Raw genomic sequence first — 56,285 nt, forward strand, 5'->3', positions numbered from 1 at the left:
CACGTGCGCGCCCAGGTCAACCTGCACGCGGTACTCGGCGCGCTGCCACGGCTCGCCGAACTCGCTCCCGATGCCCAGGCGCTCCTCGCCGAACTGAAACGCCCGGTGGCGGTGAGCTTCCGCGGACCGGCCGGACTCAGCCTCGACCTCAGCTTCGCGAAGGACGGGATCACGCCGGGACGCACACCGGGCGCCGCCCGCGCCCTGCTGGTCTTCCGATCGGCCGCGCACCTCAACGCCGTCGTCGACGGAACGGCCGGCCCGATTCCCGCCGCCGGACCGGCCGGACTGCGCTTCCTGCTCACCGTGTTCACGCCGCTCAGCAACCTCCTCGGCTCCTACCTGCAGCCGACCCCCGACCGCCTCGCCGACGCGGGCTTCACCGAGATCACCGCCCTGCTCACCCTGCACGTCGCCGCGACGGCGATCACGATCATCGGCAACGAAGACCGCAGCGGACAGTTCAGCGTCGCGCAGATGCCCGACGGTGACGTGGACATCGAAGTCGGGGAGGGACTCCGCTACCGGCTGGCAGTCCGTGGCGGCAGCATCCGCCTCGATGCCGACCCCACCGGCTCTCCCCGTGCGGCGCTCACCTTCGCGGACCTCGATGTCGCCGGCGGGGTGCTCAGCGGGCGATACAGCGCCCTCGCCTGCATCTGCGACGGTCGGATGGCGATGCGCGGGATGATCCCGCTCGTCGACAACACCAGCAGGATCCTCGACCGCGTCAGCTCCTACCTCGGAAAGTAGCCCGCCATGACCGACACCCTCTCCCCCGTCACGCCCATGAATCCCATCAAGCCGTTCGAATACCCGCTCAGCCGTGCCGCCTTCGCGCGGGCCACGAAGGTGATCCCGTCGGGGATCTACGGCCACCAGGGCCCCTCGGAGGGCTGCTACATCCCACAGGCCTCCTTCCCGCTCTTCTCCTCCCGCGCGGAGGGAAGCCGGTTCTGGGACGTCGACGGCAACGAATACATCGACTACATGTGCGGCTACGGCCCCAACGTGCTCGGGTACGGCGACGCCGAGGTCCACGCGGCCGCCCGCAGGCAGGCCGAACTCGAGGACGTCGTCTCGATCCCGTCGACGATCATGGTCGACCTCGCCGAACTCCTCGTCGAGACGGTCGCGAGCGCAGACTGGGCCTTCTTCGCCAAGAACGGCGGCGACGCAACGACCCTCGCGATCATGACGGCACGCGCAGCGACCCTCCGCAAGAAGATCATCTTCGTGAAGGGCTACTACCACGGGGTGGCACCCTGGTCGCAGAAGCTCGACTACCCCGGGGTCCTCGAAGAGGATGTCGCCAACAACCTGACCATTCCGTTCAACGATATCGAGGCCTTGCGCCAGACTCTCGAACAGCATGCCGGCCAGATCGCCGGGCTGATCGCCCAGCCGTACATGCACGGGAACTTCGTGGACAACGCGCTCCCGGCCGAGGGGTACTGGCAGGCCGTTCGCCGGCTCTGCGACGAGCATGGCGTCGTCCTCATCGTCGACGACGTCCGGGCCGGCTTCCGGCTCGACCTGGCCGGTTCCGACCATTACTACGGCTTCAGTGCCGACCTGATCTGCTTCTGCAAGGCCCTCGCCAACGGTTACAACGTGTCCGCGCTCTGCGGCCGCGACTTCCTTAAGGACGCCGTCAGCAGCATCACATACACGGGCAGCTATTGGATGAGCGCCGTGCCGTTCGCCGCCGCGATCGCCACGATCACCAAGCTGCACCGCATCGACGCGCCCACCCAGTTCGCCCGGCTCGGCACCCGGTTGACCACGGGTCTCGTCGCGGCGGCACACGGCGAGGACTTCACCCTTGTATCCTCGGGGGAACCAGCCCTGTTCTACCTGCGTCTCGCCGACGACGACTCACTCATGCTTCACCAGGAATGGGTCGCCGAATGCGTGCAGCGCGGGGTATTCATCACCTCGCACCACAACCACTTCATCAACGCCGCCCTCACCGAAACGGACGTGGACATGACGATCGATATAGCCAGGCAGGCCTTCTCCATCGTCCGGAAGCGGCATCCGCTGTGGAGCTGAGCCCGCACCTCCCCGTCCCACGGGCGGAGCTGGTCTCGGTCGGGTCGACCTATGCCGTGCAGGGACTCGGGTACGCAGTGATCGCGACCTCCCTGCCCACCATCCAGGCACGCCAGTCCCTCGACGCGACCATGGTGGCCCTCCTTCTCCTCGGGGTCTCGCTCGCCGCGGCGGGCGGATCGGTCCTCGCCGACGCGATCGCCATCCGCCGCAACAGCAAGGCCGCGCTGCTCAGCGGGCTCGCCGCCCAGGCCGTCGGGTTCTTCATGATGGCGACCGCACAGCCGGCCCCGATCTACATCGGTGCCGTACTGCTCTACGGCGTCGGGCTGGGCGCGGTGGATGCTTCGAGCGCGATGCAGGGCGTCCTCGTGCAGAGGGGCAGGCCCCGCCCCCTCCTGGGGCGGTTCTTCGCCGCCTACACGCTCGCCGCGATCGTGGGGGCATTCCTGATGGTCGCGCTCGTGGAGACCCCGGCCGGCGCCGGGGCGGTCCTCGCGATCGTCGGAGTGGTCGACGTGCTCGTCATCGTCGCCGGCTGGCGGCTCCTCGACACGGGTCATGCGGCCCGCAAGCCCGGGCACGCCCGCGACGCCACCCGCATTCCGCGCTGGCCCGTCTTCGTGATCGGGGCGCTCATCCTCGCCGCGTTCGTCGCCGATTCCGCCGTGAGCACCTGGAGCAGCATCTACCTCAGCGGCACGCTCCATACGGCGGCCTGGGCTGCGCCGCTCGGTTACGCCGCATACCAGATCGTCGTGCTCATCTCACGGCTCGGCGTGGACTACCTCGTCCGCCGTACCGCCCGCACGGTGATCGCAACGTCGGCCATCGTCTTCGGCGGCATCGGATTCGTGGTGATCGCCCTGGTTCCGACCGAAGCAGGCGCGATCATCGGCTTCGCCCTCACCGGCGTGATCGCGGGGGCGCTCGTCCCGCTGTCCTTCGGGGCCGCCGGCGACGTCCTCCCGTCCCGCAGCGACGAGATCATCGCGAGGGTGAACCTCTTCAATTACGCCGGCGCCATCCTCGGCACCGTCATCGTCGGGGTGGTCGCCGACCAGACCGGTTTCGGCATCGCCTTCCTGATCCCCCTCGTGATCCTGGTCCTGGTCCTGCCCGCAACCCGGGCCCTGCGCAAGCCGAAAGCCATCCCCCTCGAGGCACCCCAGCCCGGCTGAGCACGGCAACAGTTGCCCGTGCGGAACTGCCGGGCCTTGTCCGGAGCGTAAAAAAATGAAATCATGTTGTCACTAGATGGAAATTCTCCGGTCGCAGTTGATCGGATTCTCTCGAAAGGCGGCGGCATGAGCCTGGACGCTCCGGAATCCACGGGCACCCGGACCGTTGAACGCGCACTCGGCCTCCTCGCCTACGTGTGCGAACACGGCGCCGTGTCCCTGACCGAAGCCGCGCGCGGCAGCGACCTGTCGATCTCGACCGCCCTCCGGCTCCTGCGGACCCTCGAAACCACGGGGTTCGTCTCGCGGGACGACAGCGGCGACTACCGGCCGGGGAGCATCACCATCCGGCTCGGCGCCCAGGCGCTCTCCCGGGAGACCATCGTCTCCGTCGCGGAGCCGAAGCTGCACGAGATCGTCGAGCTCACGAGCGAAAACGCCTACCTCGGACTGCCGTCGACGTCGGACACCATGCTGTACGCGGCCGGCGTGCACGGGACACATCCGGTCCAGCTCGCCAACTGGGTCGGCCGGGTCATTCCCCGCTCGACGACGGCTGCCGGACGGGCATTCGCCGGCGCTGTCGGTCCCCGGGGTTTCACCGTCGTCCGAAGCGGAGCAGACCATGACTCGACTGCGATCGCCGTGCCCGTTCACTCGGTCGGCAAGATCGTCGCAACCGTGTCGGTCGTCATCCCGAACTACCGCGTCACCGATCCCGGACTGGATCGCATCGGCGCCCTTCTCATCCGGGTCGCCGGCGAGATCTCCGAACGGCTGGGTTCCGACCCGCTGCCGCAGAATCAGACAAAACCAACCGACTAACCAACCGGCGCCGGCCGGCATCAACCAGAAGGAAGAAAATCGTGGCCCAGAAGCATCTCCCCCGTCCGGTTCGCGCTGCCAGGGGCACCACCCTGACCGCGAAGAGCTGGCAGACCGAGGCGCCGTTGCGCATGCTGATGAACAACCTCGACCCCGAAGTCGCCGAGCGTCCCGACGATCTCGTCGTCTACGGCGGCACCGGGAAGGCCGTCCGCAGCTGGGAGGCGTTCGACGCGATCGTGCGCACCCTCCGTGAGCTCGAGGACGACGAGACCCTGCTCGTGCAGTCCGGCAAGCCGGTCGGGGTCTTCCGCACCCACACCTGGGCGCCACGGGTGCTGATCGCCAATTCCAACCTCGTCGGGGACTGGGCGACGTGGCCCGAGTTCCGCAAGCTCGAGCAGGCCGGGCTGACCATGTACGGCCAGATGACCGCCGGTTCGTGGATCTACATCGGCACCCAGGGCATCCTGCAGGGCACATTCGAGACTTTTGCCGCGATCGCGGACAAACGATTCGGCGGCACTCTCGCCGGAACGCTCACCCTCACCGGCGGGGCAGGTGGCATGGGCGGGGCCCAGCCCCTCGCCGTGACGATGAACGGCGGCGCGGTGCTGATCGTGGACGTCGACCCCGCCAGACTGCAGCGCCGCGTCGACCACGGCTACCTCGACGAGATGACGGACGACCTCGATGACGCCGTCACCCGGGTCCTCGCCGCGAAGGCGGAGCGCCGGGCGCTCTCCGTCGGACTCGTCGGCAACGCGGCATCCGTCTTCACCGAACTGCTCGAACGCGGAGTCGCGATCGACATCGTCACCGACCAGACCAGTGCGCACGACCCGCTCAGTTACCTGCCGGAGGGCATCAGCGTCGCCGACTGGCACACCCGCGCCGCCGCGGACCCCGAGGACTTCACGATCCGGGCGCGGGCATCGATGGCCAGGCACGTCACCGCGATGGTCGGGTTTCGCGACGCCGGGGCCGAGGTGTTCGACTATGGCAACTCGATCCGTGCCGAGGCGGTCCTGGGCGGATGCGAGCGCGCATTCGAGATTCCGGGTTTTGTTCCCGCCTACATCCGGCCGCTGTTCGCCGAGGGCAAGGGACCGTTCCGCTGGGCCGCCCTCTCCGGGGACCCGGCCGACATCGCCGCGACCGACCGGGCGATCCTCGAACTGTTCCCGAACGATGCGAAACTCGCGCGCTGGATCCACGGCGCCCAGGAGAAGGTGCAGTTCGAAGGCCTCCCCGCCAGGATCTGCTGGCTCGGCTACAAGGAACGGCACCTCGCCGGGCTGCGGTTCAACGAGATGGTCGCCTCCGGCGAGATCAGTGCCCCGATCGTGATCGGACGCGACCACCTCGACGCCGGCTCCGTCGCTTCTCCGTACCGCGAGACCGAGGCGATGAAGGACGGCTCGGACGCGATCGCCGACTGGCCGCTGCTCAATGCCCTGCTCAATACGGCGTCCGGCGCGACCTGGGTGTCGATCCACCAGGGCGGCGGTGTCGGCATGGGCCGGTCGATCCACGCCGGCCAGGTCACCGTCGCCGACGGAACGGATCTCGCCGCCCAGAAGATTGAACGGGTACTGATCAACGACCCCGGCACCGGCGTGATGCGTCACGTCGACGCCGGTTACGAGCGGGCGGCCGCCGTTGCCCGTGAGCGCGGGCTGCGTGTGCCGATGTGGGAGGCCGAATGACGGCGCCGGCAACGGCGCACGGCCTGCTCTCCGGCCTCGACGAGATCGCGGACATCGGCAGGGATGCCCGGCGCGGCGGTTACTCCAGGCACCTGTGGCAGCCGGCCGACCTGGAACTGCGCGACTGGTTCACCGGACGCGCCGTCCGGCTCGGGCTCGACGTGGAGATCGACCGGAACGGAAACACCTGGGCGTGGTGGGGGCCGCGCGGCGACGACGCGATCGTCGTGGGCAGCCACCTCGACTCCGTTCCCGGCGGCGGTGCGTACGACGGCCCCCTCGGCGTGGTCAGTGCCCTCGAGGCGATATACCGACTGCAGGCGAGCGGGTTCCGGCCCGCACGCCCCTGCGCCGTTCTGGTCTTCGCCGAGGAGGAGGGCTCCCGGTTCGGTATCGCCTGCCTCGGCTCCCGGCTGATGACCGGCGCACTCGATGCCGGTCGGGCCCGCGCTCTCGTCGACGCGGACGGAATCTCGCTCGAAGCAGCGGCATCCGCTGCCGGCATCGACCCGGCCGGCCTCGGCGAGGACCGGGCCGCCCTCGCACGCATCGGCTTGTTCCTCGAACTGCACGTGGAGCAGGGCCGCGGGTTGATCGATCTGGACAGCCCGGTCGCGGTCGCCTCCTCGATCCTCGCCCACGGGCGCTGGCGCATCACCTTCACCGGAGAGGGCAACCACGCCGGTGCCACGCGCATGACCGACCGTCGGGACCCGATGCTCGCAGCCGCCCGCTCGATGCTCGCGGTTCGGGATGCCGCCGTCGCGAGCACCGGCTCCCGGGCCACGATCGGCCGGATCGAGGCCGTGCCCGGTGGCACCAACGTGATCTCCTCGCAGGTCACTGTCTGGCTCGACGCCCGTGCCGCCGAGGATGCCGCAGCACAGGGCCTCGTCACGGAGATCACCGCGCGGGTCTACGAAGCCGCCGCGGCAGAGGGATGCACCGCGTTCGTTGCCGAGGAATCCTGGAGCGGCGCCGTCGCTTTCGATGAGGCGCTGCGCGACCGGCTCGTTCACTCCCTGCACGGCGTCCCCACTCTCCCGACGGGCGCCGGCCACGATGCCGGAGTGCTGTCGAGTCGCCTGCCCACGGCGATGATCTTCGTGCGAAACCCGACCGGCATCTCCCATTCGCCAGAGGAGTTCGCTACGCTCGACGACTGCCTCGCCGGCGTCGCGGCGCTCGAGCAGGTTCTCCGGGAGCTGCTGTGAAACCGGGAATCACCGTGACGTTCTGGTGCGCACGCGCCCTGATCGACGGCGCGCCCGTTGACGCGGTCCGGGTGCACGCGGCCCCGGACGGGACGATCGCCCGGCTGGAGCGGGGCGTTCCGGCGCGCGCCGGCGACACGGTCCTCGGTACCGTGGTCCCCGGGATGGGCGACGCGCATTCGCACGCCTTCCACCGCGCCCTGCGCGGACGCACGCAGGCCGACGGCGGCGATTTCTGGCGCTGGCGGGAGAGAATGTACGCCGCGGCATCCGCTCTGGACCCCGACCTGTACTACGAACTCGCCTCGGCGGTGTTCGCCGAGATGCTCGTCAGCGGCTGGACGGCCGTCGGCGAATTCCACTATATGCACCACCGGCAGGACGGGCGGCCGTACCCGGATGCCCACGCCATGGAGCTCGCGGTCGCGGCCGCCGCACGAGACACCGGGATCCGCCTGACCCTGCTCGACACCTGCTACCTGCGCGGGGGCGCGGATCGTCCGCTCGCCGACCTGCAGCGGCGGTTCGGCGACGGCTCGGCGGAGGCCTGGCTGCAACGCTGGTCGAGCCTGCGGGACACCCTCGATACCAGCGCTCGCACTCTGGCTGGTCCAGGCCCTGCCGTCACGCTCGGTGCCGCCGTGCACTCGGTGCGGGCTGTGCCCCGGTCGGCGATGGCGACGATCCTCGCCGGGTTGCCGGCAACGGTTCCACTACACATCCACCTCTCCGAACAGCCCCAGGAGAACGCGGAGTGCCTCGCCGAATACGGCCTCACCCCGACGAGCCTGCTGCACGAACTCGGCGCTCTGACTCCCCGGCTGAGCGTCGTCCACGCGACCCACCTGACCGACGACGACGTCGAACTCCTCGGCGCCGCCGGCGTGACGGCCGTGTTCTGCCCGACCACAGAGGCCGACCTGGGCGACGGGATCGGGCCCGCTCGACGCCTGGCGGATGCCGGCGCCCGGCTTGCCCTCGGATCCGACCAGAACGCGGTTGTCGACCCCTTTCTCGAGGCCCGCGGCCTCGAGGCCGGCGAACGTCTCGCCTCCGGTCGGCGCGGCCGATTCTCACCACCGGAACTGACCGAGACACTCACCCGCGGCGGCTACGCGTCGCTCGGGCTCGGAACCGGCGGGCTGCAGGTCGGTGCGTGGCTGGACCTCGTCGAACTCGACACCGCCTCGGTCCGCACCGTCGGCGCGGGTCCCGACCAGCTCCCGCTTGTCGCTACCGCGAGCGATGTGCGCCGCGTCATCGTCGGCGGACGTATCATCGCGAGCGACGGGCTTCTCGTGTCGCCCGCTGCCGACCCCGCAGTCCTGCTCGGTGCCGCCCTGCACCGGCTCGACGACACCATCGACCGCATGAACCCGGTCCGCCTGATCCCGAAGGAACGCGCATGACCTCCGAACTGATCACCGATATCGGCGAGCTGAGCACGTTCGCCGGCCACGAGGACCGTCGCGCGAACGCCGCGCTCGTCATCGACAACGGCAGGATCGCCTGGATCGGCGACGCCGAGCATCCGCCCGTCGCCGACGTGCGCACGAGTGTCGGCGGGCGGGCCGTGCTGCCGGGGTGGGTCGACTCACATTCCCACCTCGTCTTCGCCGGCGACCGCTCCGCTGAATTCGAGGCGCGCATGGCCGGGACGAAATATGCCGCCGGCGGCATCAGCACCACCGTGAACGCGACCAGGGCCGCAACGGATGCCCAACTCGAGTCCAATCTCCGAGCCTTGCGCGACGAGGCGCGGGCTCAGGGCACCACCTTCCTCGAGACCAAGACCGGCTACGGCCTCGACGTCGAAACGGAGCGCCGGTCCGCGGAGATCGCCTCTCGCGGGGCGGACGTGGTGACCTTCCTGGGCGCGCATCTGGTTCCGGAGGGCATCAGCGCCCGCGACTACCTCGACCTCGTGACCGGCCCGATGCTGGCCGCCGTCAGGCCGTGGGTCAGTTTCATGGACGTGTTCTGCGAGCGCGGGGCCTTCGACGTCGAACAATCCCGGGAGGTCCTGCTCGCCGGCCGGGCGGCGGGGCTCGGCCTGCGTGTGCACGGCAACCAGCTCGGGCACGGCGGGGGTGTCGCCCTGGCCGTCGAGCTCGGGGCGGCGAGCGTCGACCACTGCAACTACCTGACTCCCGCCGACTTCGATGCCCTCGCCGCGTCGGACACGGTGGCGACCGTACTGCCGGCCTGCGACCTGTCCACCCGGGAACCACTCGCGCCGGCCCGCGCGCTCCTCGACGCGGGCATCACCGTGGCGATCGCGACCAACTGCAATCCCGGCACCTCATACACGACCTCGATGCAGTTCTGCATCGCAACGGCCGTGCTGCAGATGCACCTGACCGTTGAGGAAGCCGTGCGCGCGGCCACTCGAGGCGGTGCCCGCGCCCTCGGGCGTGACTCGGGGGTGGATGCCGTCGGCTCGCTCCGGGTCGGCGGTCGCGCCGATCTGCAGGTACTTGACGCGCCCTCCATCTCGCACATCGCCTATCGGCCGGGGGTGCCGCTGACCGCCGCCACCTGGCTGCTCGGACAGCGCGTGCCCACGGTGGTGACCCATGCCGCCCGAGCAGCGTTCTGACGCCGTCTCCCGCGCGAGCGCCCGGGTGCCGGTCGCCTGGCGTAATGGCGGAGGCTGGACGAGCACTGTGGCCGTAGCGCCCCCTGCGGCGACAATGGACGATTTCGACTGGAGGGTCAGCATCGCGACGATCGCCGGCGACTCGGCATTCTCCGAGTTCGCCGGCATCGACCGATACCTCGTCCCGCTGTCCGCGGCCGGGCTCGACCTGACCATCGACGGCACCTTGCAACACATCAGCCAGTACGAGGTCTGCGCTTTTCCCGGGGAGAGCCTCGTCTCATCGACAGGTTCGGCGGAGAGCTCCGACGACCTGAACCTGATGCTGCGCCGCACCGCCGCGACGGGTTCCCTCCGGGTCGAGCGTCTCACCGACCCGTTATCGGTGATGCCGGGACCCGACGAGAGCGTCCTGGTCGTCGTCCTCGAGGGCGAGGTCGAGATCGACGGCGCGCCAGGCACGGACTCCCTTGCCCTGGGCCTCCGCGACGCCATGCTGGTCGCGCCGGGACAGTCCCAGACGCTCCGCGGCGAAGCTATCGTGGCTTTCGGGTCCACGGCGGTCAGGAACATCCCGTCGGTGCCGGACATCACTGTCACCTGATTCAGCCGGGCCGGTCAGTCGCGGTTGGGTGGTCCGGTGAGGATCTGGTGGGCGCGGTGTCGGTTCGGTGGCCGCCAGAGTCGTTGCGGGTCGATGAGTCCGGGGGCCCGGACTTGTGGTGAGCCTTTCACCATCCGGATTTCCCACCCGGAGGTGTCGATGGTGTGGTGGTGGAACCAGCACAGTAGTACCCCGTTGTCGACGTTGGTCGGTCCGTCCTGCGCCCAGGGCTTCACGTGGTGTACTTCGGCCCAGTGCGCCGGGGCTTTGCAGCCGGGGATTATGCAGCCGCCGTCCCGGGCGGTAATCGCCCGGCGCTGCGCCCGGTTGAAATAGCGCCGCTCCGGACCCAGCTTGATGACTTCGTTGTTCGCCCCGAACAGGACCCCTTGGAAGCCGCCGTCACAGATGCGCTGGTGCACTGTCTTGAGCGATACCGGGGCCTCGACCCCGTCGATCCACCCCACCCCGACCCCGGAGGCGAGGTCTGCGGCGTTCACGTGCACCATCACGGTCGGGGCGGATCCGCCCATGCTGGGCGTGTCCTCGTCGCGGGCGGCGTGTTCGAACAACGCCCGGAGGATGTCGGCGCGTTTCTCCCCACTCGTGCGGGTGTCCGCGCGCCGCTCCCGGAGCTCTGCTTCGATCACGTCCAGCTCCGGGCCTGTGTCGGCGTCGGTACCCGCGGTCTCGGCGCCGGGGATCATCTGCCCGGAGTCCATCAGGGCCTGTTCCTCGGCGGTGGGGAACGCGGGCCGGGAATGGAAGCTCAGGAAGGCGTCGAACATCGTGTTCATGATCCCGAACAGTTCCGGCGTCACCCCACCCTTCACCGGATACAAGCCGTTCTTCAACTGGCCGAAGCCGATGTTGGATTTCGCCTCGAAAAGGTCCTCCTGGGGCAGTATCCCGTCGGGGTCCAGGGCCGCCTGCCACTGCGCGACCATGCCCCGGATCAAGTCCGTCGTCACCGGCACACCGGCCCCGGCCAAATCCTCGGTCTCCGGGGTGATCAGCCCCGCCGCCGTGGCGACCAGGGCCCGCTCCGCCGTGAGCAGGTCATCCGGCGCCACCCGGTGACTGATCACCTGCAACCCCGCCACGATCAACTCCGCCGTCTCCACCCCGATCTCCCCCGCCGCCAGGGCGGCCCCAACGGTCGGGAACAAGGGCGGCAACCAGCTGCTCCCGCCGCACGGCCGCGGCAACACCGCGTCGCCGAGCTTGACGCGCCGCTTCACCTCCCGGGCCGACACCCGCGTCACCCGGGTGAGGACATCCCACGGGCCCGTGCAGCCCATCCGCCAGGCCAGGCCCTCGCGGCCGAGGACCCGGGCCCTCCGGTCCACATCCGTCGCCGTGCTCACCCGGGCCGCATCCACCGTCCGACCGATCGCCTCCACGGTACTCAGCGCCGTGACAGCTTCTGTGTCGCTGAGCAGCCCGACCGGGATCGCCGCCAGGGCATCGGCGAGAACCGCCTGCGCCTCGGCGAGCCTTGCGACAGCATCCGCATGCACCGACGGCACCGAGCCGGCCAGACCCTCCGAGCCCTCGAAACCCTCGGCAACCGCGACCGAATAGGCCGACTCGACGACTGCGGTGGGCTGATCACCCGCGGCCACTGAATCGTGGGCCTGCGGGGTGTGTGACTGGGGATCGGAAGCTCCTGCCATGCCCCGATTCTACCCCGAATCGAATACGAATACGAGACTTACTCAGTTAATTAAATGGCTTACTTATTCAGAAATCAAATTTGATCACGACCACATCGCCGCGCGCGCAACGTCCTCCCGCCTGCGTGTCGGCCGCGGCCTCTGTGTCACGGCGAACATTCTGAGGACTATGCCGTGCCCTACCGACGCACAGCGCTGAGGTCGACGATGTGTACGGTTACCCCGGCGTCTGCGATCAACTGAAGCGCGGCGGGGTCCGCGTCGGAATCTGTGACGAAATCGTCGATCTCGCTCAGGTCGGCCATCTTCGCGAGGGTGACCTGTCCGACTTTCGAACCGTCGGCAACGACGATCACACGCTGGGCGTTGGCAACCATGGCGTGATTGGTGCGCGCTTCGGTTTCATCGTGGGTCGTCACACCCCCTGACACGCTGATGCCGTCGGTGCCCAGAATGGCAGTGCCCACGTTGATCGCTTTGAACGTGTTCTCGGACAGCGAGCCGACCGCCTCGAAGGAGCTCTGCCGAACGACGCCTCCCGTCATGATCACCTTGAGCTTCGGGCGTGCCGCGCACTCCAGCGCAATAGTGAGCGAATTCGTCACAATGGTCAGTCCTGACCGATTACTGAGCGCCCGGGCGACCTCGGCCGTCGTGGTCCCCCCACTCAGGGCTATCGCATACGGTCCAGCGGGGATCATTTCCACCGCACGACGCGCGATCAACTGCTTGGCCTCACGGAACTGGGTATTCCGGAGCCGAACGGGAATTTCGCTGCGGGCATCCAGGGCGCGGGCCCCGCCATGCGTCCGCACGAGCAGCCCCTGTTCGTCCAGGTCCGCCAGATCGCGCCGCAGGGTCGCCGCCGAAATACCGAGCGCCTCCGCGAGCGCGGACTGCGACATGCTCGTCTGTTCGTGAAGGAGCGACAGCACCAAGCGCATCCGCTCTGAGCGCTTGCCGGAGACCGCACGAGGGGTGGATGGATACGAGCCGTTCTGGATCATGAGACGCCTTACCGAAATTGAAACGCGCAGTATTTCTGTCCACTTTAGCAGCAAAATTGCGCGCTCCGCGCACTCTGGCGCAGTATCAAGCCATGGCCATCGTGATGGTGCAGTGCACGGATGGTGTCGAGCCGACATCGCCCGAATCGCACTCCATCACTGCCGGGAGGAGCTCGTCATCTTGCTCGCCACAACTCGCGATCTCATCGACCACTTCGGCGCAGGCAACCGTGCCGTTCTCGCCTTCAACGTGATCACCCTCGAGCACGCCGAAGCCATCGCGATCGGAGTGGAGCGCGCCAATACCGGCGCGATTCTCCAGGTGAGCGAGAACGCGATCCGGTTCCACAACGGCAGGATCTCGCCGATCATCGCGGCCTGCGCGAAGATCGCCGCCGAGTCCTCCGCGCCCATCTCCATTCATCTCGACCATTTCCAGGACCTTGCGCTCACCGAACACGCCATCGATCTGGCGAACGATCTCGGCGTGAGCTCGATCATGGTCGATGCCGCTCATCTCCCCCACGACCAGAACGTTCGCCAGACCCGCGAACTGGCTCGGCGCGCCCACGCCCGCGGCCTCTGGGTCGAGGCTGAGCTGGGCGAAATCGGCGGCAAAGACGGCGCACACTCTCCGCTCGCACGCACCCAGCCCGATGAGGCGCGTGACTTCGTCGCGCAGACCACCGTCGACGGGCTCGCCGTTGCGGTCGGCAGTTCACACGCGATGACGTCACAGGTTGCCGAGCTCGACCTCGCGCTCATCGCCCAACTCGCCGGAATCGTGCCCGTCCCCCTCGTCCTCCACGGATCCTCCGGCGTCAGCGACACGACGCTCGTCGCGGCCATCGCCGCCGGAATGCGCAAGATCAACGTCGGAACGGCACTGAACATCGCATTCACGGGCGGCGTCCGGCGGTTCCTGGCCACCAACCCGGATGTCACCGATCCGCGCACATACATTCGCGACGGCTGCGAGTCCATCTCCCGCACCGTCACGCACCTGTGCACCGTGCTCGACACGGCAGCGGCGCACAACCCCACCACCTCGGATTCAGCCCTCCTCACCGGGCTGGGTACCCGCTGACCCATCCACCCCCGAGACCCATCGATCGAACCACCCCGCCCCGAACAACGGGACGCCCGTGGGACTGCAAAGGAGCACAATGGTTAATCAACTCTGGAACACGGTACGTCGGCATAAGGCGGGTGAAACCGTCGGAATCTATTCAGTATGCTCGGCGCACCCGACCGTGCTCGAGGCTGCCATCCGCCAGGCGGATGCCGACGGAACCTACGTTCTCATCGAGGCCACATCCAACCAGGTCGACCAGTTCGGCGGGTACACCGGCATGCGTCCGGCCGACTTCCGCGATCTGGTCTACTCGATCGCCGACAGGGTCGGCTTCGCCAGGGACCGGCTTGTCCTCGGTGGCGACCACCTCGGTCCCAACCGATGGCAGAACCTCAGCGCTGACGAGGCCATGGCGAATGCCGACGCCCTCGTCACGGCATACGTCGAAGCCGGCTATACCAAGATCCACCTGGACTGCAGCATGTCCTGCGCCGGGGATCCCGTGCCGGCCGGCGACGACCTCGCGGCCGATCGCTCAGCACGGCTGTTGCGGGTTGCCGAGGATACAGCCACGCGCGCCGGCCTCCCGAGCGACATCCTGTACGTGATCGGCACAGAGGTCCCGGTACCGGGAGGCGCGCACGAGACCCTCGGCACCCTGACTGCGACATCCGCCGTGGCGGCCCGAGCGACCCTCGACCGACACCGCGCCGCGTTCGAGAAGGTCGGCCTCACCGACATCTGGCCACGCATCATCGCGCTCGTCGTGCAGCCCGCCGTGGAATTCGACCACCTGCAGGTCATCGACTACCACCGCGAAGGGACCGTGCAGCTGCGGACCGTCCTGAACGACGAGCCGGGGCTGGTGTTCGAGGCCCACTCCACCGACTACCAGGAGACGGGCCGGCTCGCCGAACTCGTCGAAGACCACTGGGCGATCCTCAAGGTCGGACCCGGACTGACGTTCGCGATGCGGGAAGCCCTCTTCGCCCTCGCGAAGATCGAAGACGAGCTCGTGCCGGTCGCGGATCGCTCCGCACTCGTCGAGGTCATCGAACGGCGGATGCTCGCCCGTCCGGACTATTGGGCGGGGTACTACGAGGGCACGGCCCAGCAGCAGCGCCTTGCCCGCCGGTTCAGCTACAGCGACCGGCTGCGTTACTACTGGCCGGACCCGGAGATCGAAGCCGCCGAGAACCGCCTCTACGACAACCTCTCCGCCCTGCAGATTCCGCTTCCCCTCATCAGCCAGTTCCTTCCCGAGCAATACGCCAGGGTACGGGCCGGGAGCCTTGCTCCCGAACCGCGCGCGCTCGTCGTGGACAAGATCCGCGACGCCCTGCGCCCATACGCCTTCGCCTGTTTCCCGACGGTCCGCGACCGTTCCACAACAACCACCACCATCCAGGGAGCACTCCTTGTCTAACCCCACCGCCACATCCACCCCGGCCGCATCGGCGACCATCGGCCACGCCGCAGGCCCCGGGTCTGAAGCCACCGTCCGCGAGATCGCCCAGCAACCGGATGTCTGGCGCGAGGCCTCGGCGAACATCGCCGCCCAGCGCACCGACATCGATGCCTTCCTCGCACCCCTCCTCTCCCAATCCGACTTGCGCATCGTTCTCACGGGAGCAGGGACATCCGCCTTCGTCGGCGACATCGCGGCACCGGCACTGTCGCGACTCCTCGGCCGCCGCGTTGACGCCGTGGCCACGACGGACATCGTCTCGAATCCCCGGGAGAGCTTCGCCGAAGACGTTCCCACCCTGCTCGTCTCCTTCGCCCGCTCGGGCAACAGCCCGGAGAGCAGCGCCGCAACGGTCCTCGCCGACCAGGTGCTCACCGACGTCAGCCACCTGATTCTGACCTGCAACGAAGACGGGAACCTCTTCACGGACCATCAGGGACGCGCACACTCGAAGGTCGTGCTGATGCCGCGTCGCTCCAACGACGAAGGCTTCGCAATGACGTCGAGCTTCACGTCGATGCTCCTGTCAAGTCTCCTGATCCTCGGCGGCGCGAACGACGACGCCGTTGCCGCCCTTTCCACGGCCGCAACGCAGATCATCGACTGCCGCCAGCCCGAGATCCGCGCACTGGCAGAGGCCGGCTACGAACGCATCGTCTACATCGGCAGCGGGCCACTGACCGGCCTCGCCCGCGAATCAGCCCTCAAGGTCCTCGAACTGACGGCCGGTGCGATTGTCACCTACTACGACTCGTCCCTCGGCTTCCGCCACGGCCCCAAGGCCGTCCTCGATGAGACCACGCTCGCCCTGGTCTACGTGTCTTCCGACCCCTATACCCGCGAGTATGACCTCGACATCATCGCCGAACTGCGCACAGCGCTCAGCCCCGAACGCGTCGTCGCGATCTCCTCCCTGCCACTGCCGGCAGCCGACGGCCATTCGTGGATCCTCTCGGACCTCGCGGGCCTGGATGACGCGTTCCTGGCCGTCGGCTACATCGTCATCGCGCAGCTTCTGGGGCTCTCGTTCTCCCTCACGCTCGGCGCCACCCCCGACAACCCGTTCCCGGGCGGAACCGTCAACCGCGTCGTCAAGGGCGTGCACATCCACCCGCTGTCCGCGTCCGCGGGCACCCTCACGAACGCGAGCTGAGAGCCATGTCATTCTTCCTCGGGGTTGACGGCGGCGGCTCAAAAACCGCCTTCGTCCTCCTCAACGACTCCGGACACATCGTCGCGGAAACACAGACACCGAGTTGCTATTACTTCAGCGAGGGCATCGAGCTCGTCGGCCGAATCCTCACCCAGGGCATCGACACGATCACCGCCCAGGCCGGAATCGAGACGAAGGACATCGACCAGGCCTTCTTCGGGCTCCCGGGATACGGCGAGGTCAGCTCTGATATCGAACGACTGAACGCCGTGCCCCGCGCGGTGCTCGGGCACGACCGCTACACGTGCGACAACGACATGGTGTGCGGCTGGGCCGGATCCCTCGGTGCCGTCGACGGGATCAACGTGATCAGCGGAACCGGCTCGATGACCTACGGAGAACGTGCAGGCCATGGCCACCGGGTCGGCGGCTGGAGCGAGCTCTTCGGCGACGAAGGCTCCGCATACTGGATCGCGATCCGCGGTCTCAACGCCTTCACCCGGATGAGCGACGGCCGACTCCCCCGCGGCCCCCTCTACGACGTCGTCAAGGCCCGTGCCGACGTGAACAGCGATCTCGACCTGATCGACGTCGTCGTGAATCAGTGGAAGGGACAGCGAGGGGCGATCGCCGACCTCTCCAAGACCGTCGTCGAAGCCGCCGCCCAGGGCGACCTCATCGCCGCGCAGATCCTCACGGATGCCTGCGCCGAGCTGGCCAGGATCGTCGACACGACGCGCACGGAGCTCGGTTTCGGCGACGACGACACGGTCCCCGTGTCCTATTCGGGAGGCATGTTCACGGCCGCCGCCGTCCGCAGCGGATTCGAAGAGGCGCTTTCGGCACTGCCGCCGAAATACGAGTTACGCACTCCGCTGTTCGGCCCCGCCGTCGGCGCAGCGCTCTACGCCGCGAAGAAGGCGGGCACCCCGCTGTCCGAAGCCGCGCTGGCGCAACTCCGGTCCCACTGACCTCACCCGCACCACGCACTACGCACTACGCACTACGCACTACGCACTACGCACTACGCACTACGCACTACGCACTACGCACTACGCACCACGCACCACGCACCACGCACCACCAAGCACGTCCCCCTGAGTAAGTCCAAGCAAGTAACAGATGTCAACGAGGAGATCATTGTGAAGAAAACGCAGAGTTGGATATTTTACGCAGCACTATTGGTGCTGTTCTGGGGAGTCTGGGGCGCATTCTCGTCCCTCCCCATCACCCTCTACGGGTACCCGGATGAAATGGTCTACGTGATCTGGGCCGTCGTGATGATCATCCCGGCAGTCTTCGCGCTGCGCGGCCAGAAGTTCGACCGCCGCCCGAAGGCCGCCATGTACGGTCTCCTCATCGGCCTGACCGGGGCCGGCGGCCAGCTGCTCCTGTTCAACGCCCTGTCGTCCGGTCCCGCATACCTGATCTTCCCGATCATCTCCATTTCGCCGGCCATCACCGTTCTCATGGCCGTGGCGTTCCTCCGGGAGCGCCTGCCCAAGGTCGCCGTCATCGGCTTGGTCGCGGCACTGGCCGCCATCGTTCTCTTCAGCGTCGCCGGAGGCTCAGGGGACGCCACATCCGGTCCTTGGCTGGTTATCGCCATCTTCGTCTGCATTGCGTGGGGCGTGCAGGCCTTCTTCATGCGGAAGGCGGCGACCATCGGAGTGAACGACGCGACGACCTTCGCCTGGATGGCCATCAGCGGCCTGATCCTCACTCCCTTTGCGATCATGGCGATGGGCGGCCTCCCGCTCAACGTCCCCTGGCAGGCGCCCGCATTGACCGCCGCCACCCAGCTCCTCAATGCGGTCGGCGCGTTGTTCCTCGTCATGGCCCTGAGCCGAGGCAAGGCATCCATCGTTGCGCCCACGACGAACGCCCTCGCCCCCGTTCTCACTATCGTGGTGTCGCTCGTCGTCTACCAGACGCTGCCGACCATTTTCGGAACGATCGCGATTGTCCTGGCGCTCGTCGGCTCGACCCTCATGGTCTACAGCGACGAACGACGTGGGGAGGCGCTGCCGCCCGCCCTGCTCGAGAACGAGGACAGCGCGCCGAAGAAAACCCACGAGCCCGCTGACACCGTGGGTTAACAGGCACAGTGGGTTAGCCGGCACAGTCGCTGCCAGCTCCGCACCGGCCCGCCCGCACGCGTCTCGAACATCGAGAAACGTGCGGGCGGGCCTTCGTCGTCCTAGTGGTCGAAGGCGTTCACGAACGTGACGCTCGCCGCCGAGATTTCGGCGCGCGCGGCATCCTGGGAGATGGAGGGCTCTCCGTCCCCGGACTGCGGCCCGTAGTCGCCGAAGAACGCGTGCACGCCGCCCTCGATCACGAGGTATCGCGCATCCGCAGGCAGCGACGCTTTCGACGCGCTGATCTTGTCCGGAGTTGCCAGACCGTCGTTCGTACCGGAGATCGACAGCACGCCGGCGCCCAGCCCGCTCAGGTCGTTCGCGGGATATGAGGCGAAGAACAACAACCCGACAACCGGGTCTGTCGGCGCACCGGCGAAAGACTGGGCATCCATCGCCGCGACCGTCCCGCCGAGAGAGTGGCCGCCGACCACCCAACGTTCGACCGGCGGATGCGCGGCGCGCGCCGACCCGAATGCTCCCGTCGAGAGGAACGCGATCCCGAACGGCTGCTTGGGGATGACGACCACGTGCCCGGCCGCGGCGAGCGGGCGCAGCACGGCCGCGTATGCGCGAGCGTCGACCCGCGCGCCGGGCTGGAAGAACACCCCGACCTCGCTCACGGCCCCCGTGGGCTGCAGCACGATCTGGTCGGCCGTCTCGGTCACGGTCACGCTCGTGTCGGAGTCCATGGCGGACAGGGCCGGCTCAACGGCCGATGACGGCACGAGCCACCAGGCCAGCGCGATCACTCCGAGCGACAGCGCAACGAGGACACCCCGGACACCCGTGCGCCCGCGATGCCGGACCGTACGCGTGAGCCAGGAGCGCAGCGCAACCGTCAGGCTGACGGCAACGGTGAGGACGAGGAGGACCAGGTAGGCCGGATGTCCGTGCACAAGCATCGACCCGGTCGACAGTGCCGCCCAGGCGGTGACGATCACGCCGAGCGTCGCCACGACGCGGCCGGCCCAGAAGAGGGCCATGTCGGCTCGACCGGCTGTCGCCCCGCCCGTCGACCGGATTCTGCGCGTGTCGCTCATGGGGAAATTATCCCAGCGGCGCTCATCGCGAATCTACCTAAATGCATTAGGCAAAACTGATGTAGCATTAGCAAAATGGAAAGCTTCTCATGGCACGCGCAGGACTGACCGCGGAACGCCTGACCCAGGCGGGCGCTGAACTCGCCGACGAGGTCGGATTCGACCAGGTCACGCTCTCGGCACTGGCCAGGCATTTCGACGTCAAGGTCGCGAGCCTGTACTCCCACGTCACCAACTCGCACGATCTCAAAACCAGGATCGCCCTGCTCGCGCTGCAGGAACTCGCTGACCGGGCAGCGGATGCCGTGGCCGGCCGGGCAGGCAAGGATGCCCTGGTCGCGCTCGGCAACGTCTACCGCGACTACGCCCGCGAACATCCCGGTCGTTACGCCGCCATGCACTTCCGGCTCGACCGGGAGACCGCGATCGCCAGCGCCGGCGTCCGCCACTCCGCGATGACCCGCGCAATCCTGCGCGGATACGACCTGACGGAACCGGACCAGACGCATGCCGTCCGACTGCTCGGCAGCGTCTTCCATGGCTTTGCGACCCTCGAGCTGGAGGGCGGTTTCAGCAACAGTTCCCCCGACTCCCAGGAGTCCTGGACTCGCACCCTGGACGCCCTCGACGCCCTGTTACGCGCCTGGCCGGCGCCCGAATAACGCCAGAACGCCACGCGTCCGGCACCCGCACCCGCACCTCGGAAATCCCCGATCAGAAAGTTCACAGATGTCCTCCCAGCACGACTGGATCACCACGCCCATCACCCCCGGCCTCCTCCGCGGCGCGCTCGATCTGGAACAGACCGTCCACGGCGTGCTCCCGCACCGCCTGCCCGCGTGGGCTCGCGCATACGCCGACCCGCAGCTGGCCGCCATGGAAGCCCAGCCCTCCGGGGTCCGGCTGGCCTTCAGTACCCGAGCAACCGACCTCGAACTCGACGTACTGCCCACCAAGCTGGTCTACCTCGGCGCCCCGCCGCGCCCGATCGGCGTGTACGAACTCCTCGTGGACGGGAAGCTCGCCGGTCAGGCCATCGCGACGACCGGCATCACCGTCACCGTGGACATGGCCACCGGCGCCACCACGAACCACCTCGGCCCCGTCAGCACCCTCCGCTTCACCGGCCTGCCGGATCACCTGAAGAACATCGAGATCTGGCTCCCACACAACGAACGAACCGAGCTCGTCGCCCTCCGCTCCAACCGGCCCATCGAACCCGCGCCTGCGACAGGCAACCGGGTCTGGCTGCACCACGGCAGCTCGATCAGCCACGGCTCCAACGCCGCCCATCCCACCGAGACCTGGCCGGCGCTTGCAGCTTCGAGTGGCCATGTCGATCTGGTGAACCTCGGCTTCGGCGGCAGCGCGCTGCTCGACCCCTTCATCGCCCGCACCATGCGCGACACCCCCGCCGACCTGATCAGCGTCAAGATCGGCATCAATCTGGTCAATCTCGACCTGATGCGCCTGCGCGCCTTCGCCCCAGCCGTGAACGGCTTCCTCGACACCATCCGCGACGGTCACCCCACAACACCGCTGCTGCTGGTCTCGCCCCTCCTCTGCCCCATCCACGAGGACACACCCGGGCCCGGCGCCTTCGACCTCGCCGCCCTGGCCTCCGGTCGCCTGCAGTTCGTGGCCACCGGGGACCCGGCCGAAGCGTCCGCCGGAAAGCTGACGCTCACGGCGATCCGGGCGGAGCTCGCGCGTATCGCGCAGCAGCGGGCGGCCACAGATCCGAACCTGCACTACCTCGACGGCCTCGACCTCTACGGCGCCGCGGACTTCGCCGAGCATCCGTTGCCCGACCACCTCCACCCGGATGCCGCGACGCACCACCGCATCGGCGAGCGCTTCGCCGGGCTCGCCTTCGGACCCGGAGGCCCCTTCGCCGCCTGACGACTCCGAATGGATACCGGTCAATACAGTCGCACAGGTCTGGCGACCCCGGCCGGCGTCTTCCTCATCAGACCTGGTCGTGAATGGTGACGACGTAGCCATCCGGGTCACTGAATGAGAAGGTGAGACCGAACGGGCCGGGGGCAGGGGCGCTGACGATCCGGACTCCCGCTTCGACCAGGACGTCGTGCACAGCCTGGGAGTCATGGGCGTGCAACCAGAGCGCAACTCCCGCACCGGCCCACGGGCGCACGGCATCGAGGTCGAACCCCGGCATCGGTTCCCGCACAGCGAAGGCGATCGGCTCGGTGGCGAAGACAACAGCGTGGGGCGGGCTCACGGGCGCGCGCCGCAGCCCGAGCAGCGTCTCGTAGAAGTTCGCCGACCGCTCGAGGTCGCTCACCTGCAGGGCGAGAAAATCGGGTCCAGTGACAGTCATGGTTTCTTCTCCTCGTCGAATCCCGCATGTCAGGATCCTTACATGACTATTGTGTGTCAGGATGCTGACATGAGTCAAGAGGAGAAGGTCGGCGATCTGGCCGAGTCGGTGGGTTATCTGCTCAAGCAGGCAGCGACGGCCCTGCACGCCTCGATGGACGCGGTTCTGCGCCCGCAGGGCCTGACTGTGTCGCAGTATTCGGTGCTTGAGCTACTCGGCCACGAGCCGGAGCAATCGAACGCCGATCTGGCCCGCGGGGCGTTCGTCACGCGCCAATCGATGAACGAGGTACTGCGCGGTCTTCAGGAGCGCGGTCTGGTCGCGCGCGCCGATGTCGCCGAACACGGCCGGGCGCGGCCGACGCGCCTCACCCCGGCCGGCCACGCGGTGCTGGGGGGCGCGAGTGCGGCGGTCGCCCGTGTCGAGAAACGGATGCTGTCCCCCCTGTCCCCTGCGGAGCATGCTGGACTTCTCGCTCAGCTCGTCGCCTGCCGGGATGCCCTCACCGGCGAAGACGCTCCCACCGGTGAAGACGCCGCGCGGTAGCGTTGAAGCATGGCTGAACTGTCCGAGACACGTGTCGCCGTCTACATCGATTTCGACAACATCATCATTTCCCAATACGACAATGTGCATGGTCGTGGAGCCTTCATCAAAGAGAAGGCCCGCACCGCCACCGGCAAGACCGCGGATCGGCTCCAGGAAGCCACGGTCAACATCGGCGCAGTACTCGACTTCGCTTCATCGTTCGGAGCCGTCGCAATCAGCCGCGCCTATGCGGACTGGGCCGCACCCGCGAACACCCGGTACCAGAAGCAGCTCGTCGACCGCGCGGTCGACCTCGTGCAGCTTTTCAACACCTCGGGAACCAAGAACGGCGCGGACATCCGCCTCGCGATCGATGTTGTTGAAGACCTCTTCCGGCTGCAGGACATCTCGCACGTTGTGATCGTCGCCGGTGACTCCGACTACATCCCGCTCGCCCAGAGCGCACGGCGCCTGGGCCGCACGGTCATCGGGATCGGTGTGCAGGGTTCGACCAGTGCGGCGTTCAAGAACGCCTGCGACGAGTTCTCGTATTACCACGACCTCGTTGAAGACCTCGGGGAGGACCTCGGGGAGGACCTCGTCGAGGACATTCCGCACTCCACTCCGACAGTGGCCGTCGAGCCGCCGGCGCCGGACCTCGCGAAGGAGGCCCGCAAACTCCTCATGCGCGCCCTGCGCGGGCGGGCGAATGACGACGTCGACGGCTGGATGGCAGCATCCGCTCTCAAGCAGCAGATGAAGCGCCTCGACCCCGGGTTCGATGAGAAGAAGATCGGCTTCAAGTCGTTCACGGACTTCCTGAAGGCCCAGCGTTCCATTGCGGAGTTGCAGGAGGACGGTCAGGCCCGCCGCGCGCGGTTGCGCAACCGGGCCTGACGTTCGCTGCGGCTGCGACCGTGGCTGTGGCCGTGGCTGTGACGCCTACGCGAACGTGGCGTCGAGAGCCGCGCGCAGGTCGGCGATCAGGTCGAGAGGATCCTCGAGCCCGACCGAGAATCGAAGATGCCCGAACTCGCGGAACGGCGCCGGGTACGCAGCGACCCGCGGTCCGCTCGTGCCGACATGAACGATCAGCGACTCGTCATGACCGAGCGAGACGGCCGAGGTGATCACCCGGAGCTGGGAGACGAAGCGGTTCTGGGTTTCCGGATCGCCCGCGACGGCGAACGCGAGCATCGCGCCATAGCCCCGACCGGCGAACTGTCGCGCGGCGAGCTCATGCTGCGGGTGGCTCGCGAGCCCGGGGAAAGCGACGAACGCGATCCGCGGGTCGGAGTCGAGGAACTCGGCGACCAACTGGGCCGACTCGAAATGCTGCCGGAGACGAAGCGGCAGCGTCACCGACCCGCGAGTGATCAACCACGCGTTGAACGGCGAGATCACTCCGCCCACGTCGACCATCGCATCCGCTTTGATGCGCTGGATCAGCTCGCGGGAGCCGATCACCGCGCCGCCCATCGCGTCGCCGTGCCCATTGATGTACTTCGTCAGGGAATGGACGACCAGGTCGGCGCCGTCCGCGAGAGGTCGATAGAACGGAGGCGGAGTGAAGGTGGAGTCCACAACGAGCAGCGCGCCCGCCCGATGGGCGATCGCCGCCAGGGCCTCGATGTCGGCAACCCGGGTCGTCGGATTGGCGATCGCCTCCGTGTGCACGAGTCGCGTATTCGGTCGAATCGCCGCAGCGACCGCGGCCAGATCGCTGATATCGACGAACGTGGCCTCGATTCCGTACTTGTCGGGAAGCAGCTCCGTGAACAACCGCCACGTCGCCTCGTAGCTGACATCGGCGACCACGACGTGATCCCCGGAGCGCAGATACGTGAAGAACACCGCGTGAAGCGCCGCAACACCCGACGCCAGCACGACGGCGTCCTCGCCACCGTCCAGGGCAGCGAGCTTGGCCTGCAGTCCCAGTTGGTTGACTCCCGAGTTCCGGGTGTAGAGCGGCACGTCCGTGCCCGACCAGCTCACCGACGACGGGTCCTCCGGCAATGCATAGGAGTTCGCCATCACGATCGGGGTGCGGATCGCACCCGACCCCGCATCGACCGTATTGCCCGCATGCACGGCCAGTGTCGAGTCTTTCAAGGACAGTGGATCATGCTTGTCGGGACGCGTGTTCACCATGGCCCCACGCTACGGGAACAACGCGGACTCCTGTGTTTCATGTCGTTGGAATCCGCTGAGCTCGCCACAGACCAGGCCGACCCGTAGCGGCGGATTGTGGTGCCCCCTCCTCAACAAAGTGCTTCTGACCGGGTTATCCACAGGTGATTTGTGGGCGTGCGGATGCCGGTGGAATGTCGGTGGTCCTCCGTAGAGTGACCGGTATGACAGCTGAAGAATCCTCAACAGTTCTCTTGGACAGCACGGCGGAACCCCCGCCCGGGACCCCTCCCGACCCGTACCTGAACCCCCGGCATCTGAGCCTTGTGGAGCCGCCCCTCGCCGATTTCTATGACGCGATCCGGGACGCGGACCGGGAAATCAATCAGGCCACCGCTCGCCGGGCCGCCGCGATCTACACCGCCCAACGGGTGCTCGCCGACGTCGGGCGGGCCCGTGCGGAGGCCGCAGAACGCGCCGGTGGGCCGCGCCCGCCGTGGTCTCCGGAAGAAGCCACGAAAGAGGAGTTCACGTGCGAGGTCGGCGCTCTGCTGCGGCTCCCGCGCCGGACGGCGGAGACCCTGATTGAAGCCAGCCGCACCCTCGCGGAGGACCTCCCCGTGACCCGGGAGGCCCTGGCCTCCGGGGTGATCAGTTACCGGCACGCGCAGGTGATCATGGAGCAGGCCTGGGGCATCCGGGTCGATGACCCGGAAGCGGCCGCCCGGGCGCGTGCGGTGTTCGAGGAGGTCCTTGTCCCGGATGCGGAAGTGCTGACCGTGGCGAAGCTCGCCGACCGGGCCCGAAGGGTGCGGGAACGCACCCACCCGGAGACCATCACCGCGAGGCACCAGAAAAGCGTCGAGGACCGGCACGTGGTGTTCCAGGCCCTCAACGACGGCATGGCGTCGCTGTATCTGACCGGGGATGCGGAGAAGGTGCAGGCTGCCTACCACCGCACCCTCGACGTCGCGCTGACCCTGCAGGGCCCGGAGGAGTCACGCACCCTGACGCAGATCGCGGCGGATGTGCTCACCGATGTCCTGATCGGTGGGGTCACCCCGGACGGACTCGGTGCCGGGGTGGCCGCGCAAGTCAACGTGACCGTTCCCGTGCTGACCCTGCTGGGGAAGAGCGAGGAACCCGGGTACCTCGCCGGGTACGGACCGATCGACCCCGACACCGCCCGGCGTCTCGCGGCGGGTGCGCCGAGCTTCACCCGGCTGCTCACCCACCCCGAAACCGGCGTCGTGCTCTCCATGGGCAGGGACACCTACAAGCCACCGGCCGATTTGAAAAAGTGGCTCGAGGTACGGGATGAAACCTGCACCTTCCCCGGGTGCCGGCGCTCCGCGAAACGGTCGGATCTGGACCACAGTGTGGAGTGGCAGCACGGCGGGGAGACCGACGCGATGAACCTCGCCCACCTCTGCCCGTATCACCACGCGGTGAAGAGCTACACCCGGTGGTCGCCGAAACACCTCGGCGACGGTCGCATCGAATGGACCTCCCCCGCCGGGTACAGCTACATCGTCGAACCCTCCGCCGATATGAGACCACCACGGAAACCGAAACCCGAACCGAAACCACCGGTCCCGTTCGTGGATGTCTGGAACCTGGATCCCACACCCGAAGACCCCGACGACTCCACCCCGTTCTAAAGAGCTAGGCGTCTAGTCTCACAGGGCGTCATACTTCGTGCTTAGCCCCCGCGACTTGTCCACCGGATACTTCTCCCGCGTCAGTGCGAGCTTGTCGAGAATGATCTGGTTCGGATCAGCGCCGATCCGCTCGGCAAGAAGGAGGCAATAGGTCAGCACATCGGCCAATTCCTCCCGTACGCGCTCGGGGCTCGCCTCGGCATCCCACTGAAAGCACTCCAGCAACTCGGCCGCCTCGATGGAGATGCTCTTCGCGAGGTTCTCCGGCGTATGGAACTGCGCCCAGTCGCGCTCGGCAACGAATGCCGCGATCTCGTCGCCGACGGAAAATTCGTTCATGTCGTCAACGTATCAGCCCCCCGCGAACCGATTTCGTTCTCGCTCGCGACGGCACTGGCCCGTCGTTCCGGCTAAATGACAACGACGAGCTTGCACCGCGGACACCGATGGCACGACTCGAGACCCTCAGCCGTGTCCACGCCGTCGGCGAGCATCTCGATGCCACACACGGGACACAGTGGGCCGTCCCCGTCGAGCTCCCACTCAGTCATGCGCGGCGGCCGGTCTGACCACGCACCACTCGTTGCCCTCGGGGTCCTGCAGCACCTGGAACGATCCGGCGATATCGTGATGCTCCTCACCGATCCGGCGCGCTCCGAGCTGTTCGGCCTGGTCCGTCGCCGCCGCAATATCGTCGACACGCACGTCCAGATGCAGCCGGTTCTTCACGGTCTTGGCCTCGGGTACTTTCTGGAACGACAGTTGCGTCCAGCCAGGAGGCAGGATGTACCACCAGGCTGCGTCCCGCCCGCGTGGTTCGCCGCCGAGCACGCTCGCCCAGAACGTCGCGAGCGCCTTGGGGTCCCTGCAGTCGATGACGACCTCATCAATGTGTCCGATCACCCCTCGATCCTATTCAGCGAGATCCGGGTGATCTCTACGATGGGAGCCATGGCGGAAAACTCGGGCAAGCCCATCCTGTTGTTCGCCACCGTGCGGGACTGGGAAGCCTGGCTCGAGGAGAACGTCGACCACGACGGCATCCGCTTGCAGCTCGTGAAGAAGAACTCCTCCAAACCGGGCATCGGCTACGACGACGCACTCACTGTGGCGCTGTGCTTCGGCTGGATCGATGGACAGGCCGGCACCCACGACGATGACTATTTTCTTCGCGCCTTCACCCCGCGCAGACCCCGGAGCATGTGGTCCCAGCGCAACCGGGACCTCGTCGCACAACTGATCGAAGCCGGGCGAATGCGACCGGCCGGGTTCGCGGAAATCGAGCGCGCCCAGGCCGACGGACGATGGGAAGCCGCCTACCGCCAGAAGGACAGTCCGGTCCCCGATGACCTCAAGTCCGCCCTCGACGCCAGCCCATTGGCCGCGGACCTGTTCTCGAGGCTCTCATCGCAGAACCGCTTTGCCATTCTCTTCCGCATCAGTGGTGTGAAGCGACCCGCGACCCGCGCTGCAAACATCGCCAAGTTCGTCGCCATGCTCGAACGCGGGGAGACGATCTACCCGCAGAAGCTCTGATTCAGCTGCAGCCTGCTGCGGCTAGAGAGCTGGCGCCACCGCGGACCGGACGAACACCAGGGTTCGCTCAGTGACCACGGGCAGCGAGGCGCCCGATTCGATCGCGGCCATGGCCGCCTGGAGCACGCCCCCGAGCAGACGGGCCGTGATGTTGAGCTCAGGCACCTCGAGCTCGCGCAGTGCCTCGATGAAGGGTGCCGCCTGTTCGCGGTGCAACGCCGATAGGCGCGCCAGGCATTCTGCAGGCAGCTGGGCTGCGGCGAGCGCCGCCACCGGCCGATGCACGCCCTCCGCCGCCAACCGCAACGTCACCCGGACGTAGACGTCGAGCCGTTCCGACGCAGACGTGACCGAGTCCAAAGCCGATTGGAGTTCCGCATTGGCCCGCGGGAAGGCATCCTCGATCACGGCGACCAGGACGTCCGCACCGGAGGAGAAGTACTCGTAGACGCTGGGACGAGACAATCCGGCCGCGGCACCAACGGCTGCAGGAGTGACGGCACTGACTCCTCCGTTGATCAGGAGTTCCCTCGCTGCGTGGAGGAGAGCAGCACGCTGCCGAACGCGGTGCTCGGCAACGGTCGGAGCAGTGATCCTGGGCATACCCGTCCTCTCGCTCGGCACCTTGTCACTGTCCAGACTACGAGGTCTGCCCCGGGGCTAAGGATGCTGCGCGCCCGCAGGTCAGTGATCGTCCGGCGCCGGAATCGGCACCGTACGGTCCGCCTGCGCCTGCACCTCGACGTAGGTGTCGTGCGCGGTGCCGTGGAACGCCTCATCGTAGGCGGCCATCGCTCCCGCAACACCCGCACCCGTAGCACCGCGTCGCCGCGCACGGGCGGCGAGCGCGATCAGACTCGCGAGTACGGCAGCGATCCCGCCGATCACTGCGACGGCCGAGAGTAGTTCAGGCATGCCTCCAGCGTAGAACCGACACGTGCCGGCGCAGTGGGCAGTCTCCGCCGCGTGCGACACCCTGCGAGACTCCTGTGACTTTTTGCGTTGCACGCAATAATGCAACCGCGCAGTGTTGCGCATCGTGCAATAATGCATTCATGAACAATTCTTCCGGCCTCGGGCTCCGCGAGCGCAAGCGTGCGCGGACTTCCGAGGTCATCCACATCGCGGCGGCAGAGCTCGCGCTCGAACGCGGGCTCGACGCCGCGACCATCGAAATGATCAGCGACCGGGCCGGCGTGTCCACCCGCACGTTCTTCAACTACTTCCCGACCAAGGAAGATGCCGTCCTGGGCATTGACGAGGTCGCCGTGTCGGCCGAGCTCGACAGAGTGCGCGGATGCGACGAGGATGTCTTCCTCGCCCTGTTCGATCTGATCACCGCGCTGTTCGAAGCCACAGGCGGCGGAATCAAGTCCGACCTCAAGCGCGACGTCATCCGCAAATACCCGCAGCTGATGACCCGCCAGATGGTGCGCGTCGCCGAGCTCGAAGACCGCCTCAGCGCGATCATCGCCGGTTGGCTGGCGAAGGACGCACGCTTCGCAGAACAGAGCGAGGCCGAGCACCTCGAAGCGGCGCGCATCATCCTCGGCGTCTCCCTCGCCACCGTGCGAATCACCATGAAGAAATGGGCGAGCGATCCGGATCCGACCACCGGGCCACCGGCATCCGCTGCCCCCCGAGAAACCTACGAGCGCGCCATCGCGACGCTCAGAACTGTACTGGAGAAACTCACATGACGACCGTCCTCACCCGACCCAAGCAAGCAGAAGAGGCAGGTGTTCCGTCGACCCGCAGCGTGCTGCTCGTCTTCGCCGGCCTGATGGTGGCGATGCTCCTGTCGTCGCTCGACCAGACCATTTTCAGCACCGCGCTGCCGACCATCGTCGGCGAGCTCAACGGCGTCGAACACATGCTCTGGGTCACCACCGCATACATCCTCGCCTCGACCATCGTGATGCCCGTCTACGGCAAGCTCGGTGACCTCGTCGGCCGCAAGTGGCTGTTCGTCGGGGCGATCTCGATCTTCCTGGTGGGCAGCGTCATGGGCGGACTCGCCGACTCCATGGGCACCCTCATCGCCGGCCGCGCCGTTCAGGGCCTCGGTGGCGGCGGGCTGATGATCCTCGCGCTCGCCATCATCGCCGACGTCGTTCCCGCCCGCCAGCGTGGCAAGTACTCCGGCATCATGGGCGCCGTCTTCGCCGTCTCAAGCGTCGCGGGCCCGTTGCTCGGCGGCTACTTCACCGACGGTCCCGGCTGGCGCTGGGCGTTCTGGATGAACCTCCCCCTCGGACTCATCGCGATTGCCTCCGCCGTCTTCTTCCTGAAGCTGCCCCAGCGCGAGTACAGCAAGCCCCGCATCGACTACGCGGGCATGATCGTCCTCGCCCTCGCCGCGACCAGCCTGGTGCTCTTCACGACCTGGGGCGGCAATACCTATGACTGGGATTCGCCCGTCATCATCGGCCTGATCGTGGCGACGGTTGTGCTCGCCGGTCTCTTCGTGTTCATCCAGAACCGGGCAGCAGAACCCGTCATCCCGCTGAAGCTGTTCAAGAACCGCAACTTCAACCTCACCACCTCGGCCGGCCTCATCACCGGTGTCGCCATGTTCGGGGCGCTGGCCTACATGCCGACCTACCTGCAGATGGTCACCGGCGTCGGTGCCACGGATGCCGGCCTGCTCATGATCCCGATGATGGGTGCCCTGCTCATCTCGTCGATCGGTTCCGGCCAGATCGTGTCCCGTACCGGCAAGTACAAGGTCATCCCGATCATCGGCATGTTCGTCACCGCCCTCGGCCTGTTCCTGCTCTCCACCCTCACAGCGACCACCTATATCTGGATCATGTGCGCCTTCCTCGCCGTGATGGGCTTCGGACTCGGCCTCTCGATGCAGATCCTGACCCTGGTCGTGCAGAACTCGTTCCCGCGGTCCATCGTCGGAACCGCGACGAGCTCGAACAACTTCTTCCGCCAGATCGGCTCGTCCCTGGGCGCGGCGATCGTCGGCAGCCTGTTCGTCTCTCGGTTGACCGACATCCTTTCGGCGAACCTGCCGGCCGGCGGCACGGGCAGCACCGGAACCAACTCGCTTACTCCGGCGCTCGTCGCTGCTCTGCCCGAAGCAGCCCGCACGGTCATCGTCAACGCCTACGACGACGCACTCGCCCCGATCTTCCTGTTCATGGTGCCGCTCGTTCTGGTCGCCGCGGTGCTGCTGATGTTCGTCGTCGAGAAACCGCTCGCCACCCACATCGACGAGGCGGAAGGCGAACAGTCGCTCAACAAGGAGATGCTCGACGAGTCGCTCTCCGTGGGCGCCAACCCGACGGCGGAGCCGGTCCTCTCGGTACGCACCGGGTTGATCCGGGTCGTCGACACGAATGAGGGTTCCGGCAAGCGGACCCGCCTTTAGCCCTGGGCCACACTCCGGGGTTGCGAGCCCTTCGTACCGCCCGCTTCTCGGGACGGGCGAGGGGCTCGCGCGTGTGCGGTGACGCGAGAGCGCGAGCCCCGCATCAACCGGTCCGATTCAGGCGAAGGATGCCTGGATAGCGACGGCCGCCGCTCCCCGCGCCCAGGCCGTGAATCCGGAGCGGTCGACGAGGATGCGCACCGGTACGGCGTCCGGGTCGCGATCGGCGCGCGACGCCTCAAGGATGCGCGGCAGCTGCCGATCGGCGAGGCCGACGCCCTCGCCGGACAACACGATGGTTTGAACCATGGCGAGATTGGCAGTCGCCGCAATCAGGCGACCGAGCGACCGGGCCGCTGACCCGACGACCTGCGCGGCAACCGGGTCCCCCGCATCCGCCAGATCGAGGAGCTCGGTGTAGCCGACATCGCGTGCCAGCCCGACACGGGCGCTGGCCGTCATGCTCGGAATCGACAGCATGGCGGTCGAACACCCGCGATGCCCCTCTGCACAGAGTGGGCCCGTGGGATCGAGGGGAAAATGCCCGCCCAGGCCCAGTCCGGTGTCACTGTTGACAACCGGTCGGTCGTGAATGACAAGCCCATAGCCGACCCCCGCACCGATGGTCAGCACTGCGAAGTCTTCTATTCCCTTGGCGATCCCGAACCAGTGCTCGGCCGCCGTGAGCGCAACGACGTCGTTTTCCACGACCACCGGGACGCCCAGTGCGTCGTGGAGCAGTCCACCCAGATCGACACCCTTCCAACCGAGGAACGGTGCCCGCTCCACCCAGCGCGACCGGCCCACCTGGCCTCCGACCGTCACGCCAATCGCCGTCACACCGTCCATTCCACCGACCTCCACCGTGGCCCGCACGATGTCCGCAACGACCTGGGACGGCTCATGGCCGCTGAGCTCGATGACGCATTCGGCTCCGAGGTTTGCCCGGAGATCGGTGGCCACGGCGAAGACCTCTCCGGCGGTGAGCTTGACGCCGATGAAACGCTGGGAATCGACACTCACATCGAGAGGCCGTACGGGACGACCGATCGACCGTTCGATCGTTTCGGGAGCATCGACCAGGAGCCCCTCATCCAACAGAGGCTTACTCAGGCGCGTGAGCGTGGCCGGCGAAAGCCCGAGCCTGCGGCCCAGTTCACTCCGCGTGATGGGGCCATGAATGAGTACTTCCCGTGCCAGGTCCCGCGCGGGCCCAGTGAGGGCGTCACTCCGATGCGCAGTCGTCACCGCGCCCTCCGCTCAGAATATGCAGCCGTCTCAACCGGCTCGTTATTTCCATTATGAATCATAATGACCGGCATTTTCACTCCCAAATGGCCCCAATCAGAGACCTGATGTCGAATGACTCCAACCACTGTGCCGGAAACTCGATCTTGACACTACGTTATTTCCACTATAGAAATAACACATGCACCACGACAGCACTGTCCTTCACCTCCGCAATGGCGGTACCAGCGTCATCCTCGATTTCGACGGTGGCGGATTCCCTGCCGTTGTGCACTGGGGCGAAGACCAGGGTGACCTCTCCGCCGACGAGGCCCAGGCGATCGTCGTGGCTTCCCTTCCGCAACGGGTCTCCGGTGGCCTCGATGAGCCCGCGCGCCTGACGGTGCTGCCTCAGGAGTCTGAGGGCTGGCAGGGCACTCCTGGTCTTCGCGGTAGCCGGCATGGACGCTCGTTCTCTCCGAATTTCTGCGTGACGGGGATGGAGAGCGGCCCGTCCGAGCTCGTCCTGCTCGCGATCGACGCCGATGCCGGTCTGACACTTCGTCTCGGGTTGGACATCGACTCAGCGGGTGTACTGAGCCAGGTGCTCACGCTGACCAACGCCGGCCTCGACGACTACCAGCTCGAAGACCTCTGCCTCACCGTGCCTCTGCCGGGCACGGCCGCGGAAATCCTCGATACGAGCGGCCGGCACCTGCGGGAACGCACTCCGCAACGGCACTCGTTCACCATCGGACGGCACGAACGTGAAAGCCGAAAGGGGAGGCCGGGTGCCGATGCCACTCTGCTGCTGTGCGCAGGAGCCCCCGGCTTCGGGTTTGAAGCCGGGTTGGTGCACGCGGTCCATCTCGCATGGAGCGGCAACCACCGGCTTGCCGCCGAAAAACTCGTCACCGGGTCGGTCTTCCTCCAGGCCGGCGAGCTCCTCGCGCCCGGTGAAATTCAGCTGGGTCCAGGACAGAGCTACACCACTCCCACGGTCATCGCCTCCTGGGGCCACGGCCTCAACGAACTGAGTGGGCGCATCCACTCGCGGCTCCGCGCCCGCCCTACGCATCCAGCCATACCACGTCCGGTCACCCTCAATACCTGGGAGGCCGTCTACTTCGACCATGACCTCGATCGCCTGCTCGGGCTCGCGGATGCCGCCGCCCGGGTCGGCGTGGAACGGTACGTGCTCGACGATGGCTGGTTCCGCGGTCGTCGCGACGACACGAGCGGACTGGGTGACTGGTACGTCGACGACGACGTCTGGCCCGATGGACTCTCCCCGCTCATCGAACGAGTGACAGGACTCGGCATGCAGTTCGGGCTGTGGGTGGAGCCGGAGATGGTCAATCCCGATTCCGAACTCGCGCGAGCCCACCCGGAATGGATCCTGCAGCCCGGGGGCCGTTTCCCGGTTGAGGGGCGTCAACAACAGGTCCTCGATCTGTCGCACCCGGATGCGTACGGCTACATTCTCGAGCGGCTCGATGCCCTCCTGTCCGAATACCCGATTCGGTACCTGAAGTGGGATCACAACCGGGACCTCGTCGACGCGGGAAGCACCCGCACCGGCCGGGCCGCGGTGCACGAGAACGTCGTCGCCCTCTACGACCTGCTCGACGAACTGAAGGCGCGTCATCCCGGGTTGGAGATCGAGAGCTGCGCCTCAGGCGGAGCCCGCGTCGATCTCGGCATTCTCGACCATACCGATCGCATCTGGACGAGTGACTGCATCGATCCGATCGAACGACTGACGATCCAGAAGTACACGGGCCTCCTGGTGCCCTATGAACTGATGGGCGCCCACATCGGCGGCCCGGTGTCACACTCCACGGGGCGCCGGCACGATCTCTCGCTCCGGGCCGGCGTGGCCGTCCTCGGCCACCTGGGCATCGAGTGGGACATCACCACCCTCACCGAATCGGAGTCCGCTGAGCTGGCCGTCTGGATCGACTTGTACAAGTCTCGTCGCCACCTGTTCCACACCGGCACCGCCGTCCACGTCGACCACCCGGATCCGGCCGTCGACCTCCGGGGAGCGGTGTCCTCCGATCAGCGCACCGCACTGTTCGTCTTCACCCAGGTGCGCGCGAGCTCCTTCTACCCGGTCGGTCCGCTCCGGTTCGCCGGTCTCGACGACGAGTCCCGCTATCAGGTCCGAATGCTCGTCGAATCATCCACCGGCCCGGACGCCGGCCAGTCGCCCCTGTCCTGGTCCCACCAGCCGCTGACCCTCACGGGACGGGCCCTGCGCACCATCGGCGTGCAAGGACCGGTCCTCTTTCCTGAACACCTCGTCATCATCGAGATCACTTCCGCCTGAGGCGGAACCAAGCGCAAGGAGGCGCAATGAGAAACACCAACCGCACCGGGCTCCGGCATCGCAGACGGTTCACGGCAACCGCCGTGGTCGTCGCAGCCGCGACTCTCGTCGGACTCTCCGGATGCTCCGCACCCGATACCGGCATCGTCACGCTGAACTTCTTCCAGTTCAAGCCGGAAGCCGTCACGGAGTTCGCGTCGATCATTGACGACTTCGAGGCGGAGAACCCGGGAATCCGGGTCATCCAGAACTCCGTGCCAGACCCGGACACCGCCATCCGCACCCTGCTCGTGAAGGACAAGGTGCCCGACGTGTTGACCCTCAATGCCAACGGCAACTACGGCGAACTCGCCCGGGCGTGCATCTTCGCCGACCTGGCCGCCACCCCCGTGGCAGCGACGGTCAACCCCGCCGTACAGAACATCGTCCAGGCGCTCGGAACCTGCGCCGCCGACGGCGGGAAGGAAGTGAACGCACTCCCCTTCGCCAGCAACGCCTCCGGCATCCTGTACAACCCGACCATCTTCGCCGAGAACGGCGTCACCGTACCCACCACGTGGACAGAGCTTGTTGCGGCAGCCGAGAAGTTCAAAGCCAACGGCGTCTCGCCCTTCTTCTGCACCCTGAAAGACGCGTGGACCGCCGCCCCCGCGTTCGTCAACCTCGGCGGAACGCTGATGCCGAACGGATTCTTCGACGCCCTCCGTGCCGAAGGCTCCAACGTTTCCTCGGGCACAGTCTCGTTCCAGAAGGACTTCGCCACCGCGGCCCAGAAGGAAGTCACCCTGTTCAGCTATTGCCAGGACAACTTCGCGAGCCGCGACTACAACGCAGGCAACAAGGCCTTCGCGGATGGCGAATCCGCGATGTACCTTCAGGGCTCGTACGCAATTCCTGCCATTCGTGCCAACAATCCCCAGGCGAGCATCGGGTCGTTCCCCTACCCGGTCACCGATGACGCCGACGCCCGCGTCGTAGTCTCCGGTGTCGATGTCGGGATCGCCATCGGCCGGGACACCGCGCATCCTGCCGAAGCGCAGAAGTTCGTCGATTACCTCATGTCTCCCGCGGTCGTCACCGGATATTCCGAGGCTCAGAGCACGTTCTCGCCGTTGGCGAACGCCACCCCCAACACGGACACGGCCCTGGCCGGACTCGAGCCCTATTTCACCGCCGGGAAGATCGTCGGCTTCATCGATCATCAGATTCCCGCCGCGGTGCCGCTCGTGAACCTCCTGCAATCGCTCGTGATCAGCGGCGATTCCGGAACCTTCCTGAGCGACCTGGACTCCGAGTGGAGCAAGGTCGCGGCCCGCACGACTACTCAGAGACAGGGGAAATGACGATGACGTCGACAACATCAGTCCGGATCAAGAAACACCGGCCGGAACCTGCAGTATCGGCACCGGCATCCGCCCGGTCGTCGTTCGCCCGCACCCCGCGCACCTTCTACTGGATGGTGGTGCCGGCCGTTGTGATCTTCTTCGGCCTGCACACCGTCCCGGTGCTCTCTGGAATGTTCTTCAGCCTGACCAACTACGCCGGCTACGGCACCTGGGACTTCGTCGGGCTGTCCAACTACGTCAACCTGTTCCAGGACGACCGCGTGCTCAATTCCTACGGGTTCACCTTCGGATTCGCGATCGTCTCCACGATTTTGGTCAACGTGATCGCCCTGGCCATCGCCCTCGGACTGAACTCGAAGATCAAATTCCAGGCGGCCTTCCGCGGGGTCTTCTTCATCCCATACGTGCTGGCCATCCTGATCATCGGATACGTCTTCAACTACCTCTTCGCGAACTCCTTCCCGGCGATCTTCACGGCCATGGGGATGCCAGGCCTGGCCACGAACCTGCTGGCCAGCCCGGACTTCGCCTGGGTCGGCATCGTGATCACAACGGTGTGGCAGGCAGCGGCGTTCAACGTCATCCTGTATCTGGCCGGCCTGCAGACCATCTCCGCAGACCTGTACGAGGCTGCGTCCATCGACGGCGCATCCGGGTGGCGCCGGTTCCGATCGATTACGTTCCCGCTCATCGGCGCATACTTCACCATCAACATGGTGCTGTCGTTCAAGTCGTTCCTGCAGGTCTTCGACCAGATCGTCGCGCTCACCGCGGGCGGTCCGGGCACGTCCACCGAATCCATCGCCCTGGTCATCTTCCGAGGCGGCTTCCAGGGCGGAGAGTACGGGTACCAGATGGCCAACGCCGTCATCTACCTCTTCGTCATCATCATTGTTTCATTCGTCCAGCTGCGCTTCCTGCAGCGCCGGGAGGCGAGCTTCTCATGACCGATACCCTGACCACCCCGACCGCGTCGCCGACGCCGAACCTGCAGGATGCCGGCATCGCGAAACCGCGCACCCGCCGACGCATCGACGGCGGCAACGGCGGCACCAACTGGTGGCTGACCGCACTCATCGCAGTGTGCTCGCTCACCGTACTCATCCCGCTGTACTTCACCGTCGTCACCGCCCTCAAGACGCCGGACCAACTGGGCGGCACCGGGTTCGAACTGCCTACGAGCATCCGTTGGGAGAACTTCGCGGATGCCTACGAACTCACGAACTTCCCGCGCGCCCTGCTCAACACGGCCCTGATCACGGTCGGTGCGGTCTTCCTCACCCTGCTCACCAATTCGCTCGTGGCCTACGCGATCGCACGCAACATGCACAAGAAGTTCTTCAAGGGGCTGTACTTCTACTTCCTCGCCGCGATCTTCGTGCCGTTCCCGATCATCATGCTGCCGGTGGTCAAGGAGACAGCGGTGCTCGGCATCGACACTCCCGTTGGCCTGATCCTGCTGTACACGGTCTACGGGCTGTCGTTCAACATCTTCATCTTCGTCGCGTACATCAGCTCCATTCCGGTCGAGCTGGAGGAAGCCGCCCGCCTCGACGGGGCGAGCACCTGGACGGTGTTCTGGAAGGTGATCTTCCCGTTGCTCTCCCCCATGAACGCGACCGTGGGCATCCTCACCTGCGTCTGGGCGTGGAACGACTTTCTGTTGCCGCTGGTGGTGCTGTCCGACCCCTCGGCGCAGACACTCCCGCTCGCGCAGTTCATCTTCCAGGGCCAGTTCAACACGAACTACCCCGTGGCCTTCGCCTCGTATCTGATGGCCCTCGCACCGCTCCTGGTCGTGTACGTGATCGCCCAGAAGTGGGTCGTGAGCGGGGTCACCCGCGGTTCGGTCAAGTAGCCCGGGACAGCCAGAATCCCGGTGTGTCATGCGGCCGGTGTGGATCTACTGCGAACGCAGTAGATCCACACCGGCCGTCGCGCGTCCTCGAGTGGGAGGATCGACAGGTGACGATGTCGGCCTCCCCCAGAGAACTCGCCGCCTATCGACCCCGCTGGTACCGCAATCCGCGAACACTCGACCTGGCCGCGGTCGCGGTCACACTCGTTGCCGCGGCGACCGAATTCAGTGTCCCCCTGGCCAACGGCACGAGCCTCTTCGGATATCTGCCCCTGACCGTCTCTCTCCTCGGCGTCCTCGTCTCCCGACGGTATCCCTGGACCGGCATCGTGATCGTCACCCTCACGCCGCTGCTCGCGGCCACGGTCGCCTGGGATCCGCTGATCACCTGGAACATTGCCGTGTTCACCGCCTTCTCCGTCACCCTGCGCGCACTTCCGGGCGTATGGGTCGGCCTGCTCGTGGGACCGACCCTGTATTTCGCCGCCGTGATGTACAACGGAATCGGTTTCGGCAGCCCGACCGCCTTCACCGCATTCGCGTTCGGCTTCATGGCCGCCGCCGCGGGAAGCGCGGTGCGCAGCCACGACCGCTATCGAAACGAGCTGGAACAGCGCACGCTCGACGCTCTCGCCGCGCGGGACACCGAGGCGAATGGCCGCGTCACCGAGGAACGCCTCCGGATCGCCCGCGACCTGCACGACGTGATCGGGCACGAGGTGGCCGTCCTCGGAATTCACCTGGGCGTCGCCGAAGTGAACCTGCCGAGCGACGCCGCCGTCGCCCGCGAATCCCTGCACTCGGCGCGCACGAGTGTCCAATCCGTCCTGCTCGAGACCCAGCGCATTCTGCACGTGCTGCGCTCCGACACCACCGAGGGCCGCGACTCCGGCGTCGGCTTGCGGCCGGCGCCGGACTTCTCCGGGATACCCGATCTCATCGAATCCTGCCGGAACGCCGGGGTCGATGTCCGGGCCGACCTCACCCAGGCACCCGCCGCGCTCGATCCCGAAGTGAGCACCGCTGCATTCCGGATTGTGCAGGAGGCCTTGACGAATTCCCAGCGCCACGGTTCGGGACCGGTCACGCTGAGTACGACCCTGTCCGGCGCCGTCCTCACGATCACGGTCTCCAATCCGAAGACCGTGCGCACCGCGAAGATCGCCTCCCCTGCGCGGACACGGACGGGGGCAGACCTGGCCCCGCGCCGCGGTTACGGTCTCGTCGGAATGCGGGAACGCGCCGCATCGGCCGGCGGCAAACTCGTGGTCGAGGACCGTGATGACCTCTTCCACGTCACCGCGACCCTCCGGGTCGACGGAGGCAGGATCCGATGATCCGGGTCATGATCGTGGACGACCAGGAGATGATCCGGGTCGGGCTGCGCGCCATCCTCGCCCCGGAGCCGGACATCGACGTCGTGGCGGATGCCGCCGACGGTTTCGAAGCGCTCCAGCAGATCGTCGGGCTGTCCGTCGACGTGGTTCTGATGGACATCCGCATGCCCGGAATCGATGGCGTCGAAGCCACCCGGCGCCTGCGCCTCGACTTTCCGCCCGAAGAACTGCGCATCATCATCCTGACCACGTTCGAAAACGACGAGAACGTCTTCGCAGCACTCCGGGCCGGCGCGAACGGCTTTCTCAGCAAGGGCATCGGACCGACCGAACTTGTGGCCGGGATCGTCGACGTCGCCTCCGGTGGCGGCGCTTTGTCCGCCGCCGCGACCGCGGCGCTCATCCACCACGTCGCCGAGGAACACCGCCCGGCTGTCGACGCGGCCATGGTCGATCGCTTCTCCGTGCTCACACCCCGCGAACGAGACGTCGTCATCGCCATCGCAACGGGGCGCGACAACGCCCAGATCGCATCCGACATGTTCGTCTCGCCATACACGGTCAAGACCCACGCCAACCGGGCGATGATGAAGCTCGGCGCCCGTGACCGCGCCCAGCTCGTCACCTTCGCCTACCGCGCCGGGCTCTCCGCGTAGCCGGCTCACTCCCACACCCGGTCTACTGCGCACGCAGTAGACCGGCCGATTCGCCTGGACGAGGTGGCCGAGCCGCCCCGCGGGAACGATAGGAAATGTCCCTGCCGCACGGCAGCATCCGCCTGGCCCAACCGGCCGACCGCGAATGCCCGGACGCCTCTCTTCGCGAGTCCTAGGAGCATCATGGCCACGTTTCTTTCCCTCATCGGGCGCTTCAGCGCCCGGCACAGACTGGTGGTGGTCGGCGCCTGGCTGCTGATCTTCGTCGGCCTCATCGGCACCCTGGTCGTTGCGAGCGGCCAGGGCTCCCCCGGAACGGCCTCCACGTCGATTCCGAGCACGCAGTCCTCCCAGGCGCTGGAGCGGATGAGCCAGGAATTCCCCGACCTGGGCACCAGCACGCCCTCCTCATTGCAGCTCGTCTTCCAGTCCGACACGGGGGCCGCCGTCACGGGTGCCGCCGCCACCGCTCAGATCGCCGGCGTCCTGGCCGATGCCGCGACCATCCCGGACATCGCGTCCGTCAGCGACCCTTTCGACGCGCAGAAGCCGTACATCTCCCAGGACGGGAGCACCGCCGTTGCGACGCTCAGCTTCGGCGACCTATCCGCCGACCAGCAGAAAGCCTCCTACGAGGCAGCCCTCAGCGTGCAAGCGGATGCCCCTGACGGCCTCCGGGTCGAGGTCGGCGGAAACCTGGTCCCGCTCGGCGCCCCGCCCGCGGGCATCGGTGAGGGCGTCGGAGTGATCGTCGCCTTCCTCGTCCTGATCCTCACCTTCGGGTCGCTCCTCGCGGCCGGGGTGAACCTCCTGATCGCCGTCTTCGGCGTCGGCGTCGGCCTCGTGGGCGTTCTCGCCTATGGGGCGCTGACCCCGATCGGCGACACGACCATCATCCTCGCGCCCATGCTCGGCCTCGCCGTCGGGATCGACTACAGCCTGTTCATCCTGACCCGGTTCCGCGCCGAGCTCCGTAGCGGCAGGAACGTCGAAGACTCCGTCGCCCGGGCAACGGGAACCGCCGGAGGCTCTGTGGTGTTCGCCGGCCTCACCGTCATCATCGCCCTGGTCGGCCTCCTCGTCGCGAACATCAGGTTCATCACGGAGATGGGCATCGCCGCCGCCTTCGCCATCCTCGTCTCCGTGCTGATGGCCTTGACCCTCCTCCCGGTCCTGATGCGCACCCTCGGACGCCGGGTTCTGCCGAAGAAGGAACGCACCCGCCGCTCGAACGCCTTCGGGACGCCATCCGATGGTTCGACGGACGCGCAGTCCCCCACTCGGAAGGGGTTCCTCCGGCGCTGGGGGACGTTCGTCGTCGCCCATCCGGTCCGGTCGCTGCTCGCCGGCGTTGTCGTGCTTGTCATTGTCGCCGCCCCCATCCTCAGCATGAAGACCGCATTCAGCATCCCCGGCGGCGCCGACCCGACCTCGACGCAGCGGACCGCGTACAACCTCATCATCGACGAATTCGGCGGGGTGCAAAGCCCGCTCGTCGTGCTCGCCGAAGCCGACGGCGATATCACCGCCCAGACCGCATCCGTCCAGGACGCACTCGCCAGCCTTCCCGGTGTCCAGATGGCCGTTCCCGGCCCGATCAGCGCCGACGGACACGTCGCACTCCTGACCGTGATCCCCGCAAAAGGCCCCATCGATCAGCAGACGAAGGACCTCGTCCAGCAGATCCGCACTGACGCCGACTCTGTGCCCGGAGTCCACCTCGAGGTGACCGGAGAGACCGCGATCGGCATCGACCAGGACCAGGCCCTCCAGGACGCGCTGATCCGGTATCTCATTGTCATCGTCGTCATCTCCCTGGTGCTCTTGATCGTCATGTTCCGGTCGCTGCTCATCCCGCTCATCGCCACCCTCGGCTACCTGCTCTCCGTCGGCGCCTCCTTCGGCGCGAGCGTCGCCGTCTTCCAGTGGGGCTGGCTCGATCCCCTGATCCCGGCGCCCCAGGGCGACCCGATGATGAGCATCCTGCCGATCCTGCTCGTCGGCGTGCTCTTCGGGCTCGCCATGGATTACCAGGTCTTCCTGGTGTCCCGGATCCAGGAGATGCACAACACGGGAATGTCGCCGAAGCAGGCGATCATCGAAGGCTTCTCCCGTTCGGGCCCGGTCCTGGTGGCTGCGGCAACCATCATGACCGTCGTCTTCGCGGGCTTTGCGACGAGCACCTTCCCGATCGCCGCATCCATCGCCTTCGGGCTCGTGGTCGGAGTGATGGCTGACGCCTTCATCGTGCGCCTCATCCTGATGCCCGCACTGATGTCCCTGCTCGGCAAGGCCGCGTGGTGGCTGCCGAAGTGGCTCGATCGCCTCCTCCCGAATCTTGACATGGAAGGCCATGCACTCGACGAGCGCCCCGATTCCCAGCCCGACAAGCGGGAAGCCGTACTCGTGACCGAGTAGCCATTGGTGGGGCCGGTGCATGCATCATGCACTGGCCCGCCCGGAGGCACGAATTATTTCTTGCCCTTCTTGTCGTCCACTATTCCGCCCAGCAGGCCGCCGATCGCGCCACCGAGCACCCCTCCGGCAGGACCCCCGAGGAGTGATCCGATGCCGGCTCCAATCCCCGCGAGGCTCGAGCCGTAGCTCACCCGGGCGATCGAGACCGTCGTCGATCCTTCGGGACTCACTGAGATCTCGAACGACCCGACGGCGGCCGACGCCACCACCAGCGCGACGGGGCTGGCCTTGCCGCCAGCCGCCAGCTTGCCGTAGATCTCCCGCGACTCGAAGAAGGCGCGTTGGGGGTCCGCCTTCCCCTCTCCGGCCTCGAACCCGAGCTTGTAGAGCCCAAGGAGCGTCTGCACCTCGTCATCGGTGATCAGCTCTGCGGCTTCCAGCCGATCCAGGATGGCTTTGTGATCACTGATCATGTCGCCCTTGTTGGCTTCCACAATGCGTCGCGCTTCCGCGCGCGCGGCGTGCATCAGCCCTGCGATATCGGTACCCAGGTACGTTGGAGCTTCCATCATGCGCCTCCTCTGAGAAATACTCATGTCAGTAAAGCACCGGAAGCGGTTGTCGGCTAAGGGGTTGGCAGAGATCCCGTCAGGGGTTAGCAGGGATGGGCCGGCGTTCCGGCTGCGGCTCTTCGATTCCCATCAGCGCCTGTGCGTCAAGTCGGCCAGGGCGCCCTCGACCTGGCTGACGAGGTTACGGCCGAGTCTCTGCCTCGGTGGGCACGATATCGAGCAGGACCTCGTTACGACGCAGGAACGAGGGCATGAACGGTGGATCGAAACGGGCGAAACGGGGCTCTCCCCACGCCGTGAATCCAGAGGCGGCTATCGCACCCCGGAGCAACTCCAGATGGCGCGCATACCCGGCCTCGTCCCACCGGCCGCGATACCTCACCGCAGCGGTGAGACTCCCCGGAATGCTCCTCAGCCGCACCTGCGGGCTGGTCGGTTGTGGAGCCGTCTCGATCGTGAGGCCCGTGGGGAGCACGAAGGCAACGCGGAACGCCCCCTTCTCGCCAGGATCACCTGGCTTTCCGCCGACGGCCTCCTGAACGACAGGAGCGGTCATCGCGATCTTCGTCGACGCCTCGGCCTGCACGACAGGCGCGGTCATCGCGACCTTCTGACGAACGGAATTCTCGCCGCTGATATAGGCGAACAGGTATCGGAATGCACGATTGCCGGCATCTTCGAATGGCCCTGTCGTGATGACCTCGGCGACGAGATGCTCCGGGTAGCGACGCAACTCGAAACCATCGTTATTGCCCACGACCGCATAGGGCTGTTGTTCGGTCATGCTCTCAAGCTACTCCGCGTTCAGGTCTAGCCAACGATGATGCTGGGTGTGACCTCACGAAGCTGGCAGACGGTGTCACGGATGCACTCAGCCCAGTCCTCGGAAGGCGTACCCGTGATCCATCTCTCGAAGCCGATCTTGAACACGGTCACACCCGTCTCGGCGGCAAGGGTCGCCGACGGCTCCGCAACCCCGCGCTCGCGCAGCGCCCCCGCGACGGATGCGCTCAGGGTCGAAAATTTCAGCAGTTCGCGCTCCTGGAGTGCGGGATTGGCCGAGATGATCGCGGCCCGCCGAATGGAGTGTGCACGGTCGAAGACCAGTCCGCCGACCTTGTTCATGGCCGCAATGACCACGTCGACCGGTCGCACATCTTCGGGCGTCTCGGCAATGGTCGCGAGGATGATGCGCTGGAGTTCCTGGGATCCCTGGAAGAGCACCTCCCGTTTGTCGGCGAAGTAACGGAAGAACGTGCGCTCGGTAACACCCGCTCGTTCCGCGATCTCAAGGGCCGTCGTCTGCTCGAAGCCGCGCTCCGAGTAGAGCTCCAGTGCGGCGCGCGCGAGCCGACCGTGCGCATCCGGTAGCCAGCGTCCCATGAGAGGCAGTCTACGATCTTTCGAGTTGATGTCGGTCGCTGACATTACGTGCTACTCTGACGTCAGCAACTGACATCAGTAGCCGATGCCTGGCAACCGACCGGGCGCGCGTCTCGAAGGAGAAGTCACTCATGCGTATTTTCATCACCGGCGCTTCCGGCTGGATCGGCTCTGCCGTATCCCAGGAAATCATCGCTGCCGGACACGAGGTCGTCGGCCTGGCGCGAAACGACGAGTCGTTCGCGAAACTGCAGGCCGCCGGCGTCACTCCCCATCGCGGGAATCTCGACGATCTCGACAGCATGCGCGAGGCGGCGGCAGCAGCGGATGGCGTCATCCATCTGGCATACAAGCACGACTTTTCCGACATGGCGGGTGCCGGCGCGACCGAGCGAGCCACCATCGAGATGTTCGGGGACACCCTCGCCGGCTCGGATCGCCCGTTCCTGTTCGCGTCTGGTGTTGCGGGGCTCGCGCCTGGCAGGCTCGCAAGCGAGGACGACGCGGTTCCGTTCAGCGGGCCTGAGGCGCCGCGCGGGGGCGCAGAGGCGCTCGCGCTTTCCTATGCCGACCGCGGAATCCGCTCCGTCGCCCTCCGTTTCTCCCCGACAGTCCACGGTGAGGGCGACCACGGATTCATGCAGGTGATCTCAGGGATCGCCGGCGAAAAGGGTGTCTCCGGCTATGTCGGTGACGGTTCCAGCCGCTGGCCTGCCGTGAATCGTCTGGATGCAGCGAGGATGGTGGCACTCGCACTCGCGAAGGCGCCTGCCGGATCCCGCGTGCACGCCGTCGGCGAAGAGGGCATCTCGTCGCTCGAGATTGCCGCCGCAATCGGCGACGCTCGAGGCATCCCACTGGTGTCGATTCCCCCGGAAGATGCCGCCGCGCACTTCGGCTGGATCGGCATGTTCTTCGGCCTGGACGTTCCCACCTCGAGCGCCAGGACGCAGGACCTGCTCGGCTGGACACCGACGCACCCCGGCCTTGTCGACGATATCAAGTCCGGCTTCTACGGGTCGAGGCGTCCCGCCCAGTAGTCCCTTCGTTCGTCGGCACCTGATCGGTGAATGAACAGCAGGCAACATCGCCTCACTGAAGCGAAGCCCTTACCGGGGTTCGGCCGCTTCGATTCGCGGGGCTGCCCAGCTGGCCAGGAGTCGCAGACGCTCTGCGCTGGGTGAGCCGGGTTCCGCGGTGTAGATCATAAGAACGAATCCTGGGTCGGCGGTGATGATGAGCTCTTCATAGGCAAGAGTGAGCTCGCCGACGACGGGGTGATTGAAGCGTTTTGTGCCGGAGCCGTGGGTGCGGACGTCGTGGGCCCCCCAGAGCTGGCGGAATGTGTCGCTGCGGGTGGATAGTTCGCCGACGAGGTCCTGGAGGCCTTTGTCGTTGGGGTCGCGCCCTGCTTCGGCACGCATGATTGCGACGCACATTCCGGCGAAGAGATCCCAGTCCGGATAGAAGTCGCGTGATGCGGGGTCGAGGAATTGGAACCGGGCCAGGTTCGGTGTGCGCCCACCGTCGCCGATCAGTGGCGAGTAGAAGGCACGTCCGAGTTCGTTTGTGGCGAGAAGATCCTGGTGCTGGTCGCGCACGAATGCCACGCCGTCGGTGATCGTGCTGAGTACCCAGTGAAGACTGGGCCTGCTCACGGCGTTCTTTGTGGCGCGCCTGCGCGGACGTCCGGACAATGGGACGCCGTCTGCTGCGCGGGCGAGGTCGAAGAGGTGGGTCCGTTCCGTGTCGTCGAGGTTGAGTGCGCGGGCAAGGGCGTCGAGAACGGAGGAGGACGCCCCTCCGATCGCGCCACGTTCGAGCTTGGCGTAGTACTCGACACTGACGCCGGCGAGCGTTGCCACCTCGGTGCGACGGAGCCCCGCCACCCGCCGGTTTGCTCCGGCGGGAAGGCCCACCTGTTCCGGAGCAATTTTCGCGCGGCGGGACATGAGGAATTCGCGTACCTCGGAGTGATTGTCCATGTCGACGAGACTACGTCTCCGGCACTGGGCGCGGGGTGCCCTGCTGGTACACCCCTCGACAGAGACTCCCTCCCGGGGTGCACAGCGCGTTGACTGAGGCATATGCAACAACCGGCTGTTCACGGCGGGCCCGGTTTGGACCGTTGCGCACCCGTGGGCAGTAACGCATGCAACAGTCGGCGGTGAGGAGAATCTTGAACACGACCATCACGGTGCCACCACCGGCCGCTGTCGAGACGATGAAGCGTTTGCCTCTGGCAACCCTGGTTGCCTTGGCGGTCATCGGCTTCGTTCTCGTGGCGATGGAGACCATGCCGGCCGGCCTGCTTCCGGTCATCGCCGCCGGCATGGGGACCAGCGAAGGCACCGTCGGGCTGTTTGTGAGCGCATACGCCCTCGGCACGGTCATCATCACGATCCCGGCCATCACCCTGACCCGGGGAATGCGCCGAAAGCCCCTGCTCCTCGGAACGATCCTCGGTCTCATCCTCGCGAACAGCGTCACCGCACTCTCCAGCGACGTGGCTCTGTCCCTGCTGTCACGGTTCGCTGCGGGGGCATTCTCGGGAATCATCTGGGGGATGCTCGCGGCCTACGGTCGAAAGATCAGCCCGCCGTCCCGCGCAGGGCTGTCCCTGGCGATCGTCTCCGGCGGGGCACCGGTCGGATTCGCCCTCGGTACACCCCTCGGATCCTGGCTTGGAACGACATTCGACTGGAGGTGGGCATTTGGCGGCCTCACCGCAGTGGCCATCATCGCCGGTGCGCTCATCGCCGCGATCGCCCCCGACGTCCACGGACAGCCGGGAAGCTCACGACTGCCCTTGGTCCGGGTGTTCCGAATCCCCGGCATCGCCATCATTCTGTCCGTCATCTTCACCTGGATGTTGGCGCACAACACGATCTACACCTATCTCTCCCCGTACCTCAGGGCGACCAGCAGCAGCCTCACCGTCGACGTTCAGCTTTTCATCTTCGGAGTCGCCTCGATCGGCGGCATCGTCATCACCGGGGCGCTGCTGGACCGCTATCCGAGACCGCTGCTGCACGGCAGCGCGGCGCTGTTCATCATGGCCGGTGTTGTCCTCCTCATCGGGCACACCTCGACCGCGGCGATCGTCGTCGCGACTGTTCTGTGGGGAATCGCGTTCGGCGGGGTATCCGCCCAGGTCCAAGCCGCTCTCACCACAACGGGAGGCAACGACTCGGATATCGCCAACTCGTTCCTGCCGGTGGCGTTCAACCTCGCCATCTTCACCGCCGGCATTCTCGGCGCCGCCCTACTGACAGTCTTCGACGGCCTCGTCCTCACCGTCGTGATGATCGTGTTCGGCCTCACCGCGCTCCTGCTCACCGTCTACGGACGTCGCACCGCTTTCCCCGTCCGCCTCTAGCAACCATTTCCCACAATTTCTCAACCATTCGACCAATCGACAGCAACACATCTGGAGATAGCAATGAAAGCGATATACATGTTCGGTGCTGGCGACGTTCGTCTCGTCGACGCCCCCGACCCCGTCGTGCACGACACCACCGACGCCGTCGTCCGAATCGTTCGGGCCTGCGTGTGCGGTTCCGACCTGCACCCGTTCCACAGCATGCCGAGCACCCCGGGTGGGGTGTCCATGGGGCACGAATTCATCGGCGTCGTCGAGGAAGTCGGATCCGACGTCCGCACCCTCGCGCCCGGCGACCTTGTCATCTCTCCGTTCGCCTTCTCCGACGGAACGTGCGAATTCTGCCGCGAAGGCCTCTACACCTCCTGCATCCACGGCGGATTCTGGGACATGCCCGGCATAGGCGGCGCCCAGGCCGAAGGCATCCGGGTCCCCTTCGCCGATGGGACCCTCGTGAAAGTCCCCGGCATCGACGAGAAGTCCCCGCTGCTCACCTCGCTGCTGACCCTGTCCGACGTCTACGGCACCGGGTGGCACGCAGCCAGCCGCGCCGGTGTCACCGCCGGAGACACTGTCGCGGTCATCGGTGACGGAGCGGTCGGCCTGATGGCGGTCCTCTCAGCCAAGCAGCTCGGCGCCGAGCGCATCATCCTGATGGGGCGCCACCAGGCGCGCACCGACCTCGGGCGGGAATTCGGCGCAACCGACGTCGTCGCAGAACGCGGCGACGAAGGCATCAACAAGGTCCGCGAACTCACCGGCGGTCACGGCGTCCGGAAGGTGCTCGAAGCGGTCGGGCATCTGCCCGCCTACGAACAGGCCTACCGCATCGTCCGGCCCGGCGGAGTCATCAGCCGCGTCGGCGTTCCCCAGTATGAGGACGCACCGATCGGGTTCGGCAGCCTCTTCGGCGCCAATATCACCCTGACCGGCGGCCCGGCTCCTGTGCGGGCCTACATCGAACGGCTGATGCCGGCGATCCTCGACGGCACCGTCAACCCCGGAAGGGTCTTCGACCGTACCGTCACCCTCGACGCCGTCCCCGAGGCGTACCGTGCCATGGACGACCGCGAAGCCCTCAAGGTCATGATCGCCTTCTGAACGACACACTCCTGCCGCTCCCCGCACCATCGACCACCCCTGAAAGGAACACCATGACCAGCCAACGCACGCAGGTCGGAGGAGGCCGGAACCTGTTCGGCGACTTCGCTCCGAAACTCGCCGAACTCACCGACGACGTCCTCTTCGCCGACGTCTGGAACCGCCCCGAACTCTCCGCCCGCGACCGCAGCCTGATCACCGTGGCCGTACTCACGGCCGGCGGGAACACCGACCAGTTGACCTTCCACCTCGATCACGCCGTCAAGAACGGCGTAACCCAGATCGAACTCATCGAAGCCATCACGCACGTCACGCTCTACGCCGGCTGGCCCCGGGGCATGGCCGCAATGGGCGTCGCCAAGCAGTATTTCTCCAAGGACGAGTAAGGAACATCATGATCATCGAACCTGCAGTACCGACCACGCTCAACCCGGCCGCCCAGTTCGCCGGTGAAGTCTGGCTCGACCCGATCGCACTGCCCCACGAGGCCGACCAGCGCATGGTCGTCGTGACGGTGCGGTTCGCTCCAGGAGCCCGCACCGCCTGGCACTCCCACGAACTGGGCCAGTACGTCCGCGTCACGCAGGGCGTCGCCCGTTTCGGAGCGCGAGACGGCTCGATCATCGAGGTCCACCCCGGCCAGACGCTCTACACCCCGCCAGGCGAACAGCACTGGCACGCGGCAGCCCCCGGCGTCTTCATGGAGCACATCGCCATGGTTCAGTCGGGCGACGACCCGGCCAAAACCACCACCTGGCTTGAGCACATCACCGATGACGAGTACAACGGCAGCTAAAGGCCGTCTGCCGACAATTCCGTGCGCGAGTTCCTGACGCTGCGACGCCGGGCATTCGGGGAGCCGCAGCCGCCACGTGGGGTTCCGGTGCGACGGAAGTGGGTGCGGCCGGGTTCGTGAGTTCTGCACCAGACCGGCCGCCTTGGCGAAGCTGGTGCGGGCGCCGGTGGCATAGCCCAAGGCACCACGCAGGTAACGTCCCCGGGCACCAATCGAGTCAGTCCATCCGATGACGCTGGCTCAGCTTCGAGAATCACCCGGTGCCGGCACGAGGCCTGGGCCGACAGCCGGAAATCGGCGCGGTGAACCGCTCGGGCGACGATCACCGCTCGCTAAACTGGACTCGAGTCCACGACCTTTTTGGAGGGACTTTGAATACCGAACAAGCAGCAAGGATGAACACCGGAGTCGGCTTCGTCGCAGCACTTGACCAAAGCGGCGGCAGCACGAGTGGCGCTCTGAAGCTCTATGGCATCGACCCGGCCTCGTACGGCAGCGATGAGCAGATGTTCGACCTGATGCATCAGATGCGTGCCCGTGTAATGACGGCCGCAAGCTTCACCTCCGACCGCATCCTCGCGACGATCCTCTTCGAGCAGACCATGGACCGCACCATTGACGGCCAGTTGACGGGTGAGTACCTCACCGCCCGAGGTATCGTGCCAATCGTCAAGGTCGATCAGGGCCTGGCCGCTGAGGAGGACGGCGTCCAGTTGATGAGGCCCCTCACCAAGCTGGAACCCCTCCTCACCCGTGCCGTTGAACGCACGATGTTCGGCACGAAGATGCGTTCCGTGATCAAGTCAGCCAACCCCGCCGGAATCCAGGCGATCGTCGACCAACAGTTTGCCGTCGCCGCGCAGGTTCTTTCCCATGGCCTGGTGCCGATCTTGGAACCCGAAGTCGACATACATGCCCCTGACAAGGCCGAAGCCGAAAACCTGCTCAAAGCCGACGTGTTGGCGGCCCTCGACCGGCTCCCCACCGACCAGCCTGTGATCGTCAAGCTGTCGATCCCGACGGTACCCGACTTCTACACCGACCTGATCGAGCATCCGCTGGTATTGCGGGTGGTAGCACTCTCCGGTGGCTACAGCCAAAGTGAGGCCTGCCGATTGCTGGCCGAGAACCACGGTTTGAGCGCCAGTTTCAGCCGGGCGCTGCTCGAGGGCCTTACCGTCCAGCAATCGGACGCAGCCTTCAACGCAATGCTGGCCACCTCCATCGAGCGGATCTACACGGCGTCCACGACCTGACCCCCGGCATTCCCAAGCTGCGGGGTGCGTGATATACGTAGCTCATGACCACTGGAAGCAAAGACGAACCGTGGATTCTGTCCACCCCGCCGGGTACGAGCCAGTACACGATGTACCGCGACGAGTCGAGCACACCACCGAGCCTGGTCTGCCAGGTCGGATCAACAAAGCTCAGCTACGACGCCCGAGCCGTTGAGGACCTGCACACCTGGCTCACGGAGCATGGTGATTGGGTACCGCTGGGTGCCGCGGACGAGAAGAAAGTCCCGGCTGAGGGGAGTGTCGAGGCGTGGGGCCGGTCCGAGTCCAACCCGCTCGGCGGCTGGTACGGGCTCCGGAACGGATACCGCGGGCGATTCGGCATGTATCTTCCGCCGTTGCTCGAAGCGCTCGGACTCGCCGAACTCACCCACGACCCCCGCAACAACAGCATGCGCGCACGCTAGAAGTCCCTCCCTGCGGTCCCGTATGACAACGGGCCGTCGGATCCACAGGACGGCAGCTTCCCTGCGACATTCTGGTGAGGCTAGGTTCCGGACGCAAGTGCACGCGCAATGATCGCCGCGATGACGTCGGTCTTGGCTTCGGCGTATGCATTCATGTCGTCGAAACCCTCACCCAACAACGCGCTCTTGGTCGCTTCATATAGGGACCGGTCGTCAGCATCCGCACGAAGACGGTTGCGGAAGAGGAGGTACCTATCGATAGCCGAATCGCCTCTTTGCAGGATGTGGATGTGCACATCGCGTGCCGAGGTTCGCACCAGGCGATGGCCGGGCTCACGAACGCGCAACTCGTATCCCACGGATAAGAGAGGTCCGAGATAGTCCTCCTCCACCGTGATATCGCCGACCGTGACCAGGATGTCGATAATCGGCTTGGCCGCCAGCCCGGGTACCGAGGTCGATCCGATGTGTTCAACCTCGACTTCCGTCGTTCCGAGCGCCTTCCGCAGACGATTCTGGTGGGCAAGGAAGATAACGGGCCAGCTGTCGTCATAGGCAACGAGTTCCAGCTCGCGCTTCTCAGATCCGCCGACAAGCTCGACCGCTACAACGTCTGGTCGACGCGATACGAAGTCCTTGGTCATGCGATCATCCTCGCATCGGTTTTGCCCGGTAGCGCTCAGACGCCCGCGAGCCAGAGGTCGGGTCCGAAGATCTCGTAGTGGATGCGATTGGCAGGGACCCCTGCAGCCAGCGCCTGCGAGCGCAGGCTGCGCATAAACGGGAGCGGCCCGCACAGGTAGACCGAGGCGTTGTCGGGAATGGTCACATTCTCGAGAGACATGAAACCCTCGTGGTGACCGGCGCTCGGGATTTCCAGCCACAGCTCCAGCTCGGCGGCCTCGAGCAGGGCGATGTCCTCGCTCATCTGGTCGCGCAGCGCCCAGCGTTCCAGGTTGCTTTCGGCGTGCAGGACGAGCACTTCGCGCTTCGAGGCACCGTCCACCAGCGAGCGCAGGATGGACGCGCTTGGCGTGCAGCCGATACCAGCCGAGGCCAGGACGAGCGGGCCGTCGCCGCGGTCCAGGGTGATGTCCCCGCAGGGCACAGAGAGGATCAGCGTGTCGCCGACCTGCACGTCGCGGTGCAGGGCTGGGGAGACCTCGCCGTTCGCATCTAGCTTGGTGGTGAAGACGCGGGTCGTGGCCGTGCCGGCTGACAAGGAGTATTGCCGCACCTGATGGATGCCGTCGGGCATCCGCACGGTGACGCTCACGTACTGGCCGGGCAATGCGGGCGAGACCGGGGTGTCATCGGCCGGTTCGAGGGTGAACGTGACGGCGTCGGTACCGGCCGTTTCCTTCTTCACGACGACCCAGGGCGCGAGGGGCTTGTCGCTTGCGAGGCCGGAGTAAAGTCCGCTCTCCATCTTGATCAGGGCGTGGGCCATCAGCCAGTAGACCTCGGTCCAGGCACCGGCGATCTCCGTTGTGATGACGTCGCTGAGCTCGTCGGCGATGGCTTCGAAGAGGTATTTGTAGACAATGTCGTACTGCTCGGGCCGGATGTCGAGGGAGACGTGCTTGTGCGCGATGCGGGAGAGCATGGCCTCGGGAGTGGTCTCGGGATTCTGAACCAGGTGCGTCGCGAACACTGCGATGCTGCCGGCGAGTGCCTGCTGCTGGGAGCCGTTCTTCTGATTCGAGCGGCTGAACAGGCCGTCGAAGAGCTCGGGGTGGGCGGTGAGCATGCGGCCGTAGAAATTCCTGGCGATTTCGGGCATGCGCTCGCCTACGAGGGGCAACGTCGCTTCGATCAGGGGCAGAGACTGGGCAGAGAGCATGTTGACTCCAAACATTTAGGTATTTAAATCAAAACTATCATTTTAATTTCGTACACGCGGATTCTGCGACGTGCAGGACGTTCCGAGCGCAGTGAAGCGCCTCAAAGGACGACTCCGGCCAGAGAGGAAACCCGGCTCATGCTCAGAACCAGCCCGCGCCAGTAGCTCAGCGAAGTGACCGCAGGTAGCGTCTACGCGCGATCCGCTGGGCGATGAGCAATAGTGGGTAGAGGGCTCGCCAAGGCTGCTGTGGCGCAGGTCGCGTGAGCGAGCGCACGGTGAGACGCACCTCGTCGCCACGTCGGTGCACGATGAACGCCTCTTCACCACTGACCGGGTGCCCAGGCAGGGTTCGGTATGCAAAGCCGACCCGGTCGGACTCCTTGACGACCTCAACGACCTCCACGGGCTCGACAACGGTCACAGTGAGCACACGTGCGGTGACGATGACATGGTCCCCCTGTGACACCGGTCCGGTCGAGTCGACCGCAAACCCGCTCGCTGTTTTCACCCGCCACCGGAGGACGTCCCTGGTGGCGCGCTCCCAGATGGCGTCACCATGCCCCACGAGCGCCGACACTTCGGAGCGCCGGTACCCACGGTCGCTCGCCGGCCATTCACCACGTTCCGGACTGGTCATGCGTCACCTCGTTCGCTGCGTCGAGAGCATTCTCGACCGAAGCCGCGTAGGTCAGCTGCATTTGTCCGGGGCGTCATTGAAGAGAGCCACCCAGTCGCAGATCGCGCCAGCCGAAGCCGTCCGAATCGGGCAGCGCGTCGCGGATTTGTGCGTCGTTGAAGGGGAGATGGGGACGGAGATCATCGGGTAGCTCGGCAGCGGGCAGAGCAGCATCCGTGACGCCTTCGGCCAGCATCCGCGCTTGGGCTTTCGCCAGAAGCGGCACCGTCAGCGTGCGTCTCAGACCAGGATCCTCCAGACCGCTCAACCGCGTGCTGCCATAGACCCACGCCGCGTATGCCCAGTCGTCCAACCCTCCGACGAGGACGTCGTCCTTGGGCGAGCGGTTATGCATTCCGTTGGACTCCAGACTCAATAGACGCTCCGGGTAGGCGCAGCGTTACATCAATCCAGCCGTTGTGGCCGGGTGGCACTCATCGCGTTCATCTATTGCGTGAGCCGGCGGATTGCCCAGAGAACTGTGCCGACCAGAGCCGCACCGAGCGCGGCCACCACTCCAAGATTCAGGAGCGGCGCGAACGCCATGAGCAGCGACGGCAGCACGCAACCGGCCGGTGAAGTGCACGGCTGGTTCGCGATGCCTTGGAGCACCGACATCGCTGTGATGATGAGTCCGCAGGCGAGCCACAGCTTGACGAGGTCACCCAGTGTCACACGCTCTCGACGCTTACGTCGTGCCGGGGAGCGGGGCGGAGTCGCGCGACTGCGGGCGGGAGTGCGATTCAGAGCGCGGTTGGGAGCACCGGTCGTGGGTCGAGTGGTTGTTCGAGTCGCCGCGGTCTTGGCTTGGGAGGGGACCTGAGCGGCAACGCTGAGCGTCCCGACCTGAAGAACGAGTCGCTCGAATCGTGGCATCACCCGCAGGGTGTCGGCCGCGCGCGGGTCCACGTGCCAGGTTTCCGGCTCTTCGGCTGCGAACTCGATCAAGGCCAATTCGCTGTCGCTCAATTGCTGAGGCCGGGCCACGAGCCAGGAGACAAGGTTCTTCGCATCCACAACAGCGACCAGGCCCGCGGCGGGGGTGCGCTTGTCATTGATCGACCTCGCACCGAGAATGGCCAAGACGGAAATGACCGGCACGGGGAACCCGACTTTTGTCGTCAACCGTCGGCCCACATCCATCGCGTCACTCTGCGCCTGCTTCACATGGCGGGTGTTGACGTTGTTGACTCGAAGCACGAAGTCGCCCACCCAAATGGATGCGCCGGCGTGGTGTTTCGTGTTGATCGCGAACACTCCCCCTGGCCCGATGACGAGGTGATCCACATCCTTGGTGCCGGCACCGATCGGCACCGCATGCCGCACAAACCACTTCGGACCTAGCGCAGCAAGAAGCAAGCCGACCTCGATCTCGCCGAGAGCGCCCACGTACCAGGACCGGGCATCCGCGTGAAGCGTCACTCCGTCGGAGGACCGCAGGGAAGGATCGAGAGCCTCAGCGTCAGCCTGGACCTGCAGGCATTTCGCCGCCACCGAATAGCCAGCTCCGCGCGAGGACAGCGCCTGAATGCCCGCAAAGTCAACGCGCCCACCCACATCGTCAGACATTGGCACCCGTACCCCCGAGGCCTGACGCTACCCGCATGCGACGAGCAGCCGCTTGCCCCAATGCGGGGCCGAGCAGCCATGTTTACGCCAGGACCGTCTACCCTTCCGTCAGGATGCGATGCGGTTGACCGCAGACTCATCGCGTGATTGCATCGGGCCCGATCGTTCGTTCTTGGCCGTTCGCATCCAGGACGCGGACGTCCAGGGGCATGCGATTGCGGCGGCGTAGTCGTCCGGTCAGTACGCTATGAACGCCGCGGGTCACCAGGGCCACCTTCGTCAGGCTGCGAAACTCGGCAGCGTCCGACGGTTGCACCCTGTTGGCCCAGCAACCGGGCCACAGGGAAACCAAGGCCGCGAGTGGAACCCGTGACGACCGCCACGCGCCCGCGAAGGGCACCCTGCTGGGCATCCATGCCTCTCCTCACGCCGCAAGCCTCACGCCGCTACCGCAGGAGAAGTGCCGAGAGGGCATTAGTCCCACGTTTGACGCGACGGTTACTGACCCGGTCGCGTCCATGATGGCACGGTTGCGGTTCGCGCGTTCGGACCGACCCTGCTGCGGAGTCGATCGTGGAGATGGCTGGCGCAGCACGGAGTCCGTCGGCACGTCTTGATGAACCCAAGTCGACCTGACCCGCTACCTCAGCATCAGCGGTTTCCTCGTCACCGAGCTGACTCGCCACCGATACACCCGGCAGATAGTCGGAATCTGGCACCAAGCCTGACGTTGATACTCCCGATGCAGACCCCGAA

The 56,285-nt window shown here is 66.4% G+C and carries 55 protein-coding genes (1 of these 55 running past the window's edge); 36 read left to right on the forward strand and 19 right to left on the reverse strand.

Going from position 1 to position 56,285, the window contains the following annotated elements; genetic code table 11:
* From RHM57_RS12990 to RHM57_RS13030, 9 genes are all read left to right on the forward strand, one after another.
* Positions 1–753 carry the 3' portion of a hypothetical protein gene (locus tag RHM57_RS12990; protein WP_322135237.1) on the forward strand. Its footprint begins 21 nt before the window's first position, so the window shows 753 of its 774 coding nt (coding positions 22–774); its start codon lies beyond the left edge, outside the window; the stop codon is at positions 751–753.
* 6 nt (positions 754–759) lie between these two features.
* A complete protein-coding gene (locus RHM57_RS12995; protein WP_322135236.1) occupies positions 760–2,055 on the forward strand; it encodes an aminotransferase class III-fold pyridoxal phosphate-dependent enzyme in 1,296 nt (431 codons plus the stop codon).
* Entirely contained in the window at positions 2,046–3,236 is a 1,191-nt protein-coding gene (locus RHM57_RS13000) for an MFS transporter (protein ID WP_166787377.1), read from the forward strand. The genes RHM57_RS12995 and RHM57_RS13000 overlap by 10 nt, the downstream gene beginning before the upstream one ends.
* Positions 3,237–3,362: 126 nt before the next feature.
* On the forward strand, positions 3,363–4,061 hold the full coding sequence (locus tag RHM57_RS13005; RefSeq protein ID WP_134449305.1) for an IclR family transcriptional regulator: 699 nt from the start codon (positions 3,363–3,365) through the stop codon (positions 4,059–4,061).
* 41 nt (positions 4,062–4,102) lie between these two features.
* A complete protein-coding gene (gene hutU / locus RHM57_RS13010; protein WP_322140954.1) occupies positions 4,103–5,770 on the forward strand; it encodes a urocanate hydratase in 1,668 nt (555 codons plus the stop codon).
* A complete protein-coding gene (locus RHM57_RS13015; RefSeq protein ID WP_322140955.1) occupies positions 5,767–6,984 on the forward strand; it encodes an allantoate amidohydrolase in 1,218 nt (405 codons plus the stop codon). Before hutU ends, RHM57_RS13015 begins: the two co-directional genes overlap by 4 nt.
* Entirely contained in the window at positions 6,981–8,393 is a 1,413-nt protein-coding gene (locus RHM57_RS13020; RefSeq protein WP_322135233.1) for a formimidoylglutamate deiminase, read from the forward strand. The genes RHM57_RS13015 and RHM57_RS13020 overlap by 4 nt, the downstream gene beginning before the upstream one ends.
* Positions 8,390–9,583 (forward strand): imidazolonepropionase, encoded by a 1,194-nt coding sequence (hutI, locus tag RHM57_RS13025; protein ID WP_322188288.1) that lies wholly within the window; start codon positions 8,390–8,392, stop codon positions 9,581–9,583. Before RHM57_RS13020 ends, hutI begins: the two co-directional genes overlap by 4 nt.
* Positions 9,561–10,187 (forward strand): HutD family protein, encoded by a 627-nt coding sequence (locus tag RHM57_RS13030; protein WP_134559173.1) that lies wholly within the window; start codon positions 9,561–9,563, stop codon positions 10,185–10,187. The genes hutI and RHM57_RS13030 overlap by 23 nt, the downstream gene beginning before the upstream one ends.
* Before the next feature lie 14 nt (positions 10,188–10,201).
* Here RHM57_RS13030 and RHM57_RS13035 read toward each other — a convergent pair whose 3' ends face one another.
* Complete coding sequence (locus tag RHM57_RS13035; protein ID WP_322135231.1) at positions 10,202–11,863, reverse strand: HNH endonuclease signature motif containing protein; 1,662 nt, start codon at positions 11,861–11,863, stop codon at positions 10,202–10,204.
* A 179-nt stretch (positions 11,864–12,042) separates the two neighbouring features.
* Positions 12,043–12,870: a DeoR/GlpR family DNA-binding transcription regulator gene (locus RHM57_RS13040; RefSeq protein WP_322135230.1), complete on the reverse strand. Its 828-nt coding sequence runs from the start codon at positions 12,868–12,870 to the stop codon at positions 12,043–12,045.
* A 181-nt stretch (positions 12,871–13,051) separates the two neighbouring features.
* Here RHM57_RS13040 and RHM57_RS13045 point away from each other — a divergent pair, with 181 nt between their 5' ends.
* From RHM57_RS13045 to RHM57_RS13065, 5 genes are all read left to right on the forward strand, one after another.
* On the forward strand, positions 13,052–13,957 hold the full coding sequence (locus tag RHM57_RS13045) for a class II fructose-bisphosphate aldolase (RefSeq protein WP_322135229.1): 906 nt from the start codon (positions 13,052–13,054) through the stop codon (positions 13,955–13,957).
* A 79-nt stretch (positions 13,958–14,036) separates the two neighbouring features.
* Positions 14,037–15,371, forward strand: coding sequence for a D-tagatose-bisphosphate aldolase, class II, non-catalytic subunit (locus tag RHM57_RS13050; RefSeq protein WP_322135228.1), 1,335 nt, complete (start codon positions 14,037–14,039; stop codon positions 15,369–15,371).
* The gene (locus tag RHM57_RS13055) at positions 15,364–16,566 is read left to right on the forward strand and encodes an SIS domain-containing protein (RefSeq protein ID WP_198413447.1); all 1,203 of its coding nucleotides are present in this window, start codon (positions 15,364–15,366) and stop codon (positions 16,564–16,566) included. Before RHM57_RS13050 ends, RHM57_RS13055 begins: the two co-directional genes overlap by 8 nt.
* 5 nt (positions 16,567–16,571) lie before the next feature.
* Positions 16,572–17,537 carry an N-acetylglucosamine kinase gene (locus RHM57_RS13060; protein ID WP_134561567.1) on the forward strand — a complete coding sequence of 322 codons (966 nt, stop codon included), beginning with the start codon at positions 16,572–16,574 and terminating at the stop codon, positions 17,535–17,537.
* 171 nt (positions 17,538–17,708) lie between these two features.
* Positions 17,709–18,665: a DMT family transporter gene (locus RHM57_RS13065; protein ID WP_322135227.1), complete on the forward strand. Its 957-nt coding sequence runs from the start codon at positions 17,709–17,711 to the stop codon at positions 18,663–18,665.
* Between the two features lie 101 nt (positions 18,666–18,766).
* Here RHM57_RS13065 and RHM57_RS13070 read toward each other — a convergent pair whose 3' ends face one another.
* Complete coding sequence (locus RHM57_RS13070; RefSeq protein WP_322135226.1) at positions 18,767–19,750, reverse strand: alpha/beta hydrolase; 984 nt, start codon at positions 19,748–19,750, stop codon at positions 18,767–18,769.
* Positions 19,751–19,839: 89 nt separating this feature from the next.
* Here RHM57_RS13070 and RHM57_RS13075 point away from each other — a divergent pair, with 89 nt between their 5' ends.
* Together RHM57_RS13075 and RHM57_RS13080 are read left to right on the forward strand one after the other, a co-directional pair.
* Positions 19,840–20,412, forward strand: a complete 573-nt coding sequence (locus RHM57_RS13075) for a TetR/AcrR family transcriptional regulator (protein WP_134445753.1) — start codon at positions 19,840–19,842, stop codon at positions 20,410–20,412.
* A 67-nt stretch (positions 20,413–20,479) separates the two neighbouring features.
* Positions 20,480–21,652 (forward strand): GDSL-type esterase/lipase family protein, encoded by a 1,173-nt coding sequence (locus RHM57_RS13080; protein ID WP_322140956.1) that lies wholly within the window; start codon positions 20,480–20,482, stop codon positions 21,650–21,652.
* Positions 21,653–21,719: 67 nt separating this feature from the next.
* Here the strand turns inward: RHM57_RS13080 and RHM57_RS13085 are convergent, their stop codons facing one another.
* On the reverse strand, positions 21,720–22,091 hold the full coding sequence (locus RHM57_RS13085; protein ID WP_322135223.1) for a VOC family protein: 372 nt from the start codon (positions 22,089–22,091) through the stop codon (positions 21,720–21,722).
* Between the two features lie 69 nt (positions 22,092–22,160).
* Between RHM57_RS13085 and RHM57_RS13090 the strand changes: the two genes are divergently transcribed.
* On the forward strand, positions 22,161–22,637 hold the full coding sequence (locus RHM57_RS13090) for a MarR family winged helix-turn-helix transcriptional regulator (RefSeq protein WP_322140957.1): 477 nt from the start codon (positions 22,161–22,163) through the stop codon (positions 22,635–22,637).
* A gap of 9 nt (positions 22,638–22,646) precedes the next feature.
* The gene (locus RHM57_RS13095) at positions 22,647–23,516 is read left to right on the forward strand and encodes an NYN domain-containing protein (protein ID WP_134445757.1); all 870 of its coding nucleotides are present in this window, start codon (positions 22,647–22,649) and stop codon (positions 23,514–23,516) included.
* A gap of 45 nt (positions 23,517–23,561) precedes the next feature.
* Here the strand turns inward: RHM57_RS13095 and RHM57_RS13100 are convergent, their stop codons facing one another.
* Positions 23,562–24,770 carry an aminotransferase class I/II-fold pyridoxal phosphate-dependent enzyme gene (locus RHM57_RS13100; RefSeq protein WP_322135222.1) on the reverse strand — a complete coding sequence of 403 codons (1,209 nt, stop codon included), beginning with the start codon at positions 24,768–24,770 and terminating at the stop codon, positions 23,562–23,564.
* A gap of 203 nt (positions 24,771–24,973) precedes the next feature.
* Here RHM57_RS13100 and RHM57_RS13105 point away from each other — a divergent pair, with 203 nt between their 5' ends.
* Positions 24,974–26,410: an HNH endonuclease signature motif containing protein gene (locus RHM57_RS13105; protein WP_322188290.1), complete on the forward strand. Its 1,437-nt coding sequence runs from the start codon at positions 24,974–24,976 to the stop codon at positions 26,408–26,410.
* Between the two features lie 18 nt (positions 26,411–26,428).
* Here the strand turns inward: RHM57_RS13105 and RHM57_RS13110 are convergent, their stop codons facing one another.
* Positions 26,429–26,749: a nucleotide pyrophosphohydrolase gene (locus RHM57_RS13110; RefSeq protein WP_322135220.1), complete on the reverse strand. Its 321-nt coding sequence runs from the start codon at positions 26,747–26,749 to the stop codon at positions 26,429–26,431.
* A 204-nt stretch (positions 26,750–26,953) separates the two neighbouring features.
* Positions 26,954–27,313 (reverse strand): VOC family protein, encoded by a 360-nt coding sequence (locus RHM57_RS13115; protein WP_134561577.1) that lies wholly within the window; start codon positions 27,311–27,313, stop codon positions 26,954–26,956.
* A 48-nt stretch (positions 27,314–27,361) separates the two neighbouring features.
* Here RHM57_RS13115 and RHM57_RS13120 point away from each other — a divergent pair, with 48 nt between their 5' ends.
* Positions 27,362–27,946: a YdeI/OmpD-associated family protein gene (locus RHM57_RS13120; protein WP_322135218.1), complete on the forward strand. Its 585-nt coding sequence runs from the start codon at positions 27,362–27,364 to the stop codon at positions 27,944–27,946.
* A gap of 21 nt (positions 27,947–27,967) precedes the next feature.
* On the opposite strand, the gene RHM57_RS13125 is transcribed toward RHM57_RS13120, so the two are convergent.
* On the reverse strand, positions 27,968–28,549 hold the full coding sequence (locus RHM57_RS13125; protein WP_322135217.1) for a helix-turn-helix domain-containing protein: 582 nt from the start codon (positions 28,547–28,549) through the stop codon (positions 27,968–27,970).
* An 81-nt stretch (positions 28,550–28,630) separates the two neighbouring features.
* The gene (locus RHM57_RS13130; protein ID WP_322135216.1) at positions 28,631–28,861 is read right to left on the reverse strand and encodes a hypothetical protein; all 231 of its coding nucleotides are present in this window, start codon (positions 28,859–28,861) and stop codon (positions 28,631–28,633) included.
* A gap of 140 nt (positions 28,862–29,001) precedes the next feature.
* On the opposite strand from RHM57_RS13130, the gene RHM57_RS13135 reads away from it, so the two are divergent.
* Positions 29,002–29,646 (forward strand): TetR/AcrR family transcriptional regulator, encoded by a 645-nt coding sequence (locus tag RHM57_RS13135; RefSeq protein ID WP_322135215.1) that lies wholly within the window; start codon positions 29,002–29,004, stop codon positions 29,644–29,646.
* Positions 29,643–31,328, forward strand: a complete 1,686-nt coding sequence (locus tag RHM57_RS13140) for an MDR family MFS transporter (protein WP_322188292.1) — start codon at positions 29,643–29,645, stop codon at positions 31,326–31,328. The genes RHM57_RS13135 and RHM57_RS13140 overlap by 4 nt, the downstream gene beginning before the upstream one ends.
* A gap of 117 nt (positions 31,329–31,445) precedes the next feature.
* On the opposite strand, the gene RHM57_RS13145 is transcribed toward RHM57_RS13140, so the two are convergent.
* A complete protein-coding gene (locus RHM57_RS13145; RefSeq protein ID WP_241975320.1) occupies positions 31,446–32,351 on the reverse strand; it encodes an ROK family protein in 906 nt (301 codons plus the stop codon).
* Positions 32,352–32,757: 406 nt separating this feature from the next.
* On the opposite strand from RHM57_RS13145, the gene RHM57_RS13150 reads away from it, so the two are divergent.
* The 7 genes from RHM57_RS13150 (at position 32,758) to RHM57_RS13180 (ending at position 42,502) form a co-directional block, all read left to right on the forward strand.
* Positions 32,758–34,887 carry an alpha-galactosidase gene (locus RHM57_RS13150; protein WP_322188294.1) on the forward strand — a complete coding sequence of 710 codons (2,130 nt, stop codon included), beginning with the start codon at positions 32,758–32,760 and terminating at the stop codon, positions 34,885–34,887.
* Between the two features lie 26 nt (positions 34,888–34,913).
* Positions 34,914–36,230, forward strand: a complete 1,317-nt coding sequence (locus RHM57_RS13155) for an ABC transporter substrate-binding protein (RefSeq protein WP_322135211.1) — start codon at positions 34,914–34,916, stop codon at positions 36,228–36,230.
* Positions 36,227–37,180 carry a carbohydrate ABC transporter permease gene (locus RHM57_RS13160; RefSeq protein WP_416172955.1) on the forward strand — a complete coding sequence of 318 codons (954 nt, stop codon included), beginning with the start codon at positions 36,227–36,229 and terminating at the stop codon, positions 37,178–37,180. The genes RHM57_RS13155 and RHM57_RS13160 overlap by 4 nt, the downstream gene beginning before the upstream one ends.
* Positions 37,177–38,091, forward strand: coding sequence for a carbohydrate ABC transporter permease (locus RHM57_RS13165; protein WP_322135209.1), 915 nt, complete (start codon positions 37,177–37,179; stop codon positions 38,089–38,091). Before RHM57_RS13160 ends, RHM57_RS13165 begins: the two co-directional genes overlap by 4 nt.
* Before the next feature lie 113 nt (positions 38,092–38,204).
* On the forward strand, positions 38,205–39,428 hold the full coding sequence (locus tag RHM57_RS13170; protein ID WP_134445787.1) for a sensor histidine kinase: 1,224 nt from the start codon (positions 38,205–38,207) through the stop codon (positions 39,426–39,428).
* Entirely contained in the window at positions 39,425–40,084 is a 660-nt protein-coding gene (locus RHM57_RS13175; protein WP_134445770.1) for a response regulator transcription factor, read from the forward strand. The genes RHM57_RS13170 and RHM57_RS13175 overlap by 4 nt, the downstream gene beginning before the upstream one ends.
* Positions 40,085–40,267: 183 nt before the next feature.
* On the forward strand, positions 40,268–42,502 hold the full coding sequence (locus RHM57_RS13180) for an MMPL family transporter (RefSeq protein WP_322140959.1): 2,235 nt from the start codon (positions 40,268–40,270) through the stop codon (positions 42,500–42,502).
* 53 nt (positions 42,503–42,555) lie between these two features.
* On the opposite strand, the gene RHM57_RS13185 is transcribed toward RHM57_RS13180, so the two are convergent.
* The 3 genes from RHM57_RS13185 to RHM57_RS13195 form a co-directional block, all read right to left on the reverse strand.
* Complete coding sequence (locus RHM57_RS13185) at positions 42,556–43,074, reverse strand: hypothetical protein (protein ID WP_134558821.1); 519 nt, start codon at positions 43,072–43,074, stop codon at positions 42,556–42,558.
* A 181-nt stretch (positions 43,075–43,255) separates the two neighbouring features.
* Positions 43,256–43,858, reverse strand: coding sequence for an SOUL family heme-binding protein (locus RHM57_RS13190; RefSeq protein WP_134445772.1), 603 nt, complete (start codon positions 43,856–43,858; stop codon positions 43,256–43,258).
* Positions 43,859–43,884: 26 nt separating this feature from the next.
* Positions 43,885–44,457, reverse strand: a complete 573-nt coding sequence (locus RHM57_RS13195; protein WP_134445773.1) for a TetR family transcriptional regulator — start codon at positions 44,455–44,457, stop codon at positions 43,885–43,887.
* 131 nt (positions 44,458–44,588) lie between these two features.
* Here RHM57_RS13195 and RHM57_RS13200 point away from each other — a divergent pair, with 131 nt between their 5' ends.
* Complete coding sequence (locus RHM57_RS13200; protein ID WP_322135205.1) at positions 44,589–45,497, forward strand: SDR family oxidoreductase; 909 nt, start codon at positions 44,589–44,591, stop codon at positions 45,495–45,497.
* 69 nt (positions 45,498–45,566) lie between these two features.
* On the opposite strand, the gene RHM57_RS13205 is transcribed toward RHM57_RS13200, so the two are convergent.
* Positions 45,567–46,442: a helix-turn-helix transcriptional regulator gene (locus tag RHM57_RS13205; protein WP_322135204.1), complete on the reverse strand. Its 876-nt coding sequence runs from the start codon at positions 46,440–46,442 to the stop codon at positions 45,567–45,569.
* 194 nt (positions 46,443–46,636) lie between these two features.
* Between RHM57_RS13205 and RHM57_RS13210 the strand changes: the two genes are divergently transcribed.
* The 6 genes from RHM57_RS13210 (at position 46,637) to RHM57_RS13235 (ending at position 51,438) form a co-directional block, all read left to right on the forward strand.
* Entirely contained in the window at positions 46,637–47,836 is a 1,200-nt protein-coding gene (locus RHM57_RS13210; RefSeq protein WP_322135203.1) for an MFS transporter, read from the forward strand.
* A gap of 63 nt (positions 47,837–47,899) precedes the next feature.
* Entirely contained in the window at positions 47,900–48,940 is a 1,041-nt protein-coding gene (locus tag RHM57_RS13215; RefSeq protein WP_134558825.1) for a zinc-binding dehydrogenase, read from the forward strand.
* Between the two features lie 53 nt (positions 48,941–48,993).
* Positions 48,994–49,326 carry a carboxymuconolactone decarboxylase family protein gene (locus RHM57_RS13220; RefSeq protein WP_322135202.1) on the forward strand — a complete coding sequence of 111 codons (333 nt, stop codon included), beginning with the start codon at positions 48,994–48,996 and terminating at the stop codon, positions 49,324–49,326.
* Between the two features lie 8 nt (positions 49,327–49,334).
* Positions 49,335–49,736: a cupin domain-containing protein gene (locus tag RHM57_RS13225; RefSeq protein ID WP_134445778.1), complete on the forward strand. Its 402-nt coding sequence runs from the start codon at positions 49,335–49,337 to the stop codon at positions 49,734–49,736.
* A gap of 371 nt (positions 49,737–50,107) precedes the next feature.
* A complete protein-coding gene (locus RHM57_RS13230; protein ID WP_369125150.1) occupies positions 50,108–50,992 on the forward strand; it encodes a fructose bisphosphate aldolase in 885 nt (294 codons plus the stop codon).
* Positions 50,993–51,036: 44 nt separating this feature from the next.
* The gene (locus RHM57_RS13235) at positions 51,037–51,438 is read left to right on the forward strand and encodes a DUF6855 family protein (protein WP_134445779.1); all 402 of its coding nucleotides are present in this window, start codon (positions 51,037–51,039) and stop codon (positions 51,436–51,438) included.
* 80 nt (positions 51,439–51,518) lie between these two features.
* Here the strand turns inward: RHM57_RS13235 and RHM57_RS13240 are convergent, their stop codons facing one another.
* From RHM57_RS13240 to RHM57_RS13260, 5 genes are all read right to left on the reverse strand, one after another.
* Positions 51,519–52,082, reverse strand: a complete 564-nt coding sequence (locus RHM57_RS13240; RefSeq protein WP_322135200.1) for a GrpB family protein — start codon at positions 52,080–52,082, stop codon at positions 51,519–51,521.
* 35 nt (positions 52,083–52,117) lie between these two features.
* Positions 52,118–53,281: a globin domain-containing protein gene (locus RHM57_RS13245; protein ID WP_134445781.1), complete on the reverse strand. Its 1,164-nt coding sequence runs from the start codon at positions 53,279–53,281 to the stop codon at positions 52,118–52,120.
* 166 nt (positions 53,282–53,447) lie between these two features.
* Positions 53,448–53,921 (reverse strand): DUF1990 family protein, encoded by a 474-nt coding sequence (locus RHM57_RS13250; RefSeq protein WP_134561588.1) that lies wholly within the window; start codon positions 53,919–53,921, stop codon positions 53,448–53,450.
* 73 nt (positions 53,922–53,994) lie between these two features.
* Positions 53,995–54,315 (reverse strand): hypothetical protein, encoded by a 321-nt coding sequence (locus RHM57_RS13255; protein ID WP_134558829.1) that lies wholly within the window; start codon positions 54,313–54,315, stop codon positions 53,995–53,997.
* Positions 54,316–54,407: 92 nt separating this feature from the next.
* On the reverse strand, positions 54,408–55,529 hold the full coding sequence (locus RHM57_RS13260) for a nuclease-related domain-containing protein (protein ID WP_322140960.1): 1,122 nt from the start codon (positions 55,527–55,529) through the stop codon (positions 54,408–54,410).
* Positions 55,530–56,285 lie beyond the last annotated feature (756 nt).

Origin of the sequence: Cryobacterium sp. 10S3 (genome assembly GCF_034344045.1) — a bacterium.
GTDB classification, from domain to species: Bacteria; Actinomycetota; Actinomycetes; order Actinomycetales; family Microbacteriaceae; genus Cryobacterium; species Cryobacterium glucosi.

What these genes read in the sequence shown, in the direction of transcription:
- RHM57_RS12995 (WP_322135236.1), top strand. Translation starts at nt 760, where the DNA reads ATGACCGACACCCTCTCCCCCGTCACGCCCATGAATCCCATCAAGCCG.
- RHM57_RS13005 (WP_134449305.1), top strand. Translation starts at nt 3,363, where the DNA reads ATGAGCCTGGACGCTCCGGAATCCACGGGCACCCGGACCGTTGAACGC.
- RHM57_RS13015 (WP_322140955.1), top strand. Translation starts at nt 5,767, where the DNA reads ATGACGGCGCCGGCAACGGCGCACGGCCTGCTCTCCGGCCTCGACGAG.
- hutI (WP_322188288.1), top strand. Translation starts at nt 8,390, where the DNA reads ATGACCTCCGAACTGATCACCGATATCGGCGAGCTGAGCACGTTCGCC.
- RHM57_RS13030 (WP_134559173.1), top strand. Translation starts at nt 9,561, where the DNA reads ATGCCGCCCGAGCAGCGTTCTGACGCCGTCTCCCGCGCGAGCGCCCGG.
- RHM57_RS13035 (WP_322135231.1), bottom strand. Translation starts at nt 11,863, where the DNA reads ATGGCAGGAGCTTCCGATCCCCAGTCACACACCCCGCAGGCCCACGAT.
- RHM57_RS13040 (WP_322135230.1), bottom strand. Translation starts at nt 12,870, where the DNA reads ATGATCCAGAACGGCTCGTATCCATCCACCCCTCGTGCGGTCTCCGGC.
- RHM57_RS13050 (WP_322135228.1), top strand. Translation starts at nt 14,037, where the DNA reads ATGGTTAATCAACTCTGGAACACGGTACGTCGGCATAAGGCGGGTGAA.
- RHM57_RS13060 (WP_134561567.1), top strand. Translation starts at nt 16,572, where the DNA reads ATGTCATTCTTCCTCGGGGTTGACGGCGGCGGCTCAAAAACCGCCTTC.
- RHM57_RS13070 (WP_322135226.1), bottom strand. Translation starts at nt 19,750, where the DNA reads ATGAGCGACACGCGCAGAATCCGGTCGACGGGCGGGGCGACAGCCGGT.
- RHM57_RS13075 (WP_134445753.1), top strand. Translation starts at nt 19,840, where the DNA reads ATGGCACGCGCAGGACTGACCGCGGAACGCCTGACCCAGGCGGGCGCT.
- RHM57_RS13080 (WP_322140956.1), top strand. Translation starts at nt 20,480, where the DNA reads ATGTCCTCCCAGCACGACTGGATCACCACGCCCATCACCCCCGGCCTC.
- RHM57_RS13085 (WP_322135223.1), bottom strand. Translation starts at nt 22,091, where the DNA reads ATGACTGTCACTGGACCCGATTTTCTCGCCCTGCAGGTGAGCGACCTC.
- RHM57_RS13090 (WP_322140957.1), top strand. Translation starts at nt 22,161, where the DNA reads ATGAGTCAAGAGGAGAAGGTCGGCGATCTGGCCGAGTCGGTGGGTTAT.
- RHM57_RS13095 (WP_134445757.1), top strand. Translation starts at nt 22,647, where the DNA reads ATGGCTGAACTGTCCGAGACACGTGTCGCCGTCTACATCGATTTCGAC.
- RHM57_RS13100 (WP_322135222.1), bottom strand. Translation starts at nt 24,770, where the DNA reads ATGGTGAACACGCGTCCCGACAAGCATGATCCACTGTCCTTGAAAGAC.
- RHM57_RS13105 (WP_322188290.1), top strand. Translation starts at nt 24,974, where the DNA reads ATGACAGCTGAAGAATCCTCAACAGTTCTCTTGGACAGCACGGCGGAA.
- RHM57_RS13110 (WP_322135220.1), bottom strand. Translation starts at nt 26,749, where the DNA reads ATGAACGAATTTTCCGTCGGCGACGAGATCGCGGCATTCGTTGCCGAG.
- RHM57_RS13120 (WP_322135218.1), top strand. Translation starts at nt 27,362, where the DNA reads ATGGCGGAAAACTCGGGCAAGCCCATCCTGTTGTTCGCCACCGTGCGG.
- RHM57_RS13125 (WP_322135217.1), bottom strand. Translation starts at nt 28,549, where the DNA reads ATGCCCAGGATCACTGCTCCGACCGTTGCCGAGCACCGCGTTCGGCAG.
- RHM57_RS13130 (WP_322135216.1), bottom strand. Translation starts at nt 28,861, where the DNA reads ATGCCTGAACTACTCTCGGCCGTCGCAGTGATCGGCGGGATCGCTGCC.
- RHM57_RS13135 (WP_322135215.1), top strand. Translation starts at nt 29,002, where the DNA reads ATGAACAATTCTTCCGGCCTCGGGCTCCGCGAGCGCAAGCGTGCGCGG.
- RHM57_RS13140 (WP_322188292.1), top strand. Translation starts at nt 29,643, where the DNA reads ATGACGACCGTCCTCACCCGACCCAAGCAAGCAGAAGAGGCAGGTGTT.
- RHM57_RS13150 (WP_322188294.1), top strand. Translation starts at nt 32,758, where the DNA reads ATGCACCACGACAGCACTGTCCTTCACCTCCGCAATGGCGGTACCAGC.
- RHM57_RS13155 (WP_322135211.1), top strand. Translation starts at nt 34,914, where the DNA reads ATGAGAAACACCAACCGCACCGGGCTCCGGCATCGCAGACGGTTCACG.
- RHM57_RS13160 (WP_416172955.1), top strand. Translation starts at nt 36,227, where the DNA reads ATGACGATGACGTCGACAACATCAGTCCGGATCAAGAAACACCGGCCG.
- RHM57_RS13165 (WP_322135209.1), top strand. Translation starts at nt 37,177, where the DNA reads ATGACCGATACCCTGACCACCCCGACCGCGTCGCCGACGCCGAACCTG.
- RHM57_RS13170 (WP_134445787.1), top strand. Translation starts at nt 38,205, where the DNA reads ATGTCGGCCTCCCCCAGAGAACTCGCCGCCTATCGACCCCGCTGGTAC.
- RHM57_RS13175 (WP_134445770.1), top strand. Translation starts at nt 39,425, where the DNA reads ATGATCCGGGTCATGATCGTGGACGACCAGGAGATGATCCGGGTCGGG.
- RHM57_RS13180 (WP_322140959.1), top strand. Translation starts at nt 40,268, where the DNA reads ATGGCCACGTTTCTTTCCCTCATCGGGCGCTTCAGCGCCCGGCACAGA.
- RHM57_RS13185 (WP_134558821.1), bottom strand. Translation starts at nt 43,074, where the DNA reads ATGATGGAAGCTCCAACGTACCTGGGTACCGATATCGCAGGGCTGATG.
- RHM57_RS13190 (WP_134445772.1), bottom strand. Translation starts at nt 43,858, where the DNA reads ATGACCGAACAACAGCCCTATGCGGTCGTGGGCAATAACGATGGTTTC.
- RHM57_RS13195 (WP_134445773.1), bottom strand. Translation starts at nt 44,457, where the DNA reads ATGGGACGCTGGCTACCGGATGCGCACGGTCGGCTCGCGCGCGCCGCA.
- RHM57_RS13200 (WP_322135205.1), top strand. Translation starts at nt 44,589, where the DNA reads ATGCGTATTTTCATCACCGGCGCTTCCGGCTGGATCGGCTCTGCCGTA.
- RHM57_RS13205 (WP_322135204.1), bottom strand. Translation starts at nt 46,442, where the DNA reads ATGGACAATCACTCCGAGGTACGCGAATTCCTCATGTCCCGCCGCGCG.
- RHM57_RS13215 (WP_134558825.1), top strand. Translation starts at nt 47,900, where the DNA reads ATGAAAGCGATATACATGTTCGGTGCTGGCGACGTTCGTCTCGTCGAC.
- RHM57_RS13220 (WP_322135202.1), top strand. Translation starts at nt 48,994, where the DNA reads ATGACCAGCCAACGCACGCAGGTCGGAGGAGGCCGGAACCTGTTCGGC.
- RHM57_RS13225 (WP_134445778.1), top strand. Translation starts at nt 49,335, where the DNA reads ATGATCATCGAACCTGCAGTACCGACCACGCTCAACCCGGCCGCCCAG.
- RHM57_RS13235 (WP_134445779.1), top strand. Translation starts at nt 51,037, where the DNA reads ATGACCACTGGAAGCAAAGACGAACCGTGGATTCTGTCCACCCCGCCG.
- RHM57_RS13240 (WP_322135200.1), bottom strand. Translation starts at nt 52,082, where the DNA reads ATGACCAAGGACTTCGTATCGCGTCGACCAGACGTTGTAGCGGTCGAG.
- RHM57_RS13245 (WP_134445781.1), bottom strand. Translation starts at nt 53,281, where the DNA reads ATGCTCTCTGCCCAGTCTCTGCCCCTGATCGAAGCGACGTTGCCCCTC.
- RHM57_RS13250 (WP_134561588.1), bottom strand. Translation starts at nt 53,921, where the DNA reads ATGACCAGTCCGGAACGTGGTGAATGGCCGGCGAGCGACCGTGGGTAC.
- RHM57_RS13255 (WP_134558829.1), bottom strand. Translation starts at nt 54,315, where the DNA reads ATGCATAACCGCTCGCCCAAGGACGACGTCCTCGTCGGAGGGTTGGAC.
- RHM57_RS13260 (WP_322140960.1), bottom strand. Translation starts at nt 55,529, where the DNA reads ATGTCTGACGATGTGGGTGGGCGCGTTGACTTTGCGGGCATTCAGGCG.